Annotated in this window: 44 protein-coding genes (2 of these 44 cut by a window edge); 24 read left to right on the top strand and 20 right to left on the bottom strand. The window is 40.5% G+C overall.

Annotated features, from left to right (window positions below):
* The 3 genes in view from hemE to hemA are tightly spaced (at most 7 nt apart) and all read right to left on the bottom strand, a layout consistent with a single transcriptional unit that may run on beyond the window.
* Nucleotides 1-43 carry the beginning of a uroporphyrinogen decarboxylase gene (gene hemE, locus J1G40_RS08880; RefSeq protein WP_265242272.1) on the bottom strand. The gene continues 1,013 nt to the left of window position 1, outside the view, so only the first 43 of its 1,056 coding nucleotides appear in the window; the start codon lies at nucleotides 41-43; the stop codon falls past the left edge of the window.
* 7 nt (nucleotides 44-50) lie between these two features.
* Entirely contained in the window at nucleotides 51-1,634 is a 1,584-nt protein-coding gene (gene hemC / locus J1G40_RS08885) for a hydroxymethylbilane synthase (RefSeq protein WP_265242273.1), read from the bottom strand.
* Complete coding sequence (gene hemA, locus J1G40_RS08890; RefSeq protein ID WP_265242274.1) at nucleotides 1,631-2,887, bottom strand: glutamyl-tRNA reductase; 1,257 nt, start codon at nucleotides 2,885-2,887, stop codon at nucleotides 1,631-1,633. Before hemA ends, hemC begins: the two co-directional genes overlap by 4 nt.
* Nucleotides 2,888-3,079: 192 nt before the next feature.
* On the opposite strand from hemA, the gene J1G40_RS08895 reads away from it, so the two are divergent.
* The 3 genes from J1G40_RS08895 to J1G40_RS08905 are packed head-to-tail and all read left to right on the top strand — an operon-like array spanning nucleotide 3,080 to nucleotide 5,185.
* A complete protein-coding gene (locus J1G40_RS08895) occupies nucleotides 3,080-3,979 on the top strand; it encodes a helix-turn-helix transcriptional regulator (protein WP_265242275.1) in 900 nt (299 codons plus the stop codon).
* A gap of 53 nt (nucleotides 3,980-4,032) precedes the next feature.
* On the top strand, nucleotides 4,033-4,416 hold the full coding sequence (locus J1G40_RS08900; RefSeq protein ID WP_265242276.1) for a VOC family protein: 384 nt from the start codon (nucleotides 4,033-4,035) through the stop codon (nucleotides 4,414-4,416).
* A gap of 10 nt (nucleotides 4,417-4,426) precedes the next feature.
* Complete coding sequence (locus tag J1G40_RS08905; protein WP_265242277.1) at nucleotides 4,427-5,185, top strand: ThuA domain-containing protein; 759 nt, start codon at nucleotides 4,427-4,429, stop codon at nucleotides 5,183-5,185.
* Nucleotides 5,186-5,198: 13 nt separating this feature from the next.
* On the opposite strand, the gene J1G40_RS08910 is transcribed toward J1G40_RS08905, so the two are convergent.
* A complete protein-coding gene (locus tag J1G40_RS08910) occupies nucleotides 5,199-6,035 on the bottom strand; it encodes a DUF1460 domain-containing protein (RefSeq protein WP_265242278.1) in 837 nt (278 codons plus the stop codon).
* A gap of 288 nt (nucleotides 6,036-6,323) precedes the next feature.
* On the opposite strand from J1G40_RS08910, the gene J1G40_RS08915 reads away from it, so the two are divergent.
* The 6 genes from J1G40_RS08915 (at nucleotide 6,324) to J1G40_RS08940 (ending at nucleotide 14,324) form a co-directional block, all read left to right on the top strand.
* The gene (locus J1G40_RS08915) at nucleotides 6,324-7,664 is read left to right on the top strand and encodes a microtubule-binding protein (protein WP_265242279.1); all 1,341 of its coding nucleotides are present in this window, start codon (nucleotides 6,324-6,326) and stop codon (nucleotides 7,662-7,664) included.
* A gap of 108 nt (nucleotides 7,665-7,772) precedes the next feature.
* Nucleotides 7,773-8,825 carry a hypothetical protein gene (locus tag J1G40_RS08920; RefSeq protein ID WP_265242280.1) on the top strand — a complete coding sequence of 351 codons (1,053 nt, stop codon included), beginning with the start codon at nucleotides 7,773-7,775 and terminating at the stop codon, nucleotides 8,823-8,825.
* On the top strand, nucleotides 8,826-10,790 hold the full coding sequence (locus tag J1G40_RS08925; RefSeq protein ID WP_265242281.1) for an ATP-binding protein: 1,965 nt from the start codon (nucleotides 8,826-8,828) through the stop codon (nucleotides 10,788-10,790).
* A 2-nt stretch (nucleotides 10,791-10,792) separates the two neighbouring features.
* Nucleotides 10,793-12,028, top strand: a complete 1,236-nt coding sequence (locus J1G40_RS08930) for a DUF6638 family protein (protein ID WP_265242282.1) — start codon at nucleotides 10,793-10,795, stop codon at nucleotides 12,026-12,028.
* Nucleotides 12,029-12,040: 12 nt separating this feature from the next.
* Nucleotides 12,041-12,562 (top strand): hypothetical protein, encoded by a 522-nt coding sequence (locus J1G40_RS08935; protein WP_265242283.1) that lies wholly within the window; start codon nucleotides 12,041-12,043, stop codon nucleotides 12,560-12,562.
* A gap of 94 nt (nucleotides 12,563-12,656) precedes the next feature.
* Nucleotides 12,657-14,324: a DUF308 domain-containing protein gene (locus tag J1G40_RS08940; protein WP_265242284.1), complete on the top strand. Its 1,668-nt coding sequence runs from the start codon at nucleotides 12,657-12,659 to the stop codon at nucleotides 14,322-14,324.
* Here J1G40_RS08940 and J1G40_RS08945 read toward each other — a convergent pair.
* Complete coding sequence (locus J1G40_RS08945) at nucleotides 14,321-17,827, bottom strand: TraB/GumN family protein (RefSeq protein WP_265242285.1); 3,507 nt, start codon at nucleotides 17,825-17,827, stop codon at nucleotides 14,321-14,323. The two genes, J1G40_RS08940 and J1G40_RS08945, sit on opposite strands and share 4 nt — an antisense overlap.
* A 193-nt stretch (nucleotides 17,828-18,020) precedes the next feature.
* Between J1G40_RS08945 and hemH the strand changes: the two genes are divergently transcribed.
* From hemH to J1G40_RS08960, 3 genes are all read left to right on the top strand, one after another.
* On the top strand, nucleotides 18,021-19,055 hold the full coding sequence (hemH, locus tag J1G40_RS08950; protein WP_265242286.1) for a ferrochelatase: 1,035 nt from the start codon (nucleotides 18,021-18,023) through the stop codon (nucleotides 19,053-19,055).
* A gap of 101 nt (nucleotides 19,056-19,156) precedes the next feature.
* A complete protein-coding gene (locus J1G40_RS08955) occupies nucleotides 19,157-20,557 on the top strand; it encodes an MATE family efflux transporter (protein WP_265242287.1) in 1,401 nt (466 codons plus the stop codon).
* Nucleotides 20,558-20,697: 140 nt separating this feature from the next.
* On the top strand, nucleotides 20,698-21,405 hold the full coding sequence (locus tag J1G40_RS08960) for a hypothetical protein (protein ID WP_265242288.1): 708 nt from the start codon (nucleotides 20,698-20,700) through the stop codon (nucleotides 21,403-21,405).
* A gap of 115 nt (nucleotides 21,406-21,520) precedes the next feature.
* Here J1G40_RS08960 and J1G40_RS08965 read toward each other — a convergent pair whose 3' ends face one another.
* The 11 genes from J1G40_RS08965 to J1G40_RS09015 form a co-directional block, all read right to left on the bottom strand.
* A complete protein-coding gene (locus J1G40_RS08965) occupies nucleotides 21,521-22,783 on the bottom strand; it encodes a glycosyltransferase (protein ID WP_265242289.1) in 1,263 nt (420 codons plus the stop codon).
* Nucleotides 22,784-22,908: 125 nt separating this feature from the next.
* On the bottom strand, nucleotides 22,909-23,727 hold the full coding sequence (locus J1G40_RS08970; RefSeq protein ID WP_265242290.1) for a nuclear transport factor 2 family protein: 819 nt from the start codon (nucleotides 23,725-23,727) through the stop codon (nucleotides 22,909-22,911).
* A 113-nt stretch (nucleotides 23,728-23,840) separates the two neighbouring features.
* Nucleotides 23,841-24,629, bottom strand: coding sequence for an EcsC family protein (locus J1G40_RS08975; protein ID WP_265242291.1), 789 nt, complete (start codon nucleotides 24,627-24,629; stop codon nucleotides 23,841-23,843).
* A gap of 165 nt (nucleotides 24,630-24,794) precedes the next feature.
* Entirely contained in the window at nucleotides 24,795-26,102 is a 1,308-nt protein-coding gene (locus tag J1G40_RS08980) for an alpha/beta hydrolase family protein (RefSeq protein ID WP_265242292.1), read from the bottom strand.
* Nucleotides 26,103-26,158: 56 nt separating this feature from the next.
* Nucleotides 26,159-26,551: a hypothetical protein gene (locus J1G40_RS08985; protein ID WP_265242293.1), complete on the bottom strand. Its 393-nt coding sequence runs from the start codon at nucleotides 26,549-26,551 to the stop codon at nucleotides 26,159-26,161.
* A gap of 68 nt (nucleotides 26,552-26,619) precedes the next feature.
* Nucleotides 26,620-28,389, bottom strand: coding sequence for an SGNH/GDSL hydrolase family protein (locus J1G40_RS08990; protein ID WP_265242294.1), 1,770 nt, complete (start codon nucleotides 28,387-28,389; stop codon nucleotides 26,620-26,622).
* Between the two features lie 10 nt (nucleotides 28,390-28,399).
* Nucleotides 28,400-29,839: a Gfo/Idh/MocA family protein gene (locus J1G40_RS08995; RefSeq protein ID WP_265242295.1), complete on the bottom strand. Its 1,440-nt coding sequence runs from the start codon at nucleotides 29,837-29,839 to the stop codon at nucleotides 28,400-28,402.
* A 15-nt stretch (nucleotides 29,840-29,854) separates the two neighbouring features.
* Complete coding sequence (locus J1G40_RS09000; RefSeq protein ID WP_265242296.1) at nucleotides 29,855-30,652, bottom strand: DUF1080 domain-containing protein; 798 nt, start codon at nucleotides 30,650-30,652, stop codon at nucleotides 29,855-29,857.
* Between the two features lie 11 nt (nucleotides 30,653-30,663).
* Nucleotides 30,664-32,058 carry a Gfo/Idh/MocA family protein gene (locus J1G40_RS09005; protein ID WP_265242297.1) on the bottom strand — a complete coding sequence of 465 codons (1,395 nt, stop codon included), beginning with the start codon at nucleotides 32,056-32,058 and terminating at the stop codon, nucleotides 30,664-30,666.
* A gap of 26 nt (nucleotides 32,059-32,084) precedes the next feature.
* A complete protein-coding gene (locus J1G40_RS09010; RefSeq protein WP_265242298.1) occupies nucleotides 32,085-34,169 on the bottom strand; it encodes a beta-N-acetylhexosaminidase in 2,085 nt (694 codons plus the stop codon).
* A 9-nt stretch (nucleotides 34,170-34,178) separates the two neighbouring features.
* Entirely contained in the window at nucleotides 34,179-36,392 is a 2,214-nt protein-coding gene (locus tag J1G40_RS09015; RefSeq protein WP_265242299.1) for a pyrroloquinoline quinone-dependent dehydrogenase, read from the bottom strand.
* Between the two features lie 257 nt (nucleotides 36,393-36,649).
* Between J1G40_RS09015 and J1G40_RS09020 the strand changes: the two genes are divergently transcribed.
* The 8 genes from J1G40_RS09020 (at nucleotide 36,650) to J1G40_RS09055 (ending at nucleotide 50,566) form a co-directional block, all read left to right on the top strand.
* On the top strand, nucleotides 36,650-39,781 hold the full coding sequence (locus J1G40_RS09020; protein ID WP_265242300.1) for a WD40/YVTN/BNR-like repeat-containing protein: 3,132 nt from the start codon (nucleotides 36,650-36,652) through the stop codon (nucleotides 39,779-39,781).
* 101 nt (nucleotides 39,782-39,882) lie between these two features.
* Nucleotides 39,883-43,020 (top strand): VPS10 domain-containing protein, encoded by a 3,138-nt coding sequence (locus tag J1G40_RS09025; RefSeq protein ID WP_265242301.1) that lies wholly within the window; start codon nucleotides 39,883-39,885, stop codon nucleotides 43,018-43,020.
* Nucleotides 43,021-43,061: 41 nt separating this feature from the next.
* The gene (locus J1G40_RS09030; protein WP_265242302.1) at nucleotides 43,062-44,807 is read left to right on the top strand and encodes an arylsulfatase; all 1,746 of its coding nucleotides are present in this window, start codon (nucleotides 43,062-43,064) and stop codon (nucleotides 44,805-44,807) included.
* Nucleotides 44,808-44,869: 62 nt separating this feature from the next.
* Nucleotides 44,870-45,415, top strand: a complete 546-nt coding sequence (locus J1G40_RS09035) for a CopD family protein (RefSeq protein WP_265242303.1) — start codon at nucleotides 44,870-44,872, stop codon at nucleotides 45,413-45,415.
* 150 nt (nucleotides 45,416-45,565) lie between these two features.
* The gene (locus J1G40_RS09040; RefSeq protein WP_265242414.1) at nucleotides 45,566-46,969 is read left to right on the top strand and encodes an ATP-binding protein; all 1,404 of its coding nucleotides are present in this window, start codon (nucleotides 45,566-45,568) and stop codon (nucleotides 46,967-46,969) included.
* 23 nt (nucleotides 46,970-46,992) lie between these two features.
* Nucleotides 46,993-47,775 carry an enoyl-CoA hydratase/isomerase family protein gene (locus J1G40_RS09045; RefSeq protein ID WP_265242304.1) on the top strand — a complete coding sequence of 261 codons (783 nt, stop codon included), beginning with the start codon at nucleotides 46,993-46,995 and terminating at the stop codon, nucleotides 47,773-47,775.
* A 27-nt stretch (nucleotides 47,776-47,802) separates the two neighbouring features.
* Nucleotides 47,803-49,353: a hypothetical protein gene (locus J1G40_RS09050; protein ID WP_265242305.1), complete on the top strand. Its 1,551-nt coding sequence runs from the start codon at nucleotides 47,803-47,805 to the stop codon at nucleotides 49,351-49,353.
* 139 nt (nucleotides 49,354-49,492) lie between these two features.
* On the top strand, nucleotides 49,493-50,566 hold the full coding sequence (locus J1G40_RS09055) for a PA0069 family radical SAM protein (RefSeq protein ID WP_265242306.1): 1,074 nt from the start codon (nucleotides 49,493-49,495) through the stop codon (nucleotides 50,564-50,566).
* A gap of 17 nt (nucleotides 50,567-50,583) precedes the next feature.
* On the opposite strand, the gene J1G40_RS09060 is transcribed toward J1G40_RS09055, so the two are convergent.
* From J1G40_RS09060 to J1G40_RS09075, 4 genes are all read right to left on the bottom strand, one after another.
* Complete coding sequence (locus J1G40_RS09060) at nucleotides 50,584-51,993, bottom strand: Gfo/Idh/MocA family protein (protein ID WP_265242307.1); 1,410 nt, start codon at nucleotides 51,991-51,993, stop codon at nucleotides 50,584-50,586.
* A 92-nt stretch (nucleotides 51,994-52,085) separates the two neighbouring features.
* Nucleotides 52,086-52,745, bottom strand: a complete 660-nt coding sequence (locus J1G40_RS09065; RefSeq protein WP_265242308.1) for an HD domain-containing protein — start codon at nucleotides 52,743-52,745, stop codon at nucleotides 52,086-52,088.
* The gene (locus J1G40_RS09070; RefSeq protein WP_265242309.1) at nucleotides 52,742-53,479 is read right to left on the bottom strand and encodes a lysophospholipid acyltransferase family protein; all 738 of its coding nucleotides are present in this window, start codon (nucleotides 53,477-53,479) and stop codon (nucleotides 52,742-52,744) included. The genes J1G40_RS09065 and J1G40_RS09070 overlap by 4 nt, the downstream gene beginning before the upstream one ends.
* A gap of 106 nt (nucleotides 53,480-53,585) precedes the next feature.
* Nucleotides 53,586-53,996 carry a BrxA/BrxB family bacilliredoxin gene (locus J1G40_RS09075; RefSeq protein WP_265242310.1) on the bottom strand — a complete coding sequence of 137 codons (411 nt, stop codon included), beginning with the start codon at nucleotides 53,994-53,996 and terminating at the stop codon, nucleotides 53,586-53,588.
* Between the two features lie 128 nt (nucleotides 53,997-54,124).
* Between J1G40_RS09075 and J1G40_RS09080 the strand changes: the two genes are divergently transcribed.
* The 4 genes from J1G40_RS09080 to J1G40_RS09095 form a co-directional block, all read left to right on the top strand.
* A complete protein-coding gene (locus J1G40_RS09080; protein ID WP_265242311.1) occupies nucleotides 54,125-54,856 on the top strand; it encodes a TerB family tellurite resistance protein in 732 nt (243 codons plus the stop codon).
* 64 nt (nucleotides 54,857-54,920) lie between these two features.
* Nucleotides 54,921-55,505, top strand: coding sequence for a HupE/UreJ family protein (locus J1G40_RS09085; RefSeq protein WP_265242312.1), 585 nt, complete (start codon nucleotides 54,921-54,923; stop codon nucleotides 55,503-55,505).
* Nucleotides 55,506-55,657: 152 nt separating this feature from the next.
* The gene (locus J1G40_RS09090) at nucleotides 55,658-56,095 is read left to right on the top strand and encodes a deoxycytidylate deaminase (RefSeq protein ID WP_265242313.1); all 438 of its coding nucleotides are present in this window, start codon (nucleotides 55,658-55,660) and stop codon (nucleotides 56,093-56,095) included.
* Nucleotides 56,096-56,107: 12 nt separating this feature from the next.
* A protein-coding gene (locus J1G40_RS09095) for a S41 family peptidase (protein ID WP_265242314.1) crosses the window boundary here: on the top strand, nucleotides 56,108-57,671 show its 5' portion. The gene runs 59 nt beyond the window's last position; only the first 1,564 of its 1,623 coding nucleotides appear in the window; the start codon lies at nucleotides 56,108-56,110; its stop codon lies off the right edge, out of view.

The raw sequence follows: 57,671 nt of genomic DNA on the forward strand, positions 1-57,671 counted from the left end.
CGTTTTTCAATGTAGTTTTATTACTTTCTAATGTTTGTGACATAACTATATTAAGCTCCCACCTTATAATGGGAATTAACCAATTCCGCCACTGCATCAATAGCGGGGAATTTGGCTGTTTGTACTTCTTTAAAATGTTTATTGGCCTCAGAGGCGGTAGTATCTCCTATGCAAAAGGCAATTTTATCCGGACTATTTTTTAACAAATAGCTCTTTACCGCAGAGGGACTAAAAAAGAGAACGCCCTGTGTTTCTTCATCCACCTTTGAAGGGGAATATCTTGTTTGATAAGCTTGAACTTCATTAACTATTATCCCATTTTCCGAAAGTATATCCGGGAGGTCATTCAGGCGTTGATCGCTACAGAAAAATGTAATCTCCTTTCCTTCCAAATGGCTAAGAAGGTATTCTGCCAAAAGTTTAGCATTATTCTCCGTATGTTTTACCTTCCCAATTTTTCGCTCTACGAGCCGTTTGGTTTTTCTTCCAACGCAATAAATATTCTTGAATTTCAACTTCCTGGGATCGCTGCTAAAGACTAAAGCATCTACAGCTTTTTTGCTGCTAAGGACCACATTCTCAATCTCGGAATTAAGTAACTGTGCAGAAATCCTGTTGTGATTGATCTGAATGAAATCATCACCACCTACGCTGATACCATCGCCGAAAAGATGTAATTGTTCTGCTGTAAGTTTTTTTGTGGAGTACACCTGGAATGTTTTTTTTACTCCTTGTAATTCGTTCATTACGCGCTTCCCACCTCGTTTAAATACAATGGCGGCGCACTCTTTTGCAATATGTTGATGCTTCCCCAGAGGGGCAGTCCTGGTAACTTCAATCTTTTGGGTGCCATCTAAACTTAACAGCACGCCTTTAAAATAGACCTCTTCCTGTTTAATATAGGCCAAAGCACCAATGGGTGCCGTGCATCCGCCTTCGAGTAATTTCAGGAATTCTCGTTCAATTGATGTACAAAGCGAAGTGTCCTCATCATTTAATTCAGAACACGCTTCTCTTACGAAATTGTTATCCTCCATTGCGGCAATCATAATGGCACCCTGAGCCGGGGCCGGAATCATCCAGCCCAGAGATACGGCGTTCTTAGGCTTTAACCCAATTCGCTCCAGTCCGGCTGCGGCAAATATTGCCCCGTTCCAATCGTGCTCCTTCAACTTTTTTAAACGGGTATTTACATTTCCCCTAAGAGCAACAATACTGTGTGTGGGATATCTGTTTAACCATTGTGCCTTTCGACGTAAACTTCCGGTCGCTATAGTTGCGGATTCATGCGCCAGGAACTCCTCATTGTCTTTGAAAATTAAAAAATCATTAGAATTTCCGCGCTTAAGTACTGCAGCCTGGACCATACCTTTGGGTAGTGAAGTAGGGACATCTTTAAAGGAATGTACCGCGATATCTATCTCTCCTCTTAGCATGGCAATATCCAGAGCCTTGGTAAAGACTCCCGTAATTCCCAATTCGTGAAGGGGTTGTTCCAGATCCAGATCTCCGGCAGATTTAATAGGGATAAGTGCCGTTTTGTGTCCCAGGTATTCCAGTTGGTTGCTTACAGTCTTTGCCTGCCATAACGCTAATTCGCTATCGCGTGTGCCAATACGAATAACCTGGCTCATTTGGTCTCTACTTGTAGTTGAAAAACCTTTTGTATTAATTCCAAACTGGTATCAGCATCGATATCAGATTCTTTAAGGTGATTGGCAAATTGCCTTGTTATTTTTTGGATGATGCGATCTGTAACCACATCGGCTTGCTCTGAATTGAAATCTGATATCTTTTTGGATTGGTAATTCAGCTCAGCATCTTTCATGGTTTTTAGCTTCTTTTTTAGCGCTTTGATGACCGGAGCAAACTTCCTGGTTTCGAGCCATTGAATAAATTCTGCCAATACTTCTTCAATTATAAGCTCTGCCTGAGGGATAAATTGCTTCCTTCTCTCGAGGGTAGCATCGGTCATCTGAGATAGTTGGTCCAAATGAACCAGAGAAACATTATCCAGATCCGCAACATCATCTGAAACGTTTTTGGGAACAGAAAGATCCAGAATCAGCAAAGGTTTTTTTGGATATACCAGATCTTTGGAGATGGTAGGGGATTGAGCTCCAGTTGCAACAATTAAAACATCTGTAGTTCGGATCTCCGTTTGCAGATCCCCGTAATCTTTTACTACCAAATTAAATTTTCCTGCAATTCTTTCAGCCCTGTCCTTTGTTCTGTTGATCAAAGTAATATGCGAATTCTTGGTGTGCTTGATTAAATTTTCACAGGTATTTCTTCCAATTTTACCGGTTCCAAAAAGCAAAATGTTCTTTTCGGAGATATCCGGGATATTCTTTAAAATATATTGAACGGATGCAAAGGCTACTGATGTGGCGCCACTGGAAATTTCTGTTTCTGTTTTAATGCGTTTGCTTGCCTGGATTACAGAATTGCACAATCTTTCTATAAAAGGATTTGCCAAGCCAACCTTTTTGGAGCGGTAGAAACTTCTTTTCAACTGACTGATTATTTCAAAATCACCCAGGATCTGACTGTCTAAACCAGTTCCTACTCTGAACAGATGGCTGATAGCTTCATTATTTTTATAAATATAGGCGACCTCCTGAAATTCCTCAACACTTCCTTTAGTGTTGTCACATAACAATTTAATTAATTGATAAGGATGCGCTGCGAAACCGTGTAATTCTGTTCTGTTGCAGGTGGAGGTAACCAGAAGCCCATCTATGTCGCTGGCCTTAGCTTGTAGCAATAGTTTTTGGCACGAAGCATCGTCAATACTGAATTTACCCCTGATATTAGCATCGGCCTTTTTGTAGTTCAGACCAATGGTGTAGAACGAGTTATGTTTAGATATATGGTAGCGCTGCATTTAATTCAGGTGAATCTCGAACAAAAATAGAAGCATACCTTAGTTAAAAATAACGCTAGCGGAACAAATTATGTCGTTTAGGGTATTTTTGACCTTAAATCGATAGTTTTATACTGAAAACTATTATTTTTATAGGAAATACTTGGGGTGTCTAAGAATCTATTTAGAACGCTTCTAAATAAAATACACAAAATGACAGAGTCATTGGACAAAAAAAATAACGCTGAAGGTTCTTTTAGGGAGGTTTTTATTGAGGAAGGATTTTATGTTTTAAAGATTCAGAATGAAGGCGTTAAGACCAGGAAAATTACCCGTCATATTGATAGCTCCTATATACAGTTTCATTTTTGCCTGAAAGGGAATGCAAAATTTATTTTTAATGAAGGAAGATACGCCCTGGATGTTACCGAAGAAAATTCTTTGTTATTGTATAACACTCAGTTAGACCTTCCCCTCAACATGGAACTAGGGGGTAATTCCTGGATGGTTTCCATAGTTATGACCATTCATAAATTTCACTCTTTGTTTTCTAAGGAGGCAGATTATATCCCATTTCTCAGTGTAGATAATAGGGATAAAAAGTATTATTCTCAGGAGGCAGTATCACCTGCCATAGCGGTAATACTTAGTCAGCTTATGAATTACAATTTACATCCTTCAGTAAAGTCTTTGTATATAAAAGGGAAGATATACGAACTGCTTTCCCTCTATTTTAACAGGAGTGAAGAATTGGATGTTGAACAATGCCCTTTCCTGGTAGATGAAGAAAATATTAAACGCATAAGGCAGGCCAAGGAAATTATGATTTCGAGGATGGCAGAGCCGCCAACACTTACGGAATTATCAGAAGAAATACGCTTGCCGATAAAGAAACTAAAGGAGGGTTTTAAACAGGTATACGGGGATTCTGTTTTTAGCTTTTTATTCGACTATAAGATGGATTATGCCAGGAAAATGCTGGAAACTAACAAGTACAATGTTAATGAAGTTGGTTTAAAAATTGGATATAGTACTGCTAGTCATTTTATAACAGCATTTAAAAAGAAATACGGGACAACGCCTAAAAAATATTTGATGTCCCTGGCAAATTAATGTAATAATCATCTTAAAATGCCGATATTTAACCTTCTCGATCTACCAATAAAATGAATCTTAATCAAGTTACAATTCCATCACTAGACCTGGACCAGGCCAGTGATTTTTATCAAAAATTAGGGCTGAAACTCATCGTTAAAGCGCTGCCAAACTATCTTCGTTTCGAATGCCCCCTGGGAGCATCCACTTTCTCTGTTCATTTGGTTGAAAAACTTCCCGAAGGGGAAGGTATATACCTGTATTTTGAATGCGAAGATGTGGATGAGACCGTTGGCAAATTGATGCGCAAAGGCATTGAAATTGATGAACTGCCTAGCGATAAAAGTTGGTTGTGGCGAGAAGCCAGACTAAAAGATCCGGACCAGAACCAGATTATCTTATATTATGCAGGGAAAAACAGAAAAGATCCACCATGGAGAATAAAATCAACATAAAATTTATAATATGAAACTTAAACTAATAATCCTTATTGCAATTGGTCTATGTGCCGTATATGCCGGAGACATGCCAGAGGGGCTGTCACCGCATCCTTTTTCGGGAGACCTGAATTACACTGATCAGGTCCTTGTATTTACGGCCACCAACGGTTATCGTCATAAATCTATTGAAAAAGGAGTGGCAACTTTAAAGGAGCTGGGAAAAGAGAACGACTTTCAGGTTTTGCAAACTGAGGACTCCTTGTATTTCACTTCAGAAAACTTAAAGAAATACAAACTAGTGATTTTTTTAAGTACCACTCAGGATGTTTTAGGTCAGGAGCAGGAAGCTGCTTTTAAGCAATACATTAACGATGGGGGAAGTTATATGGGGATTCATGCTGCCGCTGATACGGAATACGAATGGCCTTGGTATGGCAAATTAGTAGGAGCCTATTTCAAGAGTCATCCCAAACAACAAAAGGCCAGGATAGAGGTGGTAGACAAAAAACATCCGGCCACGGCACACTTAGATACAAGCTGGATGCATTTTGATGAATGGTATAATTACAAGAATATCAATCCTGCTATTAAGGTGATCATGAAATTAGATGAAAGCAGCTATAATGGTGGAGAAAACGGCGAAAATCACCCTATTGCATGGTACCATGAATTTGACGGAGGCAAGGCTTTCTATACTGGCCTGGGCCATACTAAGGAAGCTTACGATGATCCGGCGTTTCGCAAACATCTTCTCGGCGGGATAAATTATTGTTTAGGACGCTAGTTTGTAGCTAATTTTAATAGGGACGCGCCACCATAATGCCGCTATTGTTTTTAATCTTTTTTAAATAGTCTGCGAGGGGCAATTCAGAGATTTCTACTTGTCCTGATGAGGAGGCATGAAGCAGGTGAATACGACCGTCTTTCTCCAATATGGCAAATCCTGTATGGGTGATATCAAGGCCTTTAATGGAGGTAGTCAGGGCAATGATGTCTCCGGATTGCATTTTTTCTTCATTAGCAGCAATTGCATCCTGAGCTAAAACACATATCGGCTGGCTATTGAGATAATCCTCTGATTTTTTAATTTTTTTGAAATTGTCATCATTTGCCAGGAAGGGATAAAGATCTCTATGAGAGCTCATAAAATTGATCTCTTTAGTGATTTCTTTTCCACCAATCTCAGCGGTAATATTTTTTAGAAGCCCCTTTTTTTCATTGTTGGCTATCCACTGGGAAAAATAATGCAAGCGCGATGAATAGCCCGCTAACTTGCCATCCTCATAGCGGATCTTTTCGAGGGTGGTTGTAAAAGTATCAAAATCAAAATTTTCACTCCGCAATAAGATACTAAAGGCCAGCACGTTTTCAACATATGTTGTACAATCCAGCCCCTGTAAGTTAATCACCAGTGATTCTTTTTCTCCTATTTCAAGGGTTTTCGCTACATAGGGCGTCCCCAAAAAAGTTTTGCCGACATCAATAATGGTTTTCCCAAAGTCATTATCTGACAAGCCCTTAATTTCTTTTGTCTTTAATTCAAATGCCAGCTTGTCTTCTTCTGAACATACTACATTCTGAGCAATAGAAAATTGCACAAAAAGAAGTATCACGGCAATCAATATTCGTCGCATACTACTTAATTTACATGTAAAAATAATGAAATTTATGGTCCTGTTCCGGCTTTCTGTTTTGTGCGATGCCTATTATCACAGTTTTTAGGGAAACTCCCGAAAACATTGAGGCATTAATAAGCAAAACAGGGTAAAATTTCAAAAGAATCCATCAAAAAACGTAACATTTTTGGAATTTTCTATACCTACTATTAAAGCTTTTCTGCATTCCATTTTATTACTCAAGATTTTTACCGAAATTGAAATACTATTACAAGAAACACTTAACCCTTAAAAATTGACTTTATTATGTCCGATGAATTTGATTTATTAGAAACCGATTCTTCCTCTGAGCAGGAAAAAGTAGAGGTGAACTGGGGCAAGACCGTTGACCAAATGAAGTCTAAGCTGGCTCAGGAGGACGATCCGGAAATGCGTCAAAAAATATTAAATGCGACCCTTGATGATGTTGTGGGGATGGCAGAGAAAGATAGAACCTCCCTATTAGAGGCGATAAAAGACCTTACTGATTATCAGGATGAAGTAGGCATAATTTTTGAAAAATTTTCTACCCTGAATGCCGCTGAGCAAAAGGTGATAGATGATGCCGAAAAAGGATTGAACAGGGCCAAGTCTGAATTAGACGAGGCCGAAAAGGTGAAAGACAATTGGTGGAACAACCTCTGGGGCCGCAAATCCAAAATTAAAAAGCGTCAGGTAGAACTGGCCGCTGCACAGAAAGTCAGGGATGGTGCAGATCTGAAGGCCAAACAAATGTTTCAACAACGCATAGAATCGGCAGATGTTCAAACCTTGTTAAACGAACTTTCATATAAAAGTCAGGCAGCAGTTGGCCGCCTGAAGAACAGGGAGGTGGAAATCAAAGAGGTAGAGGACAAGTTGCAGGTGGCCATTGTTGAAGCCAGTAAAAACCACACCCGGGCTCTGGAGAAGAAGAAAGAAACAGAAGATAAGTTAGAGGAACAGTATGCGTTGCTAAAGCAGGCGCGGCAGGAATTGGAGGAGATCGCCGATAAGCAGTCTGCTGCCTATTCTGAGGCAATTGGAAAAGTTACTACCATAGAGCAAAAAGTAGAGGAACTGGAAGGACTAAAGAATGCCTATACCACCCTTGCAGCCAGCAAGGATAGTTTTGTCCACAAACATAATTTAACCATTAAGGTACTGACTTCCTTAAGAAGCAACCTGCAATCTCATAGGGCAAAATTAAAAAGTGATACTGATGAACGGTTAAAATATTATGACGGCTATGTAATTGCCTTAAAAGCAAGAACGGATCAGGAATTTGCAGCCATTTTGGAGCATCTGGGAGTTAAAACGGATGAACATATTGGACAGACGCTTGCTGCTATGCATACTGCAAGTGCTAAGGCCCGTCAGGAAATGATGGATAATATTCCGGTACATGAAAAAGTGATGCAGGGGGTATACTCCAGTTATGCAGAATCTCTGCAGGAAATTAGAATGAAGGATGCGGAAATACAAAAAGATTTTGCTAATCGGTATGGTATCGATATGAAAGAGATCTTCGAGGAGTATTACGCAACAGATGGTAATACCGGTCCTGAGGAAAGCCCAGGAGAACCCGAAGCACCAGCTCCACCAGCAGAAGATGATCTGCTTAGTTAATTATTTAAAGATCAATTCGCTTTCAATTAACAGCGAAATGGCATTTACTTTTATCATTGCTAATAGGCCGACATGCGTTGGCGCCAATGTTTTCTTAACTTTAATATAATGGCCTTAAACCAAATTGTAACACCTTTTGATAGTGCTGTTCTTGAGACTAAAGAACAGTACAAGGCCTATTTTCAGATAGTGAAACACGCTTTTAAGCAACTGGTGCACAGTATTGCTAAGGAAAAGATTTGCAATGAACTTGAAACCACCCTGATTACCCAATATTGCGAATTACTTACTTACTCTCTGGAGGCTTTCAGAATAAAATACCTCTTTAATGACGAGGAGAAAATGAGGATTGACCTTACAGAATCCGGGTTTCCAAACTATCTTGAATTTCGCTACCTGTACAACGATCTGGAATTGAAGAAAGAACATATGAGCAAATTGCCGGATATTGATAAAATTAAAGAGGAATTTCTTCATACACTTTTAAGGGATAAGCAACCAATACCTGATCGGAAACTGCACCAGGCCGCCTCCCTTGTATATTATTCATCGGTAGACCAGCAGTTTATTTTTAAACGTTTTGTTCAGGGAAAAATAATTAAAGTTGAAGAGGATTTTGCCCAATATATGGTGAGTTGGTCTTTTTATGATGTAACCTATAACCGCCCATTTATTTGTTATATGTATTTTGATCTTCACGATGAGAGCGTTGCGGAGTACAAACCCAAGATTTATGAAGTGCTTCGGAAGACGGCAGACCGAGATATGAGTCTTGATATGATGGCATATGCCATAGATAAAAAATTACCCAATTTATGGCCTAACAGACTGAAAAAGATAGATTTGGGGCCTCTTCATAATGTTTTTGCCAAAGACGAATTGCAAGTGACACATGCCTTATTAAAGGCTATAGCCAATAAGGTATTAGACCTGGGATCTTACGCCATCTCACTTTCTGTGGATGAAGTGATTTCTACCGGAGACTTTGCGGAGGGAAGCTTTTTCAGAAAGCAATACCTTCAGTTATGGGAAGCCTCAAAACCCAGAAAATATTTGTTTACTTCACATAGAGTGATGCAATCTCTTTATGACAATATTCCGGAAACCCTTAGAGGTTTATCCGGGGAACCTATAGAAATTCCTTCTTTAAAACTCATATAAATGGAACACAATAGTACCTTTCCTATAAAACTATCTGAACTACAGGCCCTGAGAAATGAAGCTACTTCTTACCTCAAGGGCGTGCAATGGGAGCAAGGTGGAAAGGCAAAAAGACGGAATAAAGATCAGAAAGACGATTCTATTTTACTTTATCTGTCTAAGGCCAATGGCACGGCCGCTAAAGAGGTAATCTCTGTTTCCAAAACCATACTTTCTTTAAAAAAGCGACTATTACCAGATTCGGTCGCTATCCCATTACACCTAAATCGTGCACTTTATGCACTTCAGGAGGGGCTTACCATGGGAATTTGGCTTAAGGATAGCTATTATGATGCTTCCGGCCTTTCTTCACTAAATGAAAGAAAGTCGGTTCTGGATAATGCCCATAGAAGAGAATACGATTCTAAATTGCATACGGCTACTGCATTTATGCTGCATGGTACGGCATATCGCATATTGTATGATCTTAAACCTGTGGCGTCTGACGACCTGAGCGTAATGAAAAACAAATTTGCAGGGATACCAGAACTCTCTTTTATGTCACCTCTTAAAGGGATTTCCTGTCTTTTATTCTATTATGATAAATATCTGAATCATCCTGAAATTATAACCTCAGATAGGGACGTGGTAGATTTTACTGTAGTCTTTTTTGAAGCCATTATAGACGAGATTCAACTGCGGATTAGCGCTCTGGAATACACTGAAACTATTACCGATCGTAGTTATAAGCTCGAAAAAAGTGACTTTGCCGTTTCTGGCTGGGAAAATGTATTTGAAGGAACTGCAAAAAGCGTAGAATTCAATAAAATTCAATTTGAGGAAATTGTCGGTAACCGCGATGCCAAACATTTTGCGCGAAGACTCACGGAAAGAATGCTTAGTTACGACTTTGCGGCAAAACAAAATCCGTTTCTAGAATTGGGAGGCTTTATGCCGGTATTTATGGGTTATGGGATCCCTGGAACCGGTAAAAGTATGCTGATCGCTGCTATTGCTACCCGACTAAAAGAACATTGTGATCACCTGGAAATTCCATTTTTATTCCATCCAATGCCAGATACGCTTATTTCAACCTTTCAGGGAGGGTCTGCAGAAAAAATGGTACAGTGGATGAAACCCCTGCAAGATCCCGGCAAACTAATTTTTGCTCCGATTGATGATGCAGAGAACAATCTACAGGAAAGGACTGCACAGGGGGTTTCGGCCGGAGTAAAGGAAGTTATTGGGGTATTCTTGAGGTATACGGAAGGAGCTTATGCCATTAATTATGGCAATAGTGCGATAGGATTGTTTACAAATCTGCCAGAGATGCTTGATAAGGCGGTTATTTCCAGAGTTCAGGGAAGGTTTAAAATAGATGGTGCAAGGACCATTCCTGATTTTATTGATCAGGATTATTTATGGTGGCGCAAGTTTGATACCACTATGCCCGATTTCGTGAACATGAAAAAACCGGAGAAATATGAATTTCTAAGTGAACAGGGACTGGCTAAAAATCTAGGTGAAATATTGAATACTTCCGAGAAACCTACCGAAGAGCGTGTTTTGGAGATTTATGAGGAAACAGAAGCTAACCACAAAACAACAGAACATCTCTTTTTTGCTGCACTGTTTAAAAATATTCAGAAGGAATTTCCATTTTTTTCCTCCAGGGATATCCGCAATATTCAAAGCGCAGTATCGCTTAGATTAACCGACTTTGATTTGCCACAAGATTGGTTTGATAATGGGGAATTGTATTTTAAGAAAGATTATGACACCAAACTTTCAATGTTGAAAGAACTCATGAAGGCCAATATGAAAGGACTCAATTTTTCGGATATAAGAAAGCAGGAAACAGTGCGGTATCTGGATAATGTAGCAACTATTGCCGATACTGATTTTAAACGAAAAGTAGATCAACGCATACACGATATGAACGTGCAGCAGGAAGCTCAGAAAAAATTTAATTCGGAAGCGCAGTAAACATGGAAAAACTTAGGGCAGCAGGATTATTTGGAGGAGGAATGGTGGCCCTGACCGGCTCCCTGGCAAGGCGTTATAACGAATGCCTTGAGCTTTTGGGCGTGGGAGCTACTAAATTAAAAACCTTTTCAATTGACGGGATGGGCTGGAGTCCGGAAATTGCGCTTGAAAAGAAAAATAACTTTTATCTCAACAATGGTCCGGCCAATGTAAATGCAATTATCATAACCCCCCGCCAGAAAGATCTGGCGGTGCATATGCCGTCTCATAGTTTTGACAAAGATGTGATGAAAACGATTTTTTCTGTCTATCCGACAGAGATCAGGGATGTCACAAAGGATGCTGCCCTTATTGCGCACCTGGATCAGGATATTGATTCTTTATTTGAACCCTTCGACCTTTTAAGATACAATCAGATCGAAGTTAAATTTAAAGTGCTTAAAGATCTCTATAAAAAGCAGCAAGAACAACAGGCATTGGTTGCTTTATTCAGGGATAAGAATAATTTCATTAACCGGGAAATTCACAAAGAACTCTTACAAACCGCCACGACTTATGGAGACCTCCGTAAACGGAAATTGAATTTTGAACCAATACTTCATGAAGTAGGATCATTTTACACCCGCGCATTTGGGGGAGTATTTATTTTAAAAGAGTTTATAAAACCCATCCTGGTTTTCGAGGATGAGAAAGTTTTTAAAGGAGCAATTCAGGATACTGCGCATGATGTACTCATCTATCACATACGTCATGATGAACTTATGGAAACGCTTGTCAAACATTTGATTCTTGAGAAAAATCTGAAAAAAGCTGCGAAAAGCACCAGATATAAGCGCATAAAAAATCACAGATTTATTCAGTACTTAGAAAAAAAGGAACATTCACTAAAAGAGATCCTGGACAGCCATTTTCTTTCTAAAAAATACTTGAATCAGCTAGATATTGAGACACAAAAGAAAATAGCAGGAGTAGAAATATATTTCCAGAAATTTATTGTGGATAAAAGCCTGAAAATAGAAGACTATGTGGATGAACAATACTTGAAATCACTTCATCAACCACATACCTCCCTGGAAATAGAAGACAGGGAGCTCGTTTGGAAATTGCTGACCAAGATAATGCCTAATGATCCTTTGCATCTGTATTGGTATGACAAAGAACAGTTTTACAGAGAATACGTAAACTGGGATCCCGACTACAGGGAATGGGTAATAGAATGCATCCTGAAGAACAATTAAAAGATTTAAGAGATGACACTTGAAATTATAGTATTTGTACTCGCCATACTTTTTGGCATCATATGGTTTTGGAGAGAATCCAGAAGCAACAGCTTATACAGATTGGCCAATAAAATAACCCATTCCAAAAAGCTGCAAATGAAGTCCGATAACAATAAAGGCTTTGTTCATGAGCAACCCTTTCTGATGAGATTGGTATGGATAACGCTGCTTTTTGTAATTGCCGCATCGGTGGTAAGTTTTGTCACACCTATTAATGCGTTTTATATCCAGTATTTTGCCTCTGCTATAGTGGGTACCCTTGTGGGTACTTATGTAGCATCTGCCCTTATTTTTGCGCAGGATAGTACCAAAAAAGAGAATCTCGAAAAAGTTTTTAAAAAAGGGAAAGAGTTTGTTGAAGATTTAACCGACTCAGAAGAGGACACAAAAGAGGATAAGACAGCGGAAACAACCGAACCTGAAGCAGCGGAGGAGGAAGAGGTGAAAAAGTCGGCTCGGGACAGGCTTAAGGATAAAGGAATGATCAAATAAACGAGATGCATGGGGTGCTGCACCCAACATCTGTTTGATATCTGCAACCTAAAAGAGAAGGCACTTTTTATAATGAAATCTTAATACAACACCAATGTTTAGATCATACTGGCGAAAAGGGAAGAAACAAAAACGAAACCTCATAGTATTGGGGATTGTATTCTTGTTGGCATTGTTTTTCCTGAGAGATGATTATCAACCGGCATTACTTTTTCTTAGAAAATACGTTTTTATCATTCTCCTGGTAGGTCTGTTCCTTTGGTTGGCGGTGTCCAGATTCAGAAATTCCGCTAGTACCGGAAAACGTTTATTAATACTTCTGGGGATTTTTGCTTTTCTAATTTCACTTTGGTTTTTTGGGTGGAGGTTGAATTTATATCAATATATGCAGACCTATAATGTCTTTAATAATTTAAATAAGACAGAAATTAATGAATTGCCCCTGACACAGAATGAAAGGATACAACCATTCAACAATATTGTCACCATGGCGTATGAGTCTATAGGCGAAACTCAGGAAGTATCATTACCTCAGTTGGTAAGAGTAGACAGCACCAACCAATGGACCATGGCCGTTCAGCCTGCTAAAGAGTATACCTGGCAGCGTATTAATGACAATACGGAAGAAATCTTTTCCGTAGAAAGCACCTCTCCCTTCCCCAGATTCTCTAACGAAAACCGCATACCCGTTACTTTTTCGATAGGGGAGTCTCTTGCATTTAGCAGAAATACATATAATGCCGTCGTACAGCGCTTTAATATCTTTCAACTGTTTACCCTGGAACCCAGTGATGTCTTTTACATGAAGAACGATTCGGGGAAATGGGTACAGGTCGTTAGTTTAATCAAGTGGGAAGGCTTTTTCTTTCCTTATCCTACCTATGGAGGTGTAATGGTAATTGAAGCCGGAGAACACAGTTTTAAGGACTATCTGGAGCGTATCAGTGTTGGGAAGGGTATTTATATACCGCCTTCACAAATTAGTAAATATCCCTATTTGGTTAGCCAAAACACTTTGGCAGAAAAAGTTTCCAGAATCCAGGCGCAATCACTTCAATTCCTGGGAGGATTTACAGATCCCTTGCCCTGGAATATGAAAACAGCAGTAAAGATTCCGGAACTAGCGGATGATCAGAACCAACAACCTTTTGTGACCGACTTTAATTTTGACGGCATGAAAATAAATACTAAAGACGGGCTATACCATTGGTTTGGATTAGAACCAATAGGAGATGAAAGAACCAGCCTGGCTTACAGTGTTATGATTCCTGCCGATGGTACCGACAAGCTCTTCTATTATGACCACTCTGCTAAAAAGGAAGGAATGGCGGGGGTTTCGGCCATGCCATTAAAAGTTATTGAGTCTAGAAAGGAGTATGACTGGAACGTAAATAAGGCCGTAGAATTCAGGCCATTTATTAAATATATCGCAGGCCGAAAGCGCCTTTTTGTTTTAGGGACAGTTGCTGCGGTTAGAGATAGCAGTAAACAATTTGATGGAGCCGCTACCCCTGATTTAGCTTTGGTAGACGCCGAATACAGAGATGTAATATGGATAGATGCTAAACATCCTTCAAACTGGACTACCACTATTCTGCAACAACTTGGTGAAACATGGAAGGCTTCAGAAAGACTTACAGATGAACAGCTTTACCCCAATAAAATCAATTTAGATCTGGACAAGGAAATAGTACGGGATAGCATTGCAATAGATTCAACAGTGGCTCCAATTGCACCCATACAGGCAGATGCATCAAATTAGTACATCATAAACTGATCTGGCTTGTAGACCATTGCCCTTGATCTGTCTTTTAAAATGAATTCCTCAGTGACGAATTCCATTACTTCCTCATCGGATTCGGTGTCTTCAATTCGCATTCCTTCATTTTTAAAATAAGGTAAAGTCAGAAGCTTATCGTCATCTTCAAATACCACGATATGCATTTTAAAATTACCATTGTAATTTTGCTTGTCTCCTAACTTAAAATAATAGCAGTTATAGGTCTTTCCTCTGAAAGAGATATTTTTTTCATCCAGATAATGTAAATCATCCTTCATAGGGTTGTATCTCCTTTGACCAAAAAGTGCGGCTGCCGCTAAAGCACTTTGAGAAAGATGAGCTTTTGGAAACAGATGTAACTTATCTATGCGTTCTAAGCCATTGAATAGCATTGCCCTGCTATTAATATCAGCAGCAAGCGATGCTAACATTTTATCCGGCATAGGTGAACCGCTATCGGCTAAGAGCGTTGCATATGTAGAGATGATCCTGGGGTCCTTTACAAGCTGAAGTCTTTCAAAAAACTGACTCATACCCTTTTCTTTGATAAATGGGTAAAGCAGAATGACGTAGTCTTCGAGCAAGCTATTCTGTTGCCTGGCAACTCTGCTATATCGTGGCTGACCATTTTTATTCAAAGACCTTCCCAGATGCCTTTTCAGTTGTATTTTGGCATCGTTCAAAAGCTGTTTCCTGTATTTTTTATAACTGGATGGTTTTATCATTCCCTCGGATCTGAGTTCGGCCAGGATAGATAATATGGGCGACTTATACTCAGTTATACTGCTGTAATCAAGGATTTCCGGGTATAACTTTTTAACCAGATTCAGACTATCACTTATAGGTCTGAAAATGTTTTGTATTTCAAAGGTATTGGAGACCAGCGGAAGGTCCTGAGAAATCAGTTGAAGTAATAATTTAACCGAATTTTCATCTCTTGATTTGGCAATTGCCTGTAAAATCTTTGTTTGAGCTCCTGAATTATTATATGATTTTCCATAATAGTCCTTGAAAAAGGATACCACTTTTGGATCGTCTATTTTGCCCATTTTTTGAATAAGATGCGCCTGTATATGTTTTTTATCTGATGGGAAATCAAAGTTTTCTATGTAATATTTTAAAGAGTCTATGTGTGATGTGTCAAATTGAATGAATCGGTAACCGGTAAGTACAATACTATCATTTGCACGAAGAGCTTTGAAGAATTCCGCTGACTTGTCTTTGAGGATATGCTCCCCCTGGGGTGTCCCTTCTGGCTTGAAGTTTTCAAAAAATTCTGACACAAATTTACTAGGGCCGCTTACAGTATCTACTTTTGCTTTTAGCTCATACAAGAAGTTTCCTTTTAAGATATTCTTTACCCGAATATGTCTTGTACTTGCCGTATCTGATAGCGTAAGTTGAATTTCGTAATGCCCTTCGTCCGATTTTGATTTGGAAGCCTCGATTACTTTAAATTTTTTATCGGAGTATTGTTTTTTTCTCAGGGCCCAAACAGAATCTATATTGGAAAATGTCAGGAAATCATGACCCTTTGTAAGCTCTACAGTGATAGCCTCGTTATTTTTGTTCTGGTAAATGGTCTTTTTGGAATAAGGGGCATATGACTTGGGCTTTTTACCTGTCTGGTAATAGGAATTGCTGTTTTCTACAAATTTTGGCGGAGTTACCGGCGAAACTGTACTAAAAAAAAGAGCAGTGTCCTTTACCGTTTTAAATCTTTCGGGATAGGAAGAGTCCAGAATATTAAAGGAATCAAAATAATCTTTAGCTGCTTTGCCCGATTTGGTTAGTGTGCCAAGCAGATAATAATCGCCACGTTTCAGAGTGGTTTTTAAGAATAATTTCTTTCCATTAATAGAATCAAAAGTTGCACTTGATGTAAGGTCGCTGCCCGTGTATTGATCGTATTTTGGATCTAACTTCAGGTCTTGGTAGAATCTCCTTTGTATTTGCTTCAACTCAAAACTATCTTCCTCAATAAAATTGAAATCGTTCAGGGTAACTTTCCTAAGAAAATAATAGTTGTCTTCTTTCGGGTCATAGCTTTCAATATGTCTTTTACCCTTCCTGAATTGGTTACTAAAAGAATATAGTGCCGGCATCTTTATCTCAAAATCCTTGTAACCCGAAGTTAATCGGACACTCTTTTCGGATACTTCTTTAAATTTCAGGCTGTTGAAAATTGTATCTGATTCAACAAGCACGTAATCACCTTCTCCTCCCATTTTAAAAATGAGAATTTCTAAAGGAGTGATATAAATTTGATACCGTTGGTAATCCCCATTCTTGAGTTTATTCCTGATATCGATACCCTCAAAGCCATTTTTGATAATTTTTGTTTTTTCGATTATGGTTCCAGGAATATTTTCGAAAAGGAGTTCATCTATATCCGAAATTGAATAATCAGAACTTTGCTTTAAAAATGAGTAAGTAGGGACCCGATTGACCATGAAATAACTTCCATTGGCCAGGTCTGCTGAGAGATAAATAGTATTTATATATTCAGAAACAGGGTAGAGTTTGGCAGGTAGTGAAACAGTAAAAAAATTGTCATCCGGACCATAGGTTTCGTATACGTTTTCCCTTGTTTTAGTTTCAAATTTTGTTTTTAATCTATATCCTTTTTTAGTTGATGCCGAAACCAGAGGCTTTACCGTATACCCTTTTTGTCTAAGTAAGGAAATAACTCCTTGTTCTCCTGGCAAATGTGCAGCTCCGATTCCGGCAAATACCTTGGCCGTTTGCATCACAGAGTCCAGACTATGTGCCATATTTTCGTTTCGTAAATAAAGCATATTCTTTAAGTAATGCCGGGTATACATGGCGCGGTCAATAGAATCTAACAAATTTATATTGCGTTCTCTGTAGGCATCCTGCATCAGGAACATCAGGTCTTGACGCTGCATTTTCTTTTGCAGCCACTCATCCGGTTTTTGTTTAACAGCATTAAGACTGGCTCTTCCTACAAGGGCGGTTGACTCTTCCAGATTTTCTAATGCAATTACAGGTTTGTTAAACTTACTTCCGGCCTGATAGATGAACATATCTAAATAGGTCTCCTCCTCAAAATTCTGCGAGTACTCATTGGTTCTGTATAGAATGTTATTCACCAGCCTGTCTTCAAAGGCCAGGTACCCGGCCAGTTGTTCCTTTGTAGGAGGGCTTATTGTGAAATTTCTGAAATAAAACCCTTTGGGGATAAAACCATTGTTTTGAGAATAGCCCGAACTAGTCATGTTAGAGTCGTTTTCGAGCCAGGTTGCCGGGTCCGATTCCAATGCTACTTTCTCACTTTTATCAAGGGCTTCATAAAAGACATCATCCAATCTGAAGGCAATTTTTTTGCTTACATGCATAGTGCCATATAGATAAGACGTCTTTTCCAGACCATTACCGGAAATCTCCCAAAGAAGGCTGTTTTTCTCCTGGGCAAAAATTGGCGAACAAAAACAAAGAATGATTATCGCGATGGTTAAACGCATGCAGTTCGAGATTTAGGATAAATTAGCCCAATCATGCAGGCTTTATTGCAAAGAGATTCACAATTAACAACACTTTAAGTTAAGTTCTCCGGATGGTATTGATATTCCCTATACCAGAATTAGAAATCTGTTTGCTTAATACTAACGGAATTTCCTTGCATGTCGTATTTTTACGCAGCAAAAATTGAAATGAATGAAGGGAGTATTATTGGTGAATCTTGGGTCGCCAGACAGTCCGACACCTAAAGATGTTAAACCCTACCTGGATGAGTTCCTGATGGACGAAAGGGTGATTGATGTGCCCAAATGGCTTAGAAATCTTATTGTTAGGGGGATCATCCTCAGAACCAGGCCAAAAAAATCTGCTGAAGCCTATTCCAAAATCTGGTGGGAAGAAGGATCGCCTCTGGTTGTGATATCGGAGCGGTTCCAGACCAAATTAAAATCTAACACCCAAATCCCCGTCGCATTGGGCATGCGCTATGGTAGCATGACTATAAAAAATGCATTGAAAGAACTGGCTGATAAAGGGGTTACGGAAACGCTATTGGTCCCTTTGTACCCCCATTACGCTATGAGCTCGTATGAAACGGTGGTTGTAAAGGTTATGGAAGAGCAGCAGCGCTACTTTCCGGAAATGGAACTCACAACCTTACCTGCGTTTTATAAAAATAAGGATTATATCAAGGTATTGTCAGAAAGTATTTCCAAAGGCTTAGAAGGTTTTGATTATGACCATATCCTGTTCTCATATCACGGCATACCCGAAAGACATATCAGAAAATCTGATCCTACTAAATTTCATTGTAAAATAGATGGGCAATGCTGCAACACGAATTCTGTAGCGCATCACAGCTGTTACAGGCATCAATGTTTTGATACAACAAAAAAGGTGGTAGCACATTTGGGTTTACCAGAGAACAAGGTAAGTAACTCGTTCCAGAGCCGTTTACCTAATGATCCATGGTTAAAACCATATACAGATTTTGAGTTTGAACGTTTGGCCGGGGAGGGCAAGGGAAATTTGGCCGTCATTACGCCCGCCTTTGTAAGTGATTGCTTAGAAACCCTCGAAGAAATCGCCATGGAAGGTAAAGAGCAGTTTATGGAAGCAGGGGGTAATAATTATATACACATTCCCTGTTTAAACGATAGTGATGCCTGGGTAAAAGTTATGGCAAACTGGATTCAGGAATGGCAAAACACCGATGCATTACCCGCATTCTAGCAAGCCTCCGGCGCTATTGATTTTTTAATGCAAGCTATTCTAAAGAGACAGAATAGTACCATCCTATTATTGACGAAAATTTGTCGAGATTCAAAAGGCCTATGACCAGAGTTTTATCAGACCAATTAGGAACAGAACCGATAGGGAAACTACTGATAAAACAGGCTGTGCCGGCCTCTATCGGAATTCTGGTTATGAGTTTGAATATCCTGGTCGATTCAATTTTTGTTGGGAATTGGATTGGTTCCATAGCCATAGCAGCCATTAATGTAGTATTGCCGGTTTCCTTTTTTATAGCCGCCCTGGGGATGGCAATAGGCATTGGTGGTAGTAGTATTATTTCCCGGGCGCTAGGTGCAGAAAACAAACCAAAAGCTTTGAAAACCTTTGGCAACCAGATTACCATAACCCTATTGCTTACGGTAGTTATGGTTATTCTGGGTTTGTATTATGTAGATGATCTAATACCAGCCTTTGGAGGTAAAGGGGCCATTTTTGATCCTGCAAAAACCTATTACACCATAGTATTGTATGGAGTGCCGTTCCTGGCACTTTGCATGATGGGTAATACTGTAATCCGGGCCGAAGGAAAACCGAAGTTTGCAATGAACGCCATGATCATTCCTTCAGTGGGGAACCTTTTGCTTGATTATATTTTTATCTATGTATTTGATTGGGGTATGGCAGGCGCTGCCTGGGCAACCACTGCAGGGTATTTATTATGTTTCGCATATATAGTCTATTTCTTTCTTTCCAAAGATTCTGAACTTAAGCTCAGACTTCCGCACTTCTCGTTAAATGGACCGATACTTAAGGAAATTACTTCCCTGGGAATAGTAACACTTTCCAGACAAGCTGTGGTGAGTATTACTTACTTGCTAATGAATAATATCCTTTTTGATCTTGGAGGAGAAGCAATGATTGCCGTATATGCCATTATTGGCAGGATGCTAATGTTTGCCCTATTTCCTGTATTTGGAGTAACACAGGGCTTTCTACCCATCGCCGGGTATAACTACGGGGCTAAAAAATACCGAAGGGTACAAGAATCTATCAACACTGCAATTAAGTATGCGGCATTTGTCGCAACACTGGTGTTTATGGGCCTGATGATATTTCCAGGAGAAATTGCGGGCTTGTTTTTAAGTAGCAGATCAGATATGTCTACCATGGAACTGGCAACCAATGCTTTTGTTTTGGAACATGCTCCCTCAGCAATGCGCTGGGTTTTTGCTGCTACACCAATAATTGCAATACAACTGATTGGTGCAGCCTATTTTCAGGCTATTGGAAAAGCCATTCCCGCTTTGCTTTTGACCTTAACGAGACAGGGGTTCTTCTTTATTCCCTTAATACTGATCTTGCCGTATTTTCTTGGAGAACTTGGCGTATGGATCTCTTTTCCCATTTCTGATGTCCTTGCAACTTTAGTTACGGGGTACTATCTCAACAAAGAGATAAAAACAACTTTAGTTACTAATCAGGAAGACCTCCCTGAATAAATAACACATAGAAATTTCAAAAATGTAAGTATTTACGCCGTAAAAAGTAGCTATAAACCTAACAATATTATTTTTGATTTATCATTATAAATAGCTAATATTTAGTAACTTATAACTCTAATAATCAAAAATAACCACCAATGAAAAAATTAATTTTTTGCGCATTGCTATTTATGGCCTGTGTAGTTTATTCACAAGAGAGCTATTGGACCAGTTATCAATTTATTGTAGAACCCGATCAGGTAGGGACGGTTTACAAATTAACTAACGACTATTATTCTGCTAACCAACCGGCAGGGGTTACAGTATCATTATGGGAAAATCATTTTAATGATAATGCCAACAACTTTACCCACGCCATTGTTTTTTCCGGATCATTAGATGATTTGGGTAATATGTACGGCCAGGATGGAGGTACTGCATGGCAATTGTTTTTAGTTCAGCTAAACCAGCATATTAAAGATGGGCACAGCTCCCGGATGGGAACCCTTCTTGGGCATCAGGGAGATATGGATCAGGACTTTCCTTTTCAGAGGTATTATATAGTTCATGCCGAAGATGGGGGGAAATGGAATGCGGCCTATAAGAAGGTCCTTGCGGCTAATACACCGGCGGGAATGCTTGGATTAATGGGGAATTTTACTTCCGGGGTCTCACCTGAGGGAGAAAATCGCTGGGTCATCCAGGGCTATAAAGATTTCAAAGGAGCTATCGGTGGTGCCGGTGCCATGAGAACTGAAGCAGAAAATGCAGCTGCGGATAAAGTCTGGGAAACATTTTTAGCGACTAACGGTGAATCTCATTTGGTACGTTCCGGATTAAGGATACGTATGGGCCAGTGGAAATAAGTATGATACAGCTTACTAATAACCCTTCCATCCGGAAGGGTTTTTTTATGAACAATAGAAAAGCACCCCAATAGGGTTACTGTGCTATCGGTACGCTATTATAGAAAATAGATTTCTAATTTGATTTCCCTAAAATAAATGCGGCTAGTTTATCTTCAAATTGCTCTTTAGCCATTTCAGCAGCAAGTTGCTTCGAATTTTCTTTGTAAACAGCATCGGACCAAAGTGCAGAGAGAAGCGGGCCAATATTTTTAGCATCTAAATTTGTAATTGATGGTCCTTTTGGCCCCACACCTTTCCCGGAAAGTAGCTTATTCCAGAAAAATTGATCTATAATATGGGGAATGATGAGCGATACACAGCCGTGTTTTACCGCCATATGTGAAGTTCCCGAGCCGCCATGATGCACAATACCATAGGTTTTTGGAAGAATAAAATCATAGGGAATCCGATGTACAAAAACAATTAAAGAGGAATCCAAGTCATCAATTTTTACTAATCCACCCCCGGCAGTATTGATTATTGCAGGAATCCCCAATTGTTCTAGTTTTCTAACAATGAGTTGAGTTTTTTGAACGGGATTTGGGTTGGTCATGCTGCCAAAAGTGATGAGCAGGAATTTGCTGTGTTCCCGGAGGAATGCCTGAAGTGCAGTATCGGGTTCCCAATTGATATTTTTATTGCGTTCGTGGTAACCAAGTACTTTTGCGTGGTCTGGCCAGCTTTCAGGTTTTGTAAACAAGCTTGGCGATAAAGTGTATGCCGCTTTATTGGTGTCCAGAGCTTTTCTCGCAAGCCTTGGCGTAATTCTATAGGGCAAACTAAGGGCCTTTGCGTCTTTAACTATAGTTTTAACCAGTCCCAGCCGGGCTAGTTTATAAGAAAGTATATTTCCCAGTGAGCCCAGATTCCTGTTAAAGACGATATGGCTGTACTCTTTTGCCGGGTGCATGGTATAGGGCACAGGGAAGATCAGTACATTTTGTCCGGGATGTGTTAGCTCCCAGATATATCCATATACCGCCTTGGCGTGGTATACCAATCTATCAGGAGACTCTTCTTCCAGGATGGTAAATTGTCTAACCATCAGACGCTTTCGCATAGGAGCAAAAGTTTTGGCAAGTTTTATATAGGCGTTGATTTTTTTCCAGGTTGTGGCACTTCCACCCATGGCAGCCTTCCCAAACGGACTCTCCAGCATTTCAATAAATTCTTTCCCCAATGACAAAAAACGAAATCCGCTATCCTCTACAAGGCTCCTGAACTGTTCCGGAAAAGCACATACAATTTCATGTCCAAGACGACTTAGCTGCTCTCCTATGGCAAGGAAGGGCTCCATATCACCTCTGGTTCCTATAGAAAGCAAAAGTATTTTCATGCCTGTTCAAATGGGTAGTTCTCGTATTAATAAAGGTAGTCCATTAATTTGAGCGAATCAGTAGGGTAGTACATAAATAATATGTACCGGGTTAAATTTCAATGTCTTTGTTTCAGAATAGGTAGTCAGATATTAGAATCCATTAATATGCGCCATTCACCGTCTAATGCCTTATGCCAGATCAGCACATAATTGCCGGGATATGACCCCGAACATTGCCCTATTTCATAAGCTATATTTGGACTTACCAATTTTATTTCAATAGGGGTTAAATGCAAATTGTAATTGGGGTTGTTCATATATTGATACTCCTGAATAACAGCATTTCTACCAATTATCATCGGCCTGTGATTGTAATATAAAGTATGTTCAGAATACAAAGCATTCACCAGATCCTCCGCTTTGTGAAGCTGGCATAATCTTATCCATTCTTCCCTTCTTTTTTCTATCTCATTTAAAGCAGATGTTGGTACGTCAGCAGATCCTTTCACGATCATTTCGAGCTCTCTTTTCAGGACTCCATCCCCCTTTCTCCATATAATGAGATGGGAGTAATCCGCTTTATCCGTGGTGCTGAAACCACCTATTTCATACTGTATGGTAGTATTCAAAACTGCTGTAATTCTTATTTTGGTGCGTATTTCTTCTATTTGAAATTCTTGCTTTTTGTAATGGTCTAATAGTGCCGCCTTACCTTGAATTATAGTCCCATCCGAAGCAATTTTATAGGCATTTTCCGTATATAAATGGGGTAGGGAATCTAAAGCTGAGTTAACCCACTTTTTCCATTTCAGGTTAGGGCTATTATCTGTACTTTGTGCAGGTAGATTTGGTTTGTAATTGGCAAGGGCCAGAGCGTCTTTTTTATTAATGTCTTTACAGCCAAGGACCATAAAAAGTAAAAGCCCCAGCACGTTAAGACGATAAATTATTGCAGCCCGCATAGGTTAGATAGAGTTAAGTTTCGTTTAAGAATGATGTATAAACTTAAAAGATATGAATTATTCTTCCCCAAACACCAAGCATATTCTAAATTGGGTTTGCCTTGATATTAAACTCAGATATTTTCATAAGATCTCCTAACAACATTGGCGCCATATTTCCTTTCTAATCTCCTTATTGCAAAATGGGCTTCAGCCATCCGCTGGAAGTGCTGCATAAATGCTAAATTCACCGAGGCACCGCCAGCGGCTCCAATGACAGGAATAGCCTGGGCCACAAATTTTTCTGAAACCTGTACACTAAATCTGGCAGCAACTGCAGCTATTACTTTTAGCAGTGGGTTTGTAGACCCGGCAATTAATCCTTGTAATGCTTTTGCACCGCCTTTAACTGTAGTACTAATTGCAATCCGCGAAGCGTAATAACCTGTTTCAAGGCTGTCATCGTGTTTAGATTTACCCCCTAAGGCGAATACCTGAAGGCAGGCAAGTTGGGTGTCTAAGGCATCCAAATCTTCACCTTCTGCCCGTGCGATATCCATGATAGAGCGCATCATAAGCTTGGTAGTCAGGGTGAGGTCTGCTGCGAAAGCGGCAGCTCCAAAGGCCCCTCCTACGGCCCCCGAAGTTGTTACCAGAGCCTTATATGTTTTATTAAGGGGAAGCTGTTTTGCTTTCCCATTTTTCATCGTCAACAAATTGCTCTTAACAACTGAATGCAAAACCTTGTAGGAAAGCTGCTGTAACCACTTTTGTTGTTTTTGAGGTAATAGTTCAATCTTACTTTCTATGACATTGCCCATCTTATTGAGCCCTTTCATGGCCCAACCAATGTCTTCCATTTTCTGTTTCGACCATTTCAGGCTGCGAAGATCTTCTGAAGAAAGGGTTTTTGTTTGAGGCATCTCGATAACATTATCAATAGATAGGTAGCAAATTAGCGCAAATTGTTACATGGCCCCGGCCTAATGCACCTGTCCAGGTCGTTTTTTGAGGAATCAGCAAAGACAATACCCCTGATCCGCTCTGAACATTATAAACTTAAAACACTCAATAATCGGTCTTTTTCATTATTCGGATGCTGACGAATATAGCAACTCCATTCCTGTAGAGGAACGTGGTTTAAAACCCGGCCAATCTTTTTCATTGGAATTTTCAGGTATTTCAAGGTATTTAGAATGATCTTCGCCCTTTAAATGAACCCCTAGAAAGGCAGTAACAAAATGCTGGTTAACATTGTTTATTTTTCGCTGGTCCCAGGTAGAATCTGCATACCTGTAATATTCATCAATATTTAATCCGGGAGCCAGGGATTCTGCGGGCGGGGGATTAGGCGCAACATTATGTCTGGCATTTTTGTAGGTGAGTAAATAGCGTTGGGCGTTTATCGCTCCATTATAAATGGCCTTAATACCATTTTCGTATCCGGAGATATCATCCTGGCTGCCAGCAACGAAAAATGTTGGAGTTTTTAAACCTTTTAGGCCCTCGGCATCCCAAACTCCTCTTGCCATTCCCCATGGGGCGAATGCAACTACGGCTTTGATTCTTGGATCGTTTTGTTCCTGATATTCAGGATTGCTTGCGGCTAAGCCCGTAATAGCAGTACTACCACCAGTCATTCCTGTAAAAAAGCCCGATAGCCCATCACTATAACCTGCTCCAGCTACGTTTAGCACCCCATATCCCCCCATAGAATATCCAAGAATCCCGGTATTATTTGCGTCAATAATGCCCGCAAGCGCATCCCCGCCATCAGGGTCGCCAAGTGCAGCCATTTTATCAAGAACAAACCGTACGTCTTTTGCTCTGTTTAAAAGGGTACTTTGAAAAGCATTTGCATCTCTAAAGGTAGAATCTGTATGGTCAATGGCCACGACAATGTATCCCTTGGAGGCCAGATTCTCTGTTAAATAGGTCATCAGGTATCTGGAGCCGACATAGCCATGCGAAACAATCACTAATGGGAAGGACCCCATATTAGATTTTGGCAGGGCATCGCGAATAGCCCGACCCTTAAATTTAAAAGGAACTAATGGCCTTAAGCTATCACCGGCCGTGCCCATTAATTCATTATAGTTTATGGTCCTGTCATTATTTGCCGCTGCCGCAGGATACCATATTTCCAATATGAGCCTGCGATCGTATAATGGATCCTGGCCGTCTTTAGAGTTCAGGATATCAATTTGTCCTGGGTTAACCACATTCAATGTTCTTACCCCAATATTATATTCCCCGCTTTTAGATAATTCGGGGGCATCCGGTAGCGGATCTCCATAGACAAAAGAAGTATTTTGCGCGCTCGTAGTGGCATAGAAAGCAATTAAAGCGATTAAACAAATCAGATGCTTAAGTGTAGTATAATTTGTACTTTTCATAGTGCAGGTTTTTCTTTTGTGAAGTTTAAATGTAATCAATTTCACAACGCTCCTTATTAAAATATATCTGAAGAGAAGTTCGCATTAATTATATAATAGATTAATAGTACAGATCGCAGACTCCAGAATACAGTTCTGATCCAATTGGTCCGCACTAAAAGGCGCAGATGTTTATGGTTGTACTGTTTAGATAGTTTCCTGTGTAATGGCATCTGTATGGCAAATGTACTCACCCAAATAATTCCCAGCCAGACCATATTAATGATAAAAAAGATGCTGAATTTCTCGGAGATAAACCAGAGTCCGCTGCCTAGTTCTAAAAGCATTATTGGTCCGACAATCCAGGCCGTTCTATAGTTTTCATTTATGTATTTTGTAAAGTGGGTTTCCCCTATTTCCTTAAAAAGTGGGTAGTGAACTATCTGAACAAACCAACAAACCCCGCACATGAAGAAAGTAGTAACAAGATGTATTATAAAAGCACAGGTCATTGTGTTTACAGCTTAAAACATTTATTTCATTTGTTTAGCAATTGGAGCAGATCTTCTCTTAGTACCAGATATCCTGCCTGGTTTGGATGCAATCCGTCAGAAAACAGGGATTCATTAATTGTATCATTTTTATCAAGAAATTTTGTTCCTAAATCAGCATATACTAAATCCAACTCTTGTGCCAGATAGGCAATCCTAATATTTAAGTTGGCGACCCTATCTTCTTGATTTCTCCTTGGAAGTAAACCAAGTAAATTAAGTTCTGCATTTGGTTGTCTGGCACGTATCGCTTTAAGTAATAATTCCAGGCCGTTAATAATTTCTTTGTCTGTATTTAAGTGCAGATTGTTGGTCCCAATCATCACAATAATACGTTCTGCAGTAAAGCCATCTAGTTCTCCATGATAAACGCGCCATAGAACATTTTCAATTCTATCCCAGCCATAAGCAAAATTACGAACTCCAAGAGGGGTAAAAATTTCTTCCCAGGAGGTTTCTTCTCTTGCAATTTTTGTTCTTGGCAGGCCGCCCCAAAAGTGAATTATTGAATTTGCAAAAAACACTGTTTTAGGCGGAATGGCAGCATTCATCTCCACGATTTCTCTATGCCGATTTTCCCAATCATAATTCTCAGGTTCGCGATATTGAGAAACTGGTTGCATGGTAGAGGCCTTTCCCTTTGGCTCTTTTAAAATTGTGCGCAACTTCTTTTCATATGCCTTTGCGTAGCGCATCATCCCCAAATCGTTCGGATGAGTGCCATCTACCATATCGTCTAATTGCAAGCCTAATTCTTCATAGCTGAGATAATAGAGCTCAGATATGCCTTCATTTAGTAACTTTTTAAAGGCGCTTTTTTGAATAGCATTTACCCTGGTATACAGTTGCAGTCGACCAGGCCGTATAAATCCGTCTGTATACCCGGCATGTTCAGTGAGGAGAATAGGGACGTTGAGGTTGCTCTTTTTTAGTTGGCGCACAGCATTGAGAATTTTATTTTCCAATTCCAGATCATCGTACTGCTCTTCGCGCCAAAGATTGGGTAGACAATCCAGAATGTAGAGTTTTGCATCTATCTCTGGCATGAGGTCTATCAGCTCTTTTTCTAACCTTCCATTCCCTGAGAAGGCAAGATTTATCAAAGGGCGGTCCAGTTCACGGCTGAGGATATTGGTCCAGGCCATTCCAGGCCTGGAGGCACATGCACCGTGGGCAATGGAGGTCCCATACACTACAATAGGCTTTTCTTTTCTCACTGGAAGGGGTTCAAAGTAGCTATCTTTGGCTACCCCTATTTCTAGCCAGCTCACCGCGTTGAATAAAGGCAGGTTTAGGCGGTATTCCCTTCCAAGAGCATGATAACGATCATTGCCCCTAAGTCCATTAAAACGATAGGTAACCGTATCTGCAAAGCTTCTTCTTGCATTGGCCCAAAGCCATTGGCCATCGCTGTTTTTTGCGTAAAGATCAACACCGCTAACTCCTGTAGCTGGCATATGATTCATGCTATATTCACCTTTTACTGAATACCTGACAACTATTTCTTCGGCATTGGACCTGAATCTGATTTTTAAGCCCGTAGGGTGTCTGGACAAATTCCATACCGCTTCACGTACTTTTTTTTGGGCTCTTGCCGGAAGTCTGTCATAAGGAGAAAGCACTTCGGCAGGCCAGGCCCGACCTTCGATAACATTGAATTCGGAGGCTTCAGGATTCCACCATTTAAGGAGAGCCGTTTTTTGTGAAAATAAAAATGACCCTTGCAATAAAAACAGTAACAGGAATACTCTTGTCATTCCCGAATTGTCAAAATTCCCTGTAAGGAGATTCTAAATATTGATTTGCTTCTTCTTCAGAAAATTTTGCAGTGGCTGCATCCCAATGTAAAGTCTGGTTCGGGAAACGCCCGGCTATGACGCCAAGCAGAATGGTCTCTGTAAGTCTGGAAGCATAAGAAAATGGTGCGGTACACTCACCTCTTCCCAAACAGGCTTCCACAAATTGATGATAGTGTTTTGGCCCCTCCGAAGCATAATTCCGTATAGGTTTCCCCATATTGTGGGCTTTTTCAACTGCGCTTATTTCTGCAGATATGTCCACATATTCACCATCTACAATTTTCTTAGGTAACTCCATAAAGTGAGGTAAAAGCAATCTTCCTTTTTCCCCAATGAACATAGCTCCTTGTTCTGGCAATTGTCCCTGCCCTGTAGTTTTGGTCTCAAGAGACATTTTTTCTTCCACGCTTGCCTCCCGCTTTTCTGAAACCTTATCAGTTTTATCGGATTTCTTATTGGCCATTGGCAACTTCAGATCTTCATGCTCAGCAGGAGCTCCAGGGCCATCATACCAAACCCACTTAAGAGCGTCGCCCGTATGTTTGGTGCCGGGAAATTCATAAGTAACGATGTTATTCTCCGGATAACCAAATCCTGTTGGTTTTCTGCATTCATTTTTAATTGTCCTTGGCACATCTAACTCCAGGGCATTATAAGGAGTGTCAAATATATGCACTCCCATATCTCCAAGAGTACCACATCCGTAATCCATTAATTTCCGCCAATTCCCTGGATGATAAACACCTTTTTTATAAGGCCGCTCCGAAGAGGTGCCTAACCAAAGATTCCAATCTAATGTTTCAGGTACGGGATCGTTTCCTTTAGGAGCTTTACCATCATACCCCCAATTTTTGGGAGACCATGCTCTAACGGTATGTACTTTTCCTATGATTCCTGACTGAATAAGCAAAGTCGCCAATTTATAATCATAGAAAGAATGTACCTGAATACCCATTTGAGTAACCAGATTCTTTTCAGTAGCAAGTTTTTTCATTGCCCTTGCCTCAGATACATGATGGGTTAGGGGTTTTTGACAATACACCGGTTTATTCATGTTCATAGCCATCATAGACGCCGGGGCGTGGGTATGATCTGGTGTGGATACAATAACGGCGTCAATATCATCAGCCATTTCCTTTAACATCACTCTATAGTCCGAAAACACTTTTGCTTTAGGGTGCATTTTATGAGCGGCAGCCAGATTGTTAGCATCTACATCAACCAATGCAGTAACATCAACAAGTTTATGAGAAGAAATAGCTTTCAGATCTTCTCCTCCCATATTTCCCACACCAATATGAGCTGTTCTCAATCGGTTATGAGGACCCATTTTGCCAATTAGTGAGGGTGCCAGGGCAACCCCAAGTACCCCTAAACTACTCTTCTTAATAAAATCCCTTTTATTCATTTTCAATTCTTTTAATTATAATTTCTTGATTTTTATGTTTTTGAACCAGATGGGACTGGAATGGTCTTGCAGACCAATATAGCCAGATCTATACTTGCCGTAATCCTCACTGTTTTTCCATTTGTCAGAATTCTTCTTTTCATACCATTCATCTGACCAGGGGACAAAAGATAGGACTTTTTTTCCGTTAAGCCAGTGTTCTACCTTTTCAGGTGTAAATACGATTTTGGAAGAATTCCACTCTCCAACCGGGTGCAAGATCTTTTCATCTGGGTTTGCAGCATGCATGGCATAATCTGAAGCAGTTTGTTGCAAAGGTTTCAACTCCTCTGGCTTTTCGGTATATCCCAAACTGGTATTATATGCTGTAAGATCATGCATTCTGGCGTAGTTTTCATCGTCTATAAGCTGATATTCCGGGGAAACTTCAGGAGGTCCTCCATAACCTTCCTTAAGGTGATAAAATATTCCACTATTACCACCTTCCGGAAGTTTCCATTCCAAATACAATTCAAAATTTTCAAATTCTTCTGCTCCGTAGATGATGTCTTTACCGCCTTTATAATCTTGTTCTAAGCCGAGTTGGGTATCAAAAGTGAGTTCCCCATCTTTTACAATCCAACCTGGAGGCAGTTCTTCCCCATTATATGCTCTCCAGCCTTCAGTACTACTGCCATCAAATAAATATATCCAGTCATCATCTGTGGCGGTTGTTTCGGTTTTATCTTCCGTATCGGGGAGTGCTTTTTTTGTTTCGCTCTTACAAGCATAAATGGAGACGATGAGCACTAAAAATGCAATTTTTCTAATCATGTCGTTGTTAATTAAGTTATTATTCCAAGGGGTTGGGTAGATTTCCAATTTCCTCTTGTGAAATCCGGAAAGGCCTGAGGCGCGCCGCCATTAGCCACAGAAATTTCACTTAAGGGGCCCACAGCACTCCAATGACAGCCCTCGTAAACATTTTGGTCTATGGGCAATCCATTTTGAAGGCATTCAACTATTCTGTACATCATCATCCCGTCCATGCCACCATGACCACTATCTTTGGTTTTTTGATTCAGCCTTTTGTATAATGGATGATCGTATTTTTCGTATAGGACTTCCAACTGATCTCCCTGAGCCCAGCTGTGATGATCATCTGTTACGCCTTCAATTCCGCCTTCCAATGCCACTCTGGTTGGGAATCCGGCCAGGGTTCCTTTAGTTCCCTGTACAAGATTAAGGCGCGAATATGGCCTGGGGCTTGTTTCATCCCATTGCACCATAATGGTACGCCCCAGCGTAGTTTTAATTATGGAAGTGTTCATATCTCCACCCTTGTACTCTAGTTGGTTCCACTGGTGGTCTGATGGATAATTATTCTGTGCATAGGCCTTTCGTCCCAGTGAAGGGGTTGAAAAAGAAACCAGCGATTCAAAATTATCTTCTTGCCTTGCCAGACTCATATACTGTGCCACTGGGCCAAGACCGTGGGTGGGATATAAATTGCCATTTCTATTTGCATAATGATGGGTTCTCCAGGAGCCTGTGCCTCTTTCAACCTGTTGCATCTGTCCTCTTAATTCATGAATGTATGCTGCCTCGGCATGTAATATGTCGCCCAGGATACCTTGTCTGCACATATTAAGGAACATCAATTCATCCCTGTCATAATTCACATTTTCCATCATCATGCAATGTTTCCTGGTAGCTTCCGAAGCGTCCACAATATCCCACATTTCCTTAAGGGTAACTGCAATAGGGACTTCTACAAAGGCATGAGCCCCGTTTTTCATAGCTGCTATTGCCATAGGTGCATGGTTGGCCCAATTGGTGGCAATAAACACAACATCTGGTTTTACTTCTTTAAGCATTAGCTGCCATTGATTTTCACCACCGAAATATGTAGCAATCTGTTTATGGCGATTCCCGCCTCCAATCTCCTCGGCCACATTCGCCCATTTCTTGGCCAGATCCTCATAAAGATCACTAATGGCAACTACTTCGGTTCCTGGCAAATTGGCAAAGAACTTCATATGCCCGGGACCCCTGGCGCCAACCCCAATAAAAGCTGCGCGAATTGTAGGTAATTTTGGAGCAACAAAATCTCCCATATATTCAGCGGCTGATGGTCTTTTGGCATATTCAGCGCTCTTAACCGCCACTGGACCCATACTTATTGCTGCCCCGGCCAGGGAAGTTTTTCGTATAAAATTTCTTCGGTTGAGCTTTTTCATTTTAACATTGATTTTAAATAGTTTGGTTATTGTGTATTGGCTTGGTTTAACAACTCGCTTTCTAACTTTTCCAAAAAGAGAATTTCCGCATTAAACTGCCAATCAAAGTTGCGGGTCTGATTGGCTAAATGGGTATGATGGTCCTGATCTAATATGTAGTTTTCGGGTTTGGAAAGTATACGTGATTGCCCGTAAACTTCTTCGAGGGTAGCCCGGATTTTTTCAAATTCTGACTTCAACTGGCGAATCTCTTTAAGTTTAGCGAGGGCCAGTTCCTCATTACCAGCTATGTCATAGTCGCGAAGAGCAAGTAACGCTTTGGGAGCAAATTGGGACAATAGATTTACCTGCTCATATATATCCAATGTATATCTATTTCTTATGGCTTTGTTTTTTATTCCCTCAATTTTTGATGCAACGCTATCCGAAATGGCGAGCATAATCTCGGCTTGCTCCAATTGACTTTTATGTGTAGTACTCCATTTTTGCGGAAGATTGCGATCTGGGAGGTCGATAATTGCTGTTACGATCGGATCTTTAGTAGTGGCTAGTTGTCTTCGGTCAATATCCTTAGTCAGGGCCCGTCCAAGAAATGTTACCGGAGTTTCCAATTGATCAACAAACGCATAGTTGTCTCCAGATACGGCATGCCCAAATTCTCGTTGCCTGTATGTAGCTAATAATTCATTTTTGTCTCTTTCCACTCCAGCCCAGGTTTGTTCTGCAAAAGCAAGGATACCACGCCAGTATAATTCAAAATGTGGAGAATCATCATCCCAAAGTGTAAGTAATAATCCATTTAAATTTTGCTCTATGGAGCTTTTTGCAAATGATCTAATGTTATCCAGATTTCCACCGTCCTGTGGCATTAATATCCATCTTCGTTGACCGGCAGTGGCGCCCATTACCTGCATTCCGTGTTTTTGGAACCAGTCCATAGCTTTGGTATTTCCCAGCGTCTGAGGAGATGCGTAATTCCAGCGCATATAGATGCAATTTTTGGGAAAAAGATCCAGAAATTCTGACAGCTTGTGTTCATTTTCTGCCCATATCGCTTCTACTTCGGCTTTACTTAATTCTGGTTGAAACATTGCCCTGTAAACACCTGCATGTTTCAGCGGCATATCATCCCAGAATATAGGAATCCGGTCGTTGTCTTCTGCAAACTTACACACCTTGTTAAGCCATGTGAGTTGCAGTTCCAGTGCCGATTTTCCACTTCCCCTACCTGTAGTGTGCACTTCATCACCCCCTACGTGAAGGTACCTGCCATATGGGGTAGCCTCCATCGCATCTTTATATAGGTTAAACTGTACTTCATAAGTTTTAGGATCCAGCGGATTAAAGGCCCAATCGCTATCAGGATCATCCCTTAATGATTTGTACTTATCGTGTTTAAGAATAAATGAGGCATGACCAAGGCCTTGTACCAATGGGCTGATTTCAATGTTGCGCGCCATAGCGTATTCGCTTAAATCTTTCCATTCCGCAATGCTCAGGGCGTCTTCTGAACCAACTAGAGCTTGTCTCTGATATTTAATTTTGTCCTCCAATTCCAGGATAATGGCATTTACTTTATAGCTTGCCAGCTTATCGATAATTTTATAGTAGTATTCTTTTTTTTCTCTGTGATGTTTTACATCTAGTTGAACAGCCCGGTATGCAAGCATTGGAAAATCTTCAATACTGCACAAGGGAAGATTTACTTGTTGTTCTTCAGCATCCTGAACTAATTGTTCAAGGCTCATCAGGCCATAACGCAGACCGGCCATGTCTTTTGCATTAATGGTAATTTGATGCTCCGATATAGTAAGGGAATAACCTTCAGACTTAAGAGCCGAATTGTTATCTATGGCCAGAAGTAATTCTGCATCAGAGGTATTATCAACGGGCAGCATACTGGATAAAAGCGCTGTGCCAGCGGCTAACTTCAATTCTTCAGGAAGGTAATAGTGTTTTAATTCGGATACCTCCAGATCAGAAACCCCGGTAATGTCAAATTGCTGTGCCTGGGGTAATAATTTAAAGTCGCCTAATTTTTTAGTAGTGTTTTCGCAACTGGCCATTGCCCCTAAAATAAAGCTGGCGATAATTAATTTAAATATTTTCATTGTCTCAAATTAGTTAAGTGTAAAAGCCATATAGTTGGCTCCGGAAGGGGTGCCCATTTTTCCACCACCACATGCAATCACTAAGAATTGTTTCCCATTGATTTCGTAGGTGGCGGGGGTGGCATAACCTCCTGCAGGTAGATCAGTTTCCCATAGTTTTTTGCCATTCCTCATATTAAACGCCCTTAATTTCTCATCTTTGGTCGCCGCGATAAAAAGCACACCTCCGGCAGTAATGACAGGTCCTCCGTAATTCTCTGTTCCACTAACCGGAACTTCCGGGTCGTTCAAAGATGCTTCATGACCCAGGGGGACTTTCCAAAGATATTCCCCGGTATTTAAATCAATTGCATTGAGGGTGCCCCAGGGCGGGTGCATTACAGGGTATCCTCTGTTATCTTTAAATCTGCCAAAGCCTACGATTGCATAGGCCAATCCGTTTGCTTTTTCTGTTCTATGATCTCCATCCTCGTTTTGTTTCTTCTCTGTTTCTATTCCACTTAAAAAATCTACAAGGGCACTTATTTCATTCTCATTGAGGCTGGGCATGCCAGGCATTGCTCCTTTTCCCTTGGCAATAATTGCTGCTATCTGGTCTGGCGCTAATCTCTTATCGACATTTTGCAGTTCAGGGATTGCTCCAAGGCCCTGTAATTCTCCTCCATGACATCTGGCACAGTGAATCTGACTAAGTGTTTCTCCTTTACCTAGTTTTTTACCATCTTTCCCCCTCACTTTTGCCATTCTGACAATCCAGGCCATTTCATTGGCGTTGACATACATTATTCCGTTTCTTGGATCTACGGCAGCTCCTCCCCATTCTGCACCGCCATCAGCTCCGGGGTAAAGAATTACCCCTTTGGTATCAATGGGTATGAATTGCCCCTCAGAAGTAATTCCTGCCAGCTTTTCTTTTACAGTAGGAGGACTGATGTTTTGATCCTTATCGATAAAATCATCAACAAACGCAGGCTGATTCGGAGCATAAAGGTCCTCTGCTCTTAGGATTTGCCTTGAAAATGGTGCTGGTTTTGTTGGTAAGGGCTGTGTACTTGCGGCAGTATCACCTTCTAAGGTGGTCTTGGGATAAGGCTTTTCCTCAATAGGAAAAAGAGGCTCCCCTGTAAGCCTGTTAAAGACAAATACATGACCACTTTTAGTAATTTGTGCTACTGCCGGGATTATTTCGCCATTTTGCTCAACATCTACCAGGTTGGGTGGGGCTGGTAAATCCCGGTCCCAAATGTCGTGTTTTACCATCTGAAAATGCCAGATTCTTTCTCCTGTTCTGGCATTCAGGGCCAATAGTGTGTTGGCAAATAAATTGTCTCCAATCCTATCACCACCATACCAGTCGAATGCTGCCGAGCCTGTTGGGACATATACGATACCCCTGTCGTTATCAAGCGCCATACCCGCCCAATTGTTTGCTCCGCCGGCAGTTTTATAGGCTTCCCTGGGCCAGGACTCATATCCAAATTCACCGGGTTGAGGAATGGTATGAAAGATCCACTCCCTTTTCCCCGTGAGAACATTAAAAGCTCTGATATGTCCGGGGGCGGCTCCTGGTGATTCAGATGTTCTATGTCCTACTATAATCAGATCATCATAAATGACCCCAGGGGTGGTCATTACAATAGGCACTTTGGCCGGGTCTCTTCCCAAACCTTCCCTTAGATCTACACTTCCTTTGGCGCCAAAGGAAGTAATTAAGGTGCCACTATCTGCATCAATGGCAAATAACCTGGGCCCTGAAGCGTAAAAAAGCCTGTATTTTTCTTCAGAATCCGATTGCCAGCTGAGTAATCCCCTGCTTAATCCCAGACCTGTTCCATCTTCAATTTCAGGAGAGAATTCCCAAAGTTTCTCGCCTGTTCCTGCATCAATTGCGAAAAGTGAATTTGTTGGGCTAATCCCATAAAGCTTATCCCCAAGGATTAAAGGGTTGGTTTGTATTTGAGTGGTTCTCCCCTCAGGGACATCACCACTGCTATATTGCCAGGCCAAACCAAGTTGGTGCACATTACTGGTGTCTATCTCATTAAGTAAAGAGAAGTGCGTACGCTGAGGATCACCCAAATAATGGCCCCATGTTTTAAGAGCGATGTTCTTATCGGATATCGCAGCTCTATTGTCCTTAATTTCGTCAGAGCAGTTAACAAGCAGCAGGACCATACAAACAATCAGGGTGCCTAAAGTTATCTTCTCTAATTGGATTTTCATTTGGGTTGCGCTTGTAATTAAAATTTCAGTAGAATTGCTTAGCTAACTTGTCGCATAAAGATAAGCATTAGTTAAGTTCAGCCTGCTTTATTTTCGTATCACAACATTTGGCGCAAAAGATGTTTTAAATAGACGCTGTATAGAGAACTATTGTTTAAATAGATATATGGTATTTGGTTGAATGAATAGTACCTATTAGTGAACTTTGCTGTGTTTTTTTGTTACATTTAGGCTCGACTAATTCCAACGCATAAAAAATGAAAACTTTATACCCAAAAGCAGTTGCACTATTGCTGTTGCTCTTCTTGCAAACTCCTTCAACAGAAGCCCAAAAACGCAGATCTACTTATACCGACCCTATTCCGGAGACTTTGTATTCCAGTATGGAGTACCGCTTGGTAGGGCCCTTTCGGGGAGGAAGATCTGCAGCGGTTACCGGAGTGCCGGGAGAACCTAATCTCTTTTATTTCGGTGCAACAGGAGGTGGCGTCTGGAAGACTACAGACGGTGGGCGCAGTTGGGAGAATATTTCTGACGGTTATTTTGGAGGCAGCATAGGTGCTGTAGAAGTGGCAAAGAGCGATCCGAACGTTATATATGTTGGCGGGGGAGAGAAAACACTTCGGGGCAATGTATCTTCGGGATACGGCATCTGGAAAACCGAAAATGGAGGTAAAACCTGGACTTCGGCAGGCTTAAAAAATAGTAGGCACGTACCCAGGATCCGTGTACACCCAAAAGATCATAATATCATTTATGCAGCCGTTCTTGGTAATATTTATAAACCTACCCTGGATCGCGGAATTTACAAAAGTACAGATGGTGGAAAGAATTGGCGTAAAACTCTTTTTGTAAATGATCAGGCGGGAGCTGTGGACCTGGTATTAGATCCCAATAATCCTCGTATAATGTATGCCTCTACCTGGCGGGCAAAAAGAACACCGTATAGCCTAAGTAGCGGTGGGGAAGGTTCTGCCCTTTGGAAAAGTACAGACAGCGGAGAGTCCTGGACAGAGATTTCCAGGAATGAAGGTTTCCCTAAGGATACGCTGGGCATAATAGGTGTCACGGTATCACCTAAGAATTCTGAGAGAGTATGGGCAATTGTAGAGCACAAAGAAAAGGGCGGGTTATACAGATCAGATGATGGAGGTAAAAAATGGACCCAGATAAACAGCGAGCGAAAGTTAAGGCAACGCGCCTGGTATTATACAAGAGTCTATGCAGATACAGAAGATCAGGATGTGGTTTACGTCCTAAATGTGAGGTATCATAAATCTACCGATGGAGGAAAAAGCTTTAGTACTTTCAATGCTCCTCATGGTGACCATCATGATTTGTGGATAGCTCCGGAAAACTCTAAACGAATGATAATCGGGGATGATGGGGGTGCTCAAATTTCTTATGATGGAGGGGATACCTGGAGCACTTATTACAATCAGCCAACTGCACAGTTTTATCGGGTGACCACAGACAATGCTTTTCCCTATCGTATTTATGTTGCACAACAAGACAATTCAACACTTCGGATAAATCATCGTTCTGATGGGAGTAGTATTGATGAAGATGATTGGGAATCAACAGCCGGTGGTGAATCTGCCCATATAGCTGTTGATCCAACCAATAATGATATTGTATATGGCGGCAGTTACGATGGGTATCTGACCAGAGTAAACCATAAAAACAATACCGCAAGAGGAATTAATGTATGGCCAGATAACCCCATGGGGCATGGCGCCGAGGGAATGAAGTATAGATTTCAATGGAATTTCCCTATAATTTTCAGCAGGCACAATCCCAAAAAGTTGTACACCTTTTCCAATCATGTTCACCTTTCAGAGAATGAAGGGCAAAGCTGGAAATTGCTCAGCGGTGACTTAACCAGGAATGATCCGACGAAATTGGTTTCCAGCGGAGGTCCGATTACCCAGGATAATACCTCTGTGGAATATTACTGCACCATTTTTGCAGCTAATGAGAGCCCTATTAAAGAAGGGCTTCTATGGGTAGGTAGTGATGACGGATTAATCCATGTTTCAAAAGATGGTGGCCAAAATTGGGAAAACATTACCCCTTCAAATATGCCGGAATGGAGTATGGTAAATAGTATAGAACCATCTGCTTTTGACGAAGGCACTTGTTATGTAGCGGCTACCAGATATAAGTTGGGAGATTTTCAGCCCTACCTTTATAAAACTACAGATTACGGGAAGACCTGGACAAAAATAACGAACGGTATAAATAAAGAACATTTTACCAGGGTACTACGCGAGGATCCAAAGCAAAAAGGCCTGCTGTATGCAGGAACGGAAACCGGCATGTATATCTCCTTTGATGACGGGGCCAACTTTAAGCCTTTTCAATTGAATTTACCTATTGTTCCTATAACAGATCTGGCGATTAAAGACAATAATCTGGTGGTGGCCACTCAGGGGAGAAGCGTCTGGATATTGGACGACCTTACGGTGTTGCATCAATTGGAGAAATCACAAAAAGATGCAAGGGCCATTTTATTTCAACCAAAAGATGCGTACAGGACCAAAGGAACAGCAGCAAGCAAGCCTTCCAAGACAGCAGGGGCAAATCACCCTAACGGAGTGGTAACACATTTCTATTTAAAAGATTTTTCCGAGAAAGACAGTGTAAGTTTAACCTATACAACAATTTCGGGTGATACACTTAGCAGTTTTAATTCTAAAGCTAAAGATAAAGACAAGAAACTGAAGGTTAAAAAGGGAGGCAACACTCATGTTTGGGACACCAAAGGCAAGGAAGCTGAAATGCTGGAGGGGATGGTTCTTTGGTGGGCTAGTCTTGATGGTCCAAAGGCAGTTCCCGGCAATTACAAGGTGCACCTTAATGTAAATGGGGAGAACATGGAAAAGACCTTTAAAATTGTACCTGATCCCAGGGCGGAGGTAACGGTAGCAGAAATGCAAAAACAATACGATTTTATTACCGATATCAATTCTACCATAGACAAGGCGCACCAGTCTATTAAGAAAATTCGCAAAATTACCAGGAACCTGGATGCTTTTATAAATCAGTACAAGGACAATGAAGCTACCGAAGCACTGGTGGAAAAAGCCAAGGCAATGAAGAAAGATTTTGGTGAGGTTGAGAAAGCGCTTTATCAAACGAAAAACAGAAGTCGCCAGGATCCGTTAAACTTCCCTATCCGGCTGACTAATAAACTGGGTCATCTGAATAGTTTGGTTGGTATTGATGACTTCCCGCCGACGGATCAGGATATTGCAGTTAAAAACGAACTCACCGGAAAAATTGAGAATCAACTTAAAATCTTTGATGCTATGATTTCCAAAGAGATAAAAGAATTCAATTCCTCTTTTAATGATTTGGACCTGAACTATTTGTTTATAGAGGATTAAAAAGATCTAAAATAAGAAGGGGTCCCAGCCTAAGGCGATCCTGGATTAAGACTATTGTATAAAGACCATTCAAACATTCAAACATTCAAATTAAAGTAAAGATGTCTTACAAAAAACTACTACTAATTTGTTTCCTGTCTGTACTGGGCACACAAGGATTTTCACAAACTGCAGAGATGTTTTTTGATGCTGTGAAGTACAGGAATATTGGCCCGTTTCGGGGAGGAAGATCGGTAACCGCTTCGGGGGTACCCGGAGATCCTTTAACCTATTATATGGGCACCACAGGAGGGGGACTTTGGAAAACGACTGATGCCGGTCAGCGCTGGGAAAATATTTCGGACGGATTTTTTACAACCGGCTCCGTTGGCGCAGTAGCGGTGTCAGCATCAAATCCCAATATAGTCTACTGCGGGATGGGGGAACACGCTCCAAGGGGAGTTATGACCTCTTACGGAGATGGGGTATTTAAATCTACCAATGCCGGGAAAACCTGGAAAAAAATCGGACTGGAAAAAACACAGCACATTTCCAGAATTATCGTGCATCCTACTAACCCAGACATTGTCTATGTCGCCGCCCAAGGGGCCTTATATGGTCCTACCGAAGATAGAGGAATATACAAATCTACGGATGGGGGAGAAAACTGGAAGAAAGTGCTTTTTGTGAACAATCTCACAGGTTGTTCGGAATTATCTATAGACGTTCATAATCCCCAGGTGCTTTACGCCGCTATGTGGCATCATCAAAGAAAACCCAATATTGTAATCAGCGGTGGCCCCGGAAGTGGCCTGTACAAATCTGTTGATGCGGGGGAAACCTGGACAGAGCTTAAAGAGGGTTTGCCAGAAGAGAAGGGTAAAATGGCGATCGCTGTCAGCGCGGCCAATCCCCAGAAAGTATATGCGCTGATAGAAAGTGACTCTAACGCAGATAAAGGTGGGCTCTTCTTATCGGAAGACGCGGGTAAAAGTTGGAAAATGGTAAGTGGCGATAATAGGTTGGTACAGCGGGCCTGGTATTATATTGAGGTTTTTCCGGATCCCAATAATGAAGATACTGTATATGTCATGAGTGCTCCTGCATTGCGTTCAGAAGATGGCGGAAAAACCTGGGAAAGACTCACAGGGACCCATGGCGATTTCCACGACCTCTGGATTAATCCTGCCAACTCAAAAAACATGGTCATCGCTAATGATGGCGGAGCCGCGATTAGTTTTAATTACGGAAAAACCTGGTCTACTCAAGACATAATGCCTACCGCACAGTTCTATAGAATTAATGCGGACAATCTTTTTCCGTACAACATATATGGCGGTCAGCAAGATAATAGCTCCGTTAAAATCGCCAGTTTGTCTGTTGGGAGATCGGGAATTATGGAACGAGACTGGACCTATGCGGCAGGAGGGGAAAGTGCTTTCCTGGGTTTTGACCCTGATGATCCCAGATATGTTATGGGAGGTAATTATTTGGGGACGGTAGAATTATTGGATATGCATACTAAATCTTCAACTAAGGTGATGGCTGCTCCTATTCAATATTTGGGCCGGGAGGCCAGAGATATGAAGTATCTTTATAATTGGAGTGCCCCTATAATTTGGTCCAAACACGAACCGGGCACTTTTTATCACTGCGCTCAACTTGTACTTAGAACCCGGGATGGTGGAATCAACTGGGAAGAAATCTCACCAGACCTGACGCGTAATATAGATGAAAAGCAAGGTAAAGGAGGAGGTCCATATACCAACGAGGCCGTAGGGGCTGAAAATTATGGTACCATTGCTCATATTATAGAATCTCCACATGAAAAAGGAGTACTTTGGACAGGAAGTGATGACGGCCTGGTACATCTTACAAGAGATGGCGGAAACAGCTGGAAGAATGTTACTCCCAAGGGACTTAAGGAATGTCTTGTAAATGCCATTGAGGTCTCCCCTCACGATCCGGCCACAGCCTATATTGCTACTACAAGGTATAAGTTTAATGATTATACACCTGCGTTATACAAGACTACAGATTATGGTGTAAGCTGGACAAGTATTAGCACCGGCATTCCCTATGGCGCATTTACCAGAGTTGTAAGAGAAGATGCCAATAGGAAGGATCTCTTGTATGCCGGGACTGAACTGGGAATTTTTGTGTCATGGAATGGAGGTAAGTCCTGGGAATCCCTGCAATTGAATTTGCCGGTCACTCCGATAACGGATCTAATGGTGCACAAGGGGGATCTGATTGTAGCTACCTCCGGACGGTCTTTTTGGATCTTGGACGATTTAGGAATTTTAAATCAATATAGCCCAGGGAACAGTGAAATCAGGATTTTTAAACCAGAGGGAGCCTATAATGGGTCCTGGGGCAGTCCTTTAAGCGGGAATTCTAAAAAGTTTAAGGGAACAAATCCGTATAACGGTGTAAACCCGGCCAATGGGATGGTTATATATTATCAACTTCCAAAAAAACTGGATACTACTGAAATCACTTTAGAGATTCGGAGTAGCTCCGGGGAATTGGTGAGGACTTTCAGTTCTGAAAAAGACAAAAACTACAAAAAACACAATGGAGGAGGGCCGCCAATGGCACCTGTATTGTCTAAGCACCAGGGATTGAACAGATTCGTCTGGGATATGAAAACAGGAATAATGCCAGGGGTACCTGACGTATATATAGAGGCAAATTTTAGAGGACATGTAGTACCACCCGGAGCTTATACCCTTAAGTTAAATGCCGGAGGGCAATCAAGCAGCGTGGAAGGGCAAATTGTTCCTATGCCGGGGATTTCCATTTCCGATCAGGACTATCAGGAATACCACAGTTTTATGAATAGTGCGGAGCAGAGCCTGACTCTAATGCACAATACTTTGAATAATCTCTATGACGCCCAAAAACAGCTAAAGGAAATTATTAAGATTTTGCCCTCTGACGCCCTTAAAACCGATGGCGAGAAATTAGTTGCAGCTCTTGACAGTTGGGACAAAGAAATGATCCAAAGGAAATCGCAAGCCTATGATGATGTTGAAAATTTCCCGAACAAGTTTACTGCTGAATATCTCTTTATGCTTAATCATGCAAACAGCAGCATTCCAAGGGTCACCAGTTCATCAAAAGAAAGGAAGCAGGAATTAGACCAGCAATGGATTCAGCTGAAAGCAAGAGCGGACACTTTTATAAACAAGAGTATTCCTGAGATGAACAGGCAGTTATGGGAACAAGGAGTGGGAGCGATTAGACTAAAAAACTAGATACTCTAGCTGTAAAGAAATGATAAATTAAGGCTTTAAATATGAAATCTTTTTTACTGATAATAGCAATGGCACTTCCGTTAATGGCAAGTAGTCAGTTGAAAAGAACACCAAATGTTGTTCTTATTATAACAGATGATCAGGGTTTTGGAGATCTGGGTATCAATGGGAACCCGCATATTAAAACCCCTGTATTAGACAAATTTGCACAAGAGAGTGTAAGATTCAATAATTTCTATGTCTCCCCTGTATGTGCTCCAACAAGGGCTAGCCTGATGACCGGCAGATATTCTTTAAGAACAGGGGTGCGAGACACCTATAATGGCGGAGCTATAATGTCTGCCACCGAGATTACCATAGCCGAACTATTAAAAGGGGCGAATTATAAAACCGGTATTTTTGGCAAATGGCATCTTGGAGATAATTACCCTTCCAGACCGAAGGATCAGGGGTTTGATGAATCTGTGATACATTTATCCGGAGGTATGGGACAGGTAGGAGATTTTACTACCTGGTTTAAAGGAGATAGAAGCTACTTTGATCCGGTGCTTTGGCATAACGGTGTACAACAGTCCTACAACGGATACTGTAGTGATATTTTTGCGGAGCAGGCGATCAACTTTATTGAACAGAACAAGAAGGCCCCATTCTTTTGCTACCTTTCCTTTAACGCACCACATACCCCTTTACAAGTTCCGGAGCAATATTATGATATGTATAAGAATATTGATCCGGCAGCTGGTTTCGAAACGGATAACAGGCCATTTTCCCCAATGAGTGAAAAAAACAAGGAGGATGCTCGCAGGGTATATGCCATGGTTAGTAATGTTGACCATAATATTGGCAAGCTTTTACAAAAATTAGAGGATTTGAAACTTGTTGAAGACACCCTGGTCATTTTTATGACAGATAATGGCCCTCAGCAAGTGAGGTATGTAGCAGGGATGAAAGGAAGGAAAGGCACTGTATACAGGGGTGGGGTCCGGGTACCTTTTTATATGAGGTATCCGCAAAAATTTAAAGGAAACAGCACATTGAATGCCCCTGCGGCACATCTTGATGTTTTACCCACTATTGCCGAAATTTGCAATCTGAAACCACCGGAAGACAGAATAATTGACGGGAGAAGTCTGGTGCCGCTAATTAATGGAGCCAAAACATCACTGGAAGAAAGACCTTTGTTTTTTTACTGGACCAGAAAGTATCCTGAAAAGTACTATGGGATGGCGCTTCAGAAGGGAGATTATAAACTTGTAGCATATACAGATTCTGATGCGGCCATCGAGGATTTTGAATTATTCAATATTGCATCGGACCCTTACGAACAAAACAACAAGATCTTAGAGCATAAGCAGCTGGCAGGAGAGTTAAAATTTGAATTGGATAGCTTGTATGGCCAACTCATGCAATCTAAAAACTTAATTAACCCTCCGCAAATTGTCATAGGAAAGCCGCAAGAGAATCCCATCACATTAAATAGAAATGATGCAGGTGGAGACAGGGGTATTTGGGATCAGGAAGATGTTTTTGGTAAATGGCATGTGAAAATAACGGCAGGGGATTATAATATCCGATTTAAGTTCATAAAGCCCGTAAAAGGAGGGGGGCGTATGTTAATGGAGACTGGCGCCGGAGTGCATCAAATTAGGTTAAAGGATGAAATTACGGATATAATTGAAATGAAAGGGGTATCTCTTCCTGCATTGGATACCGATCTTATTCCCTTTTATCTCGTTGATGGCCAAAGAAAATTTCCTTTTTGGGTAGAGTTGGAACTAATTAATTAGTTTTGAATTCTCAGGGTGAGTAATAATATTAAAAGATTTTACTACTTAAGATTTTAAACTGAATGGCGGATTATTATAATTACATCAAATCTCTCCACCTCATTTTTGTGATTACCTGGTTTGCCGCATTGTTTTATATCCCCCGGCTCTTTATTTATCACATAGAAGCTGCGCAAAAATCCTCTCCGGAGAAGGAGATACTTACAGATCAGCTTAAAATAATGTCTAAGCGACTATGGTATATTATTGGATGGCCATCTGCTGTATTATGTACTTTGTTTGCTATTTGGTTGCTAGTGCTACTCCCAGGTTGGCTGCAGCAACCATGGATGCATATTAAACTTGGGTTTGTTGTGCTTCTGATAATTTATCATTTAAAAACCCATCAATATTTTCTTCAATTGCAACGAAATGATATCAGGCACACTTCCAGATATATGCGCATTTGGAATGAGGGGGCAACGCTGATACTTTTTGCAGTTGTTTTTCTGGCCATTTTGAAAAATGCATTTAATTGGGTCTATGGCCTGATAGGGATTTTGGTCTTGGGAATTCTTCTGATGTTGGGAATTAGGTTATATAGAAGAATTCGTGAAAAAGACGAATAAACTGCCGAAAGCTGAATGCTCAGGCAAGTGTCACAAATGGTTACTCAGGCCGTTAAGTATATTACTTTGGACCGATAATTGCTATCTTTAAACTCAAATTACTTCCCTTTGTTTAAAAAAATGTCGCTCAGATCCAGAATATTCATCACCATGATCTTATTGGTGGTAATTGCCTCTGTGTTGATTGCAGGAGTTACTATTTATCAATATAGAGAGCAGAACAAAGATTATCATCAGAACAAGTTAGAAAGGAAAGAAGCACAGATAAAGCAAAGTATAGAATACGCCTTAAAAGAAACTACCTATCCGCCAACTACGGCATACCTTGGACTTATTTTTAAAGATGCTATTTATCAGATAGCCGATGTTCAAAATGTAAATTTTAATATTTATGATTTAGAAGGGCAACTGATAAAGAGTTCCCGGCCTCAGTTCAATAACGATTCTATTACTATATGTTTAGACCCTGTTATTCTAAATCAGCTTAACGAAAGTGTAACAAAACGCTATGTTGAAAAGAATGCGGCGGCGGGGGATAATTACCAGGCTTCATATACTTATATCACAGACAGAAAATATAAACCAATTGGTATATTAAATTTTCCCTACTTTGAGGACAATACTTTTAATGATAAGGAATTAAGGGAGTTTCTCTGGCGATTAAGTGGAGTGTATTTGCTGATGTTACTTATTGCAATTGCCCTGGCCTTTTTCGTTTCCAAATATATAACCAGGTCGCTGCAGACCATATCTGATAAACTGACTGAAACCAATCTGACTAAGCGAAATGAAAAGATTATTATAGAAGATCCGAGTGAGGAGATCGCCAAATTGGTTGATTCATACAATGGGATGATTGATGAACTGGAACAGAGTCTGGCCAAACTAGCCAGGAGTGAACGAGAACAGGCCTGGCGAGAAATGGCAAAACAAGTGGCTCATGAAATTAAAAATCCCCTGACACCGATGCGTTTAAGCGTTCAGAGTTTTGAGCGAAAGTTTGATCCTGATGATCCAAATATAAGAACCAAGGTAGCCGAATATTCAAAAACGCTTATACAACAGATTGATACTATGAGCAGCATTGCCTCTGCTTTTTCAAACTTTGCAGAAATGCCGGCACAACAGAATGAAACCCTTGATGTGGTAAAGATCGTTAAGCTGGCCCTGGATATCTTCAATGAGAATTATATTCATTTTATTGCGGACGAGGAGGAGATTATTGCAAAATTGGATAGGACGCAACTTATCAGGGTGGTTACCAACCTGGTTAAGAATGCTATTCAGGCAGTTCCTGATGTGGAATCACCTCGTATTCTAGTTTCTGTAGTCTCAGAAGGTGAAGTTGTTAAAATTGCTGTCGCGGATAATGGAATTGGGATTTCCGATGAGTTTAAAGACAAGGTTTTTGAACCCAAATTCACGACCAAATCCAGCGGAATGGGCCTTGGTCTTGGAATGGTAAAAAACATTGTAGAGACCTACAAGGGAAGTATTGAGTTTACATCACAACCTGGAAAAGGAACCGTATTTACAGTCAGATTACCCAAATAGTTAAACTTTAACAGCACTTAATAATGAGATATAAGAATATTTTAATAGATAAGAAAGATTCATTGGCAGTGGTGACCATAAATCGTCCGGATAAATTAAATGCACTTAACAAGGCGACTATTTCAGAATTGCATAAGGCATTTAAGGCGCTGGAAGATGAAAGCGCTATTAAAGCCATTGTACTAACCGGTAGTGGTGAGAAGGCTTTCGTTGCAGGAGCCGACATATCGGAGTTTGCAAACTTCTCGGTTAAAGAAGGGGCAAAACTTGCGGCCAAAGGCCAGGAGATACTTTTCGACTTTGTAGAGAATTTATCTACTCCGGTGATTGCCGCGGTTAATGGCTTTGCTCTTGGAGGAGGTTTAGAACTTGCAATGGCATGCCATTTTCGGGTAGCCAGTGATAATGCCAGAATGGGCCTTCCAGAAGTTTCATTGGGTGTTATCCCGGGTTATGGAGGAACCCAAAGACTTCCCCAACTCGTAGGTAAAGGCAGGGCGATGGAATTGATTATGACCGCAGGGATGATCGACGCCCAAAAAGCACTTAATTATGGTCTTGTGAATTATGTGGTAGCAGGGGAGGAGCTTCTTCCGCTAAGTGAAAAACTTGCAGCTAAAATATCGAATAATTCATCCGTAGCAATTTCTTATGCAATAAAAGCCGTAAATGCGGGTTTTAAGAGTAATGCAAAAGGTTATAAAACCGAAATAGAAGCTTTTGGCGATTGTTTTGGTACGGCCGACTTTAAGGAGGGCACATCGGCTTTCTTAGAGAAGAGAAAAGCAGACTTTCCGGGAACATAAATTATGATATAATTACGTTTTTGTACTATGAGAAGAAGTTGCATTGTTCTTTTAGCAGCCCTTGTTGGCTATATTTCTTTTGGACAGGAAATGCCCGTAGACTATAGCTTTGGCGACAAATATAACGATAGGTATAAATATTCAAACCTTTCCACCATTTCAGATGATGGCACCGGAGGATATATATTGGTGCGGTCCTATTTCACCGGTATGATCCTGAAACCCAAAGGGTATTTCATTGAACATTATAACAAGGAACTTCAACTGATAAATGAGTACAACTACAAATTAAAAGGACCCGAATTTGTAGAAGGATATGTTAGGAATGGGCAATTGTATTTGCTTTTCCTGGACTATGATTACATAAATGAGACGTATGATTATATGGTACATCGCAGTCCGATTACAGATTTTAATTTTACCCAGGAAAAGCTTATTTCGGTAAAATCAAAACCGGTACGAAACCCCCTGGAAAGAAATTACTACAATCGTAATTTTAATTCGGGCTTTACTACAACTGCCCTTTTTGATGATGATAAATCAGCTTTCATTATAAGTACACATTTTAAAAAAGGAAAGATAAACCAGCACCGCATCCATGTTTTCAATGCCTCATTGCAGAAATTAGTGGAACATGATTTTTCTGCGGAGGTAGAAGATAAGAATTACGCTTTTGAGAATATAGCATTTTCAAAAGACCTTAAGAATGCTTACATAATAGGCAAGGCCTATTTTAAGAAAAAGCGTTTTACCGCACTGGAAAGGAAATTTCAATACGAGCTAATTAAGGTGAATAGTGCTGGTGCAAAGACGCAAACTTTTGATAAAGAAGGGAAATACTCCGAAGGTCTGAAACCAGTATTCAGAGACGGGAAACTAATTTGCGTAGGTTTTTATGCAGACCGAAAAGACAATAGGTATAATGGCCTGGGGTATTTTGAAGTAGACCCTGGCAACCTTAATATCAGAACTCAGAAATACAACCCATTTTCGGATCAGTTTATGTTCGATAAATTTGGGAAAGATAATGCAGAGCGGGTAAAGAATCTTGTATTCAAGGATGTGAGCTTTACATCTGATGGGTCTGTACTTTTTAATGCCGAGGAATATTTTGTCACCAATAGTGTTCAGGCAAATTCCAGCGGTGGCCGGCTTAGGGTAGAACGTTTTCACCATAATGATATAGTAAGCGCAAAAATAGATGCCTCAGGGAATATGATCTGGGCCAGAAATATAAACAAGGCGGAGGTTACCCAGGGTGATGGCTCATATGCTTCCTATAGTTCATATACTAAAAATGGCAAAACATATTTCTTTATAAGCACCTCATCCGAGAATCCCCAGTTACTTAATAACGAACGACTTATATTTAAACAAGGACTTAGCAGAAACAGAAATGTCTTTGTTATTCAGCTAGACGAATCCGGAAAAATAAGTTATGAAAAGATCATCGACGATCAGGAAGCCCGCTTACCTCTTATGGTTTCAAAACCCTTGGTGAATTCCAAGGAAGATGAAATGCTGTTCTATGCTAAAAGAGGAACTAAAAAACAGCTGGTCAATGTCGCTTTAAAATAGTTGAAAGATCATCTTCTCTGGAAGGGCCATAATTTCAAGATATTATTTGTATTCACTTCTTTTCCGATTAGTACGGTTATTTAAACGAGAAATATATTTATATTTGGTATAATTCCATAAATATGGAATATATCCATACATGAACTACAATCAATACCGAAAAGGAAGAGGAGCACAAAAAAACACGTCCAACAAATTTCTTGAATTCCGTCATGAAACCAGGGATGATTTCCTGGAGTTTTGCATAAAAGATGGGGAGGAAGTGGCGTCTAATAAAACTCGTTATATTCCGGTTTTTCCGAAGTCTGTAGTTAATAAAGTGGATAGTCCGGATGTTGGGATGCAATACTCTATGAATCCTTATCAGGGATGTGAACACGGATGTATTTATTGCTATGCAAGAAATACACACGAGTATTGGGGGTATAGTGCGGGAATAGATTTTGAAAGCACAGTGCTTATAAAAAAGGATGCCCCAGCTTTGCTGGAATCAAAATTAAAATCAAGAAGTTGGAAAGCCTGTACAATAGTCCTATCGGGGAATACGGACTGCTATCAGCCTGCCGAAAAACAATTTAAAATAACACGTGCATGTCTCGAGGTCTTTTTAAAGTACCGTCATCCGGTGGGCATAATAACCAAAAATGCGTTGATATTAAGAGACTTGGACCTATTGAAAGAATTGGCAAAAGACAGGCTAATAGGGGTAAATATTTCGGTAACCACACTTTCGGAAAGTACCAGGCGCATTCTGGAACCAAGAACCACAACCATTAAAAAAAGACTTGAAACCATACGGGTTTTATCCGAAAACAATATTCCGGTTAATGCCATGTTCGCTCCTATTATACCAGGTATAAACAGTCATGAAATCTTAAATTTGGCGAAAGCAGTTTCAAAAGCCGGAGCACTCTCTTTTGCACTTATGATAGTCCGGTTAAATGGATCTATTGGCCATATATTCACAGATTGGATTAAAAAGGCGCTGCCTTCCAAAGCAGACAAAGTACTGCATCAGATCAGGGAATGTCATGGCGGTACCTTAAACGACAGCAGATTTGGAATTAGGGGTAAAGGCGAGGGTGAAATTGCCCAACACATTCACGGTATGGCCAGAATCGCTAAACAAACCTATTTCAAACACAAAAAGTTCCCAAAACTAAATCACGAAATGTATGCTACCTACAAGGATGGCCAAATGAAATTGTTTTGAATGTGGATTGGAAGTTCTTAGCTCAATTCCCAACCTTTTCTATACGTGCCTTTGACCCACTCATTGGCTTTCTCGTAGTTGGTAACCCTCATGTTTTCTCCATCCCAGAGAATTTTACGCCTTCCAGGGTAGGTAAACCCGCGGCCATTAGCATTCTTCACCTTAAATTGAAAAGATTTTATAGCAAGATTCCCCATAAGCACGGCTTCGGTTAAAGGGCCCGAACGCTTAAAATCTGATGAGGTTTCAGTACCGTTTAAACAGCCTTCTACCCAATTGCTTTGATGCCCGCCGATGTCGCCTTCAATTCTTTTCAGGTAGGGCGCCGGCGCATTTAAAAGCTTCATGGTTTTCGAAGGAAGTAATCTGGCATTTCTTGAATAAGTGTCGCAGATCAGGATGCCCCGGCTTCCGTAAAAAATACTTCCACCCCCACCATCTCCAATGGTTTCACCGTCTTGTAATTCGTCCGGCAAGTCTGGTAATAGTCCACCGTCATACCAGTTTAAAGCAATATCGCCATGCTCTTTGGTATTGAATTTGAGTCGGACAATTGAAGAAGAAGGGCAAGAATGACTGTAATCTGCTTCTACAAAATCTCCCACCCAGTTAGTAGTGCAACTGGCTTCGGCCTCTGTAGGATATCCTAAATCCAGAACACCAAAAGGGGTTTCCATAATATGGCATCCCATATCGCCCAGAGCTCCAGTGCCAAAATCCCAGAAACCTCTCCATTTAAAAGGAAGATAGGCATCGTTATAGTCGCGCATTGCTGCTGTTCCCAGCCAGAGATCCCAGTCCAAACCATCCGGAATATTGTGTTTTTCGGTAGGCATAGGAACTCCCTGTGGCCAAACTGGTCTATTGGTCCAACAATCTACCTTATATACTTTACCTATAACTCCAGACTGGATCCACTCTTTGGCTTCCCTGCTGCCGTCGCTCGAAGCCCCTTGATTTCCCATTTGAGTGACTATTCCATTTTCTCTGGCAATATTGGTCATCAAACGTGCCTCATTGATATTATGAGTAAGCGGTTTCTCCACATATGCGTGTTTTTTAGCCTTCATAAAAGGCAGCGCAATAGTTGCGTGCATATGGTCTGGTGTTGCCACCATTATGGCGTCCATTTCACTGAGATGATTGTCGTATACTTTTCTGAAGTCTTTGTATTTAGGCACTTTAGGATGCCTCTTAAATGTGTTTGCGGCTCGTCTGTCATCAACATCACATAGCGCAACATATTTTACTTTCTTAGTTTGATCCAGCCCTCGCATTACTCCCTGGCCGCGACCCCCAACACCAAAAGCACCAACATATAATGTATCGCTGGGAGGAATGTGGGTCTTCCCCATAACAAAACTTGGTACAATTGAAAAGGCGGCAGTAGAAGCCGCTGTGTTCTTAATAAATTTTCTTCTTTGCATTATTGTTGAGGTTTAAATAAGCCTTGAAGATATAAAATAGAGATGAAAATTTGGGTTCAAATTGGTTCATTTATGATAAAAGGGATAAAAATTTAAGCAATTCCATTCCACTCTGCGTAGAAGTGTTCCAGAAATTCTATCATAAATTGATGCCGTTCCTCTGCCAGTTTCTTCCCCTGTGCAGTATTCATTTTGTCTTTAAGCAACAGCAGTTTTTCGTAGAAGTGATTTATCGTTGGCCCTTTAGCCTTTTTGTAGTCCTCCTTTTTCATATTAAGATTAGGAGCAATCTGGGGATCATATAATATCCTATTCTTAAAGCCCCCATAATTGAAGGCCCTTGCAATGCCTATGGCGCCAATAGCGTCTAACCGATCAGCATCCTGAACCACCTCCAGTTCTTTGGAAGAAAAGGGTTTTGAGCGCTCACCTAAAGTGTTTTTAAAAGAAATGTGTATTATGATATTTTCCACATGGGTTATAATCTCTGGCTTAATGTGGAGCGATCTTAAAAAATCTCTGGCCATCTTTGGGCCAATAGTTTCATCCCCTCCATGGAATTTGGCGTCTGCGATATCGTGTAATAAAGCCCCCAGACTTACTACCAAAAGATTCACATCTTCTTCTTTTGCAATTAACATTGTGTTATTAAATACCCTTTCAATGTGAAACCAATCGTGCCCGCCTTCTGCATCTTTGAGGACCTCTTTCACAAAGGCTATCGTCTTTTCTACTATTTCTGCATTATTCATTTAAATGAAATTACCTGCTCTGAGATCTGCTTTTCTATTTCCGCAATAACTTCTTCAGCATTGGATGAATTTTCAATTGGAGGATGCACATGGAAAGTGAGGTGATTACCAATGCCGTAAGGGAATTTACCATACCGCAGCATTTTCCAGGAGTTATTTATGCTGATAGGTACCAGGAGGGCGGAAGGTGCTTTCTTCATTAATACTTTAAGGCCGGTAGTTTGAAATTTCTTTGGATGACCTGTTCTGCTTCTTGTGCCTTCCGGGAATATCACAGCGCTGCGTCTGTACTTTTCAATATAGGTTCCTAATTTTGAAATTTCTGTAAGTGCCTGCTTCCCATCTTTTCTGTCTATGAGTACAGAACCTCCATGTCTGAGGTTGTAGGATACGCTCGGAATTCCTTTACCGAGTTCCTGCTTGCTAACAAATTTTGGATGATAATCTCGCATAAACCAGATAATGGGCGGAATATCGTTCATGCTTTGGTGGTTGGCAATGATTATCAGAGGTCTGTCTTCCGGGATTTTATGTGGATTAGTAAAGGTGTATCTGGTACCTAGAAAATGTGTACAACGTATTAGGCAGAGATTTAAAATGCTGACACTTCTTTTGTGGGCTTCATATCCAAATATTTTGTGACAGATTATTTGGATGGGGTGAAATATAAGCAGTGTTAGTCCAAAGAATAACAAATATAAAATGGTAAGAGGATATGCCAATAGTTTTTGCATACTGCTAAAATAAAACAGACCTGCCGGGTTTTCAAAACCTGGCAGGTCTTTTCTTAATGTATTTTAAATAACTATTCTAAGTTATGCGGCTTAATGATAAGAGAATCTAGCAGAATTCGTTATAGGCTTCTGTTAAATTTTCGGCAATCATTTCTGCTGGCCTTCCTTCTATATGATGGCGTTCTATCATATGCACCAATTCACCATTCTTGAATAGCGCCATACTGGGCGAAGAAGGGGGGAATGGGATCATTAAATTTCTAGCGGCATCTACAGCTTCTGTATCGACACCGGCAAAAACGGTAATTAGATGATCTGGTTTTTTATTGTTTTCCAGGCTCATTTTAGCCGCTGGCCTGGCATTGGCAGCAGCACAGCCACAAACCGAATTTACCACCACCAATGTGGTGCCATCCTGATCGATAGCATTTTCAACAGCCTCAGCTGTATATAACTCTTCAAACCCGGCAACGGCCAGATCTTCTCTCATAGGTTTTACTAATTCTGCGGGATACATAGACAAATTTATTTTTTATGGATTACAAAGATAACGAAATTGTCGTATTTGCCAGCAAAAGCTTAACCCTTGAGCCAGCTTAATTTTCGAAGTCAAAGTCATATCTTTGCCAAAATTTGAAATTCACTATGATAAAGTGGTTCGCAGCAATGCTAGGATATTTTTTGTTCAGGTTCCCAGGAGCAGTTGTAGGATTTCTAATTGGAAGTTTTATAGACAACGCAAGTGGGGGCAATAAAGCAAGAACGGTGTTTAGCGACATGAGAAGACAAACTGTCTCCCCGGCCGATTTTGAACTCCATCTTTTATCGCTTTGTTCTTTGGTAATTAAGGCAGATGGGCAGATAAGTCAGAAAGAATTAGACTATGTGCGCCAGTATTTCCTAAGCACATATGGCAAGGATAAAGCCAATGCGATATTCAGAACTTTTAATGAGGTTATCAAAAAACGCGAAATTTCAGCCCAGCGGATATGTACCTTCCTCAACCAGCGTACCCGTTACGAAGTAAGATTGCAACTTCTGCATTTCTTATTTGGAATTGCCCAGGCTGATGGAATTGTTAGTAAGGCCGAAATTGATAAAATCAGAGAAATCGCAGGATATTTAAGGGTGGGTCCTAACGATTTTGAAAGCATAATGGCCATGTTTGTGAAGTCTGTTGACAATTCCTATAAGATACTGGAGATAGAAAAGACAGCTACAGATAATGAAGTGAAGAAGGCTTACCGTACCATGGCAAAAAAATATCATCCGGATAGAGTAATCACCGAAAATGAAGCTATTAAAAAAGGCGCCGAAGAAAAGTTTAAACAGGTTCAGAAGGCTTATGAACAAATACAGGCAGAAAGAGGGCTCTGATAGTACTTTAACCGGCAGACAATAGCGTCACGTTTACCAATACAACTATTGATTTCAATAAAATATGGAGGAATTTTGGTTCTATATTACCCTTGGCTTTAACCATGTAATGGATCCCAATGCCTATGATCATATTTTATTTCTTTGTGCACTGGCCATTCCCTTCACTTTTAAAGGATGGAAGAAAGTAGTGGTACTGGCTACAATTTTTACCGTAACTCATTGTATTTCATTGGGAATCTCCGCCTATGGAATCCTGAGTATAGAGGTGCCACTCATAGAATTCCTAATACCTGTTACGATCATTTTGACTGCAGCATTCAATATCTTTTGCGTAAAATATCAATCTTTTAACCTGAAATTCAATCTGCATATTTTGGCCACAGCCTTTTTTGGATTTATCCACGGTTTTGGATTCTCTAATTATTTCAATATGCTGATGGCCGAAGAGGATGAGAAAATAGTCCCTTTGCTGGGTTTTGCCGGGGGGATTGAAATTTCACAATTGTTGATACTGCTTGTTATCCTTTTAGCAACAAGCAGTATACCAGTATTTTTGAAGATAAAGCAGGCAAATTTTATCATTTTGAGCTCTATTGTTATCACAATTATTACCATACCGCTGCTATTAGCTTCTGTTCCGGGCTAATGCCTGCTATTAACTTTGTAGAATATGCAGGGTCATCTTACCTATTAACGTTTTTAATAGAAAATTAACCGTTTAGTGTTGTAGGGGTTTTTCAAAGCAGGTATCTTAGTGCTTTGCCTGTAAAATGGCAGTCAATAAATAAGACTTTTTTAATGAAGGAAAGCAAGCAGGAGAAATATGACAAGGCCTATTTACGAATGGCACATGAGTGGGGAAAGTTATCCTATTGCCATCGAAAACAGGTTGGGGCTATAGTAGTTAAGGACAGAATGATCATTTCTGACGGTTATAACGGAACACCCACGGGTTTTGAAAATTTTTGCGAGGACGAGGAGGGGTACACCAAATGGTATGTGTTGCATGCAGAGGCCAATGCCATATCAAAAGTAGCCTCTTCTACTCAATCTTGCGAGGGAGCAACCTTATATATTACCCTATCCCCATGCAGGGAATGTAGCAAACTCATTCATCAGTCTGGCATTAAACGTGTAGTATACCAGATAGAGTATAAAGACGATTCAGGATTACAATTTTTAAAAAGGGCCGGTGTGGCGCTAGAGCATTTACCGGTTATCGAAAGTTTAGTTTAGCGTAAAGGAGCTATGAAGAAGAGTTATTACATATTACCCACCATAATTGCCCTTGCTTTGGCCGTGGGTATTTTTGTTGGAGGGAAACTTCACTTCAATGATACGCCCGAAAAATTATTTACCACAAACTCCAAAAAGGACAAGTTAAACAGATTAATAGACTATATAGACTATGAGTATGTAGATGACATAAATACGGACAGCATAGTAGATGTGACGGTAAATAACATCCTGGATAAACTGGATCCACATTCAGTATACATCAGTAAAAATGAAATGCAGAGGGTCTCGGAGAATATGAAGGGAGATTTTGTGGGGATTGGGGTTAGTTTTTATATGGTTAACGATACTATTTCTGTTATAAGGACAATAGAAAGAGGGCCCAGTTATTTAAAAGGAATAAAGCCGGGGGATAGAATTTTATTAGCAGATAATGACACCCTTTATGGCAGAAATATGCCTAGTGACAACGTGGTAAGCGCACTTAAAGGAAAAATAGGGACTTCCGTAAAATTGGAAGTATACCGGAAATCTGAGGATAGAAGATTTACTGTATCTATAAAAAGGGATAGAATTCCTATTAAAAGTGTTGATTCTTATTTTATGCTAACGCCTAAGATGGGTTATATTAAAGTAAATCGGTTTGCAGAATCTACGTATAAAGAATTTATGGCGGCCCTTAATAGCTTAAAAATGCAAGGAGCTAAGAAGTTAACTTTAGACCTGCGAGACAATCCAGGGGGCTATTTGGGGATTGCGGAACAAATGGCAGATGAGTTCCTGGAAGACGGGAAGCTCATTTTGTTTACCAAGAATAAAAAAGGCAAAATAGATAAAACCTTTGCCACCAAACGCGGGAGTTTTGAAGATCAGCAGGTGTATGTACTGATAAACGAAAGATCTGCTTCAGCAAGTGAAATTATTGCCGGCGCACTTCAGGATAATGACATTGGTATAATAGTTGGCAGGCGATCGTTTGGCAAGGGGCTTGTGCAAAGGGAAATGGAATTGGGAGACGGTTCTGCTGTGCGTTTAACGGTATCCAGATATTATACTCCTACCGGAAGGTCTATACAGAAAGATTACCAGAATGGAAGCAAGGATTATTACGAAAAATTTACAGAGAGATATCACAGTGGAGAGCTAGTTTCTGTAGATAGTATAAAAGTCACTGATTCGTTAAAATTTAGAACGCCAAAAGGTAAAGTTGTTTATGGGGGAGGCGGTATAATTCCGGATGTTTTTGTCCCTATTGGCACCAATGAAGAAGAAGCGGTGGAAAGTCTGGACAGTGTTGGTTTCTTATCCAGATTTATCTTTAACCACCTGGAGGAAGACAGAACAAGGTATGCCCATTATTCAAAGGAGGAGTTCCTGAGAGAGTTCCGGGTAGACGACATTATGTTCGAAAATTTTGTTGACTTCGCCATAGCCAGTAATTTGAAAATGAATTTCTACGACTTTGAAAATAAGTTGAAACTACATATTAAAGGGGCATTGGCCGAGCAATTATACTCTTCTAATGTACAGGCGATGATAAAATCTGCTTCAGACGCCATGCTTCAAAAAGTAATAG

The organism is Muriicola sp. Z0-33 (genome assembly GCF_026126425.1).
Lineage (GTDB): Bacteria > Bacteroidota > Bacteroidia > Flavobacteriales > Flavobacteriaceae > JAFMPW01.

Excerpts from the sequence above, each read along its gene's own strand:
- J1G40_RS08935 (WP_265242283.1), top strand. The coding sequence starts at position 12,041 with ATGACACTTGAAATTATAGTATTTGTACTCGCCATACTTTTTGGCATC.
- J1G40_RS09075 (WP_265242310.1), bottom strand. The coding sequence starts at position 53,996 with ATGTATCCCGCAGAATTAGTAAAACCTATGAGAGAAGATCTGGCCGTT.
- J1G40_RS09030 (WP_265242302.1), top strand. The coding sequence starts at position 43,062 with ATGAAATCTTTTTTACTGATAATAGCAATGGCACTTCCGTTAATGGCA.
- J1G40_RS08925 (WP_265242281.1), top strand. The coding sequence starts at position 8,826 with ATGGAACACAATAGTACCTTTCCTATAAAACTATCTGAACTACAGGCC.
- J1G40_RS08980 (WP_265242292.1), bottom strand. The coding sequence starts at position 26,102 with ATGAAAAGTACAAATTATACTACACTTAAGCATCTGATTTGTTTAATC.
- J1G40_RS09025 (WP_265242301.1), top strand. The coding sequence starts at position 39,883 with ATGTCTTACAAAAAACTACTACTAATTTGTTTCCTGTCTGTACTGGGC.
- J1G40_RS08955 (WP_265242287.1), top strand. The coding sequence starts at position 19,157 with ATGACCAGAGTTTTATCAGACCAATTAGGAACAGAACCGATAGGGAAA.
- J1G40_RS08945 (WP_265242285.1), bottom strand. The coding sequence starts at position 17,827 with ATGCGTTTAACCATCGCGATAATCATTCTTTGTTTTTGTTCGCCAATT.
- hemC (WP_265242273.1), bottom strand. The coding sequence starts at position 1,634 with ATGAGCCAGGTTATTCGTATTGGCACACGCGATAGCGAATTAGCGTTA.
- J1G40_RS08995 (WP_265242295.1), bottom strand. The coding sequence starts at position 29,839 with ATGAATAAAAGGGATTTTATTAAGAAGAGTAGTTTAGGGGTACTTGGG.
- hemA (WP_265242274.1), bottom strand. The coding sequence starts at position 2,887 with ATGCAGCGCTACCATATATCTAAACATAACTCGTTCTACACCATTGGT.
- J1G40_RS08895 (WP_265242275.1), top strand. The coding sequence starts at position 3,080 with ATGACAGAGTCATTGGACAAAAAAAATAACGCTGAAGGTTCTTTTAGG.
- J1G40_RS09080 (WP_265242311.1), top strand. The coding sequence starts at position 54,125 with ATGATAAAGTGGTTCGCAGCAATGCTAGGATATTTTTTGTTCAGGTTC.
- J1G40_RS08930 (WP_265242282.1), top strand. The coding sequence starts at position 10,793 with ATGGAAAAACTTAGGGCAGCAGGATTATTTGGAGGAGGAATGGTGGCC.
- J1G40_RS08905 (WP_265242277.1), top strand. The coding sequence starts at position 4,427 with ATGAAACTTAAACTAATAATCCTTATTGCAATTGGTCTATGTGCCGTA.
- J1G40_RS09060 (WP_265242307.1), bottom strand. The coding sequence starts at position 51,993 with ATGCAAAGAAGAAAATTTATTAAGAACACAGCGGCTTCTACTGCCGCC.
- J1G40_RS09065 (WP_265242308.1), bottom strand. The coding sequence starts at position 52,745 with ATGAATAATGCAGAAATAGTAGAAAAGACGATAGCCTTTGTGAAAGAG.
- J1G40_RS09090 (WP_265242313.1), top strand. The coding sequence starts at position 55,658 with ATGAAGGAAAGCAAGCAGGAGAAATATGACAAGGCCTATTTACGAATG.
- J1G40_RS08990 (WP_265242294.1), bottom strand. The coding sequence starts at position 28,389 with ATGACAAGAGTATTCCTGTTACTGTTTTTATTGCAAGGGTCATTTTTA.
- J1G40_RS08910 (WP_265242278.1), bottom strand. The coding sequence starts at position 6,035 with ATGCGACGAATATTGATTGCCGTGATACTTCTTTTTGTGCAATTTTCT.
- J1G40_RS08975 (WP_265242291.1), bottom strand. The coding sequence starts at position 24,629 with ATGCCTCAAACAAAAACCCTTTCTTCAGAAGATCTTCGCAGCCTGAAA.
- J1G40_RS09045 (WP_265242304.1), top strand. The coding sequence starts at position 46,993 with ATGAGATATAAGAATATTTTAATAGATAAGAAAGATTCATTGGCAGTG.
- J1G40_RS08915 (WP_265242279.1), top strand. The coding sequence starts at position 6,324 with ATGTCCGATGAATTTGATTTATTAGAAACCGATTCTTCCTCTGAGCAG.
- J1G40_RS09050 (WP_265242305.1), top strand. The coding sequence starts at position 47,803 with ATGAGAAGAAGTTGCATTGTTCTTTTAGCAGCCCTTGTTGGCTATATT.
- J1G40_RS08940 (WP_265242284.1), top strand. The coding sequence starts at position 12,657 with ATGTTTAGATCATACTGGCGAAAAGGGAAGAAACAAAAACGAAACCTC.
- J1G40_RS09070 (WP_265242309.1), bottom strand. The coding sequence starts at position 53,479 with ATGCAAAAACTATTGGCATATCCTCTTACCATTTTATATTTGTTATTC.
- J1G40_RS08960 (WP_265242288.1), top strand. The coding sequence starts at position 20,698 with ATGAAAAAATTAATTTTTTGCGCATTGCTATTTATGGCCTGTGTAGTT.
- hemH (WP_265242286.1), top strand. The coding sequence starts at position 18,021 with ATGAAGGGAGTATTATTGGTGAATCTTGGGTCGCCAGACAGTCCGACA.
- J1G40_RS09000 (WP_265242296.1), bottom strand. The coding sequence starts at position 30,652 with ATGATTAGAAAAATTGCATTTTTAGTGCTCATCGTCTCCATTTATGCT.
- J1G40_RS09035 (WP_265242303.1), top strand. The coding sequence starts at position 44,870 with ATGGCGGATTATTATAATTACATCAAATCTCTCCACCTCATTTTTGTG.
- J1G40_RS09085 (WP_265242312.1), top strand. The coding sequence starts at position 54,921 with ATGGAGGAATTTTGGTTCTATATTACCCTTGGCTTTAACCATGTAATG.
- J1G40_RS09015 (WP_265242299.1), bottom strand. The coding sequence starts at position 36,392 with ATGAAAATCCAATTAGAGAAGATAACTTTAGGCACCCTGATTGTTTGT.
- J1G40_RS09010 (WP_265242298.1), bottom strand. The coding sequence starts at position 34,169 with ATGAAAATATTTAAATTAATTATCGCCAGCTTTATTTTAGGGGCAATG.
- J1G40_RS09005 (WP_265242297.1), bottom strand. The coding sequence starts at position 32,058 with ATGAAAAAGCTCAACCGAAGAAATTTTATACGAAAAACTTCCCTGGCC.
- J1G40_RS08965 (WP_265242289.1), bottom strand. The coding sequence starts at position 22,783 with ATGAAAATACTTTTGCTTTCTATAGGAACCAGAGGTGATATGGAGCCC.
- J1G40_RS09055 (WP_265242306.1), top strand. The coding sequence starts at position 49,493 with ATGAACTACAATCAATACCGAAAAGGAAGAGGAGCACAAAAAAACACG.
- J1G40_RS09040 (WP_265242414.1), top strand. The coding sequence starts at position 45,566 with ATGATCTTATTGGTGGTAATTGCCTCTGTGTTGATTGCAGGAGTTACT.
- J1G40_RS08970 (WP_265242290.1), bottom strand. The coding sequence starts at position 23,727 with ATGCGGGCTGCAATAATTTATCGTCTTAACGTGCTGGGGCTTTTACTT.
- J1G40_RS08900 (WP_265242276.1), top strand. The coding sequence starts at position 4,033 with ATGAATCTTAATCAAGTTACAATTCCATCACTAGACCTGGACCAGGCC.
- J1G40_RS09020 (WP_265242300.1), top strand. The coding sequence starts at position 36,650 with ATGAAAACTTTATACCCAAAAGCAGTTGCACTATTGCTGTTGCTCTTC.
- J1G40_RS08985 (WP_265242293.1), bottom strand. The coding sequence starts at position 26,551 with ATGTGCGGGGTTTGTTGGTTTGTTCAGATAGTTCACTACCCACTTTTT.
- J1G40_RS08920 (WP_265242280.1), top strand. The coding sequence starts at position 7,773 with ATGGCCTTAAACCAAATTGTAACACCTTTTGATAGTGCTGTTCTTGAG.